Here is a 56046-nt window from a genome sequence, read left to right as displayed (position 1 = left end):
TTCGGTGCCGTCGGCCCCGCCACCCGCCTCGCCATTCCCGGCGCTTGGCGGATCGACGATGTCGCCACCCGCGGGCGCCTGAAGCCGGCGATCGAAGCCCTGGCGGTGGAGGGCGACGAGACCGGCGCCCGCCTCCTCGTCACCCCTGCCGCCGGCTACGAGATCCGGACCTTCCACGACGAGGACGGGGCGACCCTCGACGTCGTCCGCAAACCGGGAGAGAAGCCGAAGTCCGCCTCGGCACCGGACGCGAAGGCCGGGGAGGGGGCGATGCCGGCCGGCGAGGCCAAGGTCTTCGAGAGCAAGCTCGACGAGGTCAAGACAGCGGAAGCCAAGACAGCGGAAGCCAGGCCCGAGAAGTCTGCGGCGCGAATGCCGGGCCGGAGCTCGGAACCCGCTGAGAACCGTCCGACGGCCTCCGCTGCGGTGTCGGTCCCGCGCCCGAGCGGTCCGGGCCTCGTCTTTCCGTTCAAGACCCTGACTCCGGCCGCCCTGTTCGAGCGGGCCGGCATCGCGAACCTCGTTTTCGAGACCGCGGAAGACGTCGTGGCTGCGCCCGGCGATCCGATTCTGGCGCCCCTCGGCGCGCCTCAGCGGACCGGGCGCGTCGTGACCTTGCGCTTCCCCGTCCCGCGCGACCGCCTGTTCGACCTCGTGCCCGTCGGCCCGGCGGAGGCGCCGACCGGGTGGGAACTGGTCGCCGGCGAGAACCTGGCCGCCAGCGAGACCCTCGCGGCGATCCGCGTCACCGATCCGGCGGGTCGGATCGGCATCGGCGTACGCCTTCCGAACCCCGGCGCCGCAACCTGGCTCAAGCTGGACGGGGAGCGCATCGCCGTCGTCACCGGTCGCGGCCCGAAGCCGGCCGGCATCCCGAAACGACAGGCCTTCGTCGATTTCGAACTGCTGCCGAGCCGCCAGGGCGTCGCGGTCCTGGCGCAGGCCGACGACCTCCTCGTACGGCCGGATCTCGACGGGGTCGCGATCGGTCGCGAAGGGGGCATGGCGGTCTCCGGCGTGGCGCGCCCGGCCGAGGTCCCCCTCACGACGCTCGGCGATCTCGCCGTCGACCGGGGGCCCTGGGAAGCTTCGCAGCGGGGCGACGTTCGCGAGTTGATGCGGGACCAGCTGCAGGCGGCCGCCGAGGCGCCGCGTGCCTCGCGCGGCCTCCTCAGGCTGGTCCTGGCCCGGACCATGCTCGCCAATCGGCTGTCTCTGGAAGCACTCGGCGTCCTGAAGAGTACCTATGCCGACGATCCGGTCCTGGCCGGCCAGCGCGACATTCCGATGCTGACCGTGATCGGCAACGCCCTGATGGGACGCACCGGCGACGTGCGTGCGGGTCTTGCGGTCGACATCCTCAAGAACGATCCCGAGGCACGCCTGTGGCAGGGCTACGCCGAGGCCCTCGAAAGCCGCTGGAGCACGGCCGACAGCGCGTTCCGCGCCACGGCGAGCGTACTCGAGCGCTACCCGAACGATCTCCAGGCTCTCCTGCGCACCGCGGCGGCCGAGGCGGCGATCGAGACCGGCGACTGGGATTCGGCCAGCCGCCAGATCATCGCGGCCGCCCGAGTCGCCGACCGGCCGACCCAGGAACACCTCTCGCTGCTGCGGGCGCGGATCGACGAGGTCACGGGTCAGACCGTGGCCGCCCTCGATGCCTATGAGCGCCTCGGCGAAAGCAGCGAGGCGGACGTCGCCGCCGCGGCGCGCCTGCGCGCCACCCTGCTCGGTCACGCCGCCGGCAAGATCCCGACGGCGGACGCCATCGAGCGCCTCGAGCGGCTGGCCCTGGCCTGGCACGGCGGCGACATCGAGCCACGGACGATCGCCGGCCTCGCCAAGCTCTACATGGAGGCGGGGCGCTGGCGTCAGGCGCTCCTCACCGCACGCCGCGCCGATGCCCTCGGGACGGATACGCCGCTCGTGCGCGAGGTGCACGACATGGCGCAAGCGCTCTTCGACGACCTTTATCTCGGCGAGCGCAGCCTCAAGGTGCCGGGGGTCGAAGCCTTGGCGATGTACTTCGACTTCAAGGACTTCGCCCCCCTGGGCCGGCGCGGCGACGAGATCGTCCGGCGCCTGTCCGACCGGCTCGTCGAACTCGATCTCCTCGATTCGGCCGGCGAACTGCTCCAGCATCAGGTCGATCATCGCCTGACCGGCGCGAGCCGCGCAGGCGTCGCGGCGCGGCTCGCCGCGATCCGCCTCATGGACGAGAAGCCGCTCCAGGCCCTCCAGACGCTCGATGTCACCTATCTGCCTGAACTGCCGGAGGACCTTCGCCGCGCACGGGCGCTGCTGCGGGCACGCGCCCTGTCCGACCTGTCGCGCACCGACCTCGCCCTGGAGACCATCGAGGGCGAGACCGGGGCCGATGCCGATCGCCTTCGCGCCGACATCCTGTGGACCGGGCGGCGCTGGCGCGAGGCAGGGGAAGCTCACGAGGCGCTGGTCGGCGATGCCTGGCGCCGGCGCGCACCCCTCGACGACGCCGCCCGAACGGACGTGCTGCGTGCGGCGATCGCTTACGGGCTCGCCAGCGAGACCCTGAACCTGGAGCGCCTGCGTGCGAAGTTCGCGGGTCCGATGGCCGAGAGCGTCGATGCCCGAACCTTCGCGCTCCTCAGCCAAGCCAACGCCGCCCGCACCGCCGGCTTCCGCGAGATCGCGCAGAAGGCCACCAGCGCCCAGACCCTCCAGGCGTTCCTCTCGGAGTACCGCAAGCGCTATCCCGAGAGCGCCGTTCCGGCTCCCGACAAGCGCGAAGCGGATGCGCGTGCCGACGCGCAGGCCCCGGCGACACCGCCCGGCTGAACCGCGCCGACGCCGTTCGAAGGCGCCGGCCGAGCGTTTCGGGTCCGGGTGCGCGATGCGGCGTAAAAGCTTGATGCGATTCGGCGAATTCTGTTCGTGCGAGCGCAACAAACGCGCCTGCGCCACGTTCTGCCTTCAATCGCTATCACCCGTGCGGCGCACGTTCCAGCCGGCACAGCAGAGGCCTCCCCATGCTCACGGAACCGCTCGACACCAAGCCCGGCAAGACCCACCTCGACATCTTCGACAGTCAGCAGCGGACCGCGATGGCCACACGCCTCGGCGTGTCGGAAGACCGCCTGAAGCGCGCGGTCCGCCTCGTCGGCAACCGCATCTCGACCCTCAAGAGCTACCTCGGGCGCTGATCGCTCCTCACGTCCAGCGGAACGCGGTGAAGGGCGCTTTCGGGCGCCCTTTCTTCTGCGCGCTCGCCCTCCGTGCTGCCGCTCAGGTGCCGTAGCTCTGCACGAGAGAGCCCGCCACCAGGGTCCAGCCGTCCACGAGAACGAAGAAGATCAGCTTGAACGGCAGGGCGACGGTAGCGGGCGGCACCATCATCATGCCGACGGCCATCAGAATCGAGGCGACCACGAGATCGATGATCAGGAAGGGAATGAACAGCAGGAAGCCGATTTCGAAGGCGCGCCGCAGCTCGGAAATCATGAAGGCCGGTGTCACCACCTCCAGGCCGACGGCTTCGGGTCCGGCCGGCACCGGGGCCTTAGCCATGTCGAGGAAGAGCTTGAGATCCTTCTCGCGCACGTTCTTCAGCATGAAGGTCTTGAACGGTGCCGAGGCCCGCCCGAAGGCGACGCTCTGGGTGATTTGCCCGGCGATCAGCGGCTCGATGCCGTTGCGGTAGGCCTCCCGTCCCACCGGCGCCATGACGAAGGCGGTGAGGAACAGCGCGAGGCTCGTGACCACGGCATTCGGCGGCGCGCTCTGGGTGCCCAGAGCCGAGCGCAGGATCGACAGTACCACGACGATCCGGGTGAAAGAGGTGGCCATCACCAGCACCGACGGCGCCAGGGCCAGGACGGTGAGAAGCGCGACGAGTTGCAGTGCCCGCTCGGTCACTCCACCCGTGCCGAGATCGACCGAAAGGCTCTGAGCCCGTACCGCCGCCGTCATGCAGGCCAGCGCAAAACCGACGAGAATGGGCAGGCGCAGCCGTCTTTGCAGCGAGGGGCGGGGTTCGGACATACCGGCTCCGGACGATGCAGCCCGACGCGGCCGCGGCCCCTCATATCATCCGCGGCCCAGCGCGCATCCCCGAACGAACCCGAGAATGGGCTTCGTTCGGTCGCAACACCCGGGTGGGTCCCGGCCCGCCGATGCCGACCTACTGCTTACGATCGAGGGGACGGCCGAGGAGGCGGGCGAACTCCGCCTCGATTTCCTCCACGGAGAAGGGATTGGGAGTGGCCGGAGCCTTGGCGGGTGCCGGCGGGGAAGGCGGCTGGGTCGGCGCCGCGGCGGGCCGCTGCTCGATGAAGGCTGGCGGCGCCTCGATAATGGCTGGCGGCGCCTCTATGGTTGCCGGCGGTACCTCGGGCGGCGCGATCGCCTCGGCTTTCGCCGCATCCGCCATTGAAGCACGAAAAATGGGCGGCGGCTGAGCCGGGGCGGATGCCTGAAGAACCGGCGGCTCTGCCGACGCGACGTCGAGATCCCGGATCTCGGGGTGTTCGGCGAACAGCGCATCGTCCGTGGCTGGCTCGGGTTCGACTGCCCGCTCTTCGAAGGCCGGCGCCTGCGCCGTGGCGGCCATCGCGGCCGCCATCGGATCGATGCCGGGTGGCCCCGCGAGCGTTTCGCGGGTCGGCTCGGGTTGCGGCTGAGACTCGACCCGTCCGGGGGACTGAGGTGCCGCGGGAGGCCGGTCCGGCTCGCCCGGCGCGGACTGATCCGTAGCGGCCGGGCGGACAGCCGCGGACGGACGGCGCAGGGCCTCCTCGAGCTGGCGCGCCATGTCGGACAGGATCGCGGCATCGATCGCGCGGGCCGCCGGTGCCGGAACGACGGGCGGCGGCGCGGCGGAACTCTGCGCGTCGCGGGCGGGCGCGGGCTCAGCCTCGGATCCCCGCTCCGCCAGGCCGACTCGCTCCGCGATCGCGGCCGGAACGAGGTTCGCCAAGGTGGGTGGGGTCCGGCGGATGACGCGCGCGAGCTGGGAATCGCGCGGCCGGGGTGGAACCGCCGGATCCGAAACGGTGAGGCTTGGGCCGGGCTCGGGGACCGCCCCGCGTCCGCGCGCGACCTCGGGCGGCTGCGACGCGACCTCGATGCCGGGCGCAACCGTTACCGGCATCTCGAAGGACGGCTCGCGGTAGGGCGGGACGGGGGGGGGCACCGGTGCCAGACTCGGTAGCGGCGCCTGCTGGGTCACCGGCGGCTCCGGCATCGGGTTCAGTACCGGCTCGGGCGCCTCGTCGAAGGGGGTTTCCTCCGCCGCCAGGCGGGCGCTCATGCCGCGCAGGATGTTGCGCTCGATCACGACGTCATTGGGGCCGCCGACAAGCAGCAGGTGCTCGACGTTGTCGCGGCGCAGGAGGATCAGCTGACGCTGGCGGTCGAGCTCGTAGATGTCGACGATGCCGAGCCGTGGCTGACGGCCCCGGGGGGTGTTTTTGCCGGAGAGAGGTGAACCCTTCCCGCCGAAGCGCCGGATCAGGAAGACACCGGCCGCGAGGACGAGAAAGATGACGACGAAGATGATGGCGAACTGGAGGGGAAAAGAGCCATCCGAGCTGAAGAACGATGACAAGACCGGGGTCTCTCGCTTTTGGGGCTCGTGGCCCGACGCAACACTCAAGCACCCACTATCATGTCCGGCGCCAGCGCGGGCAACTCCGTTAAGACTTCGTTAACAGCTCCTTTGTCCGAACGGGGTTCGGCAATGGCCGGCGAGATTTAGGGGTCGTGTGGTGCCCCGCCGCTCGAGATCGAGACGGCGGGGCGTGCCGTGTTTCCACGACGGAGCCGATACGCAACGCGGCCTGGAGCGACAGTGCGGCGGCCGCGGTTAGCGGCAGATCAAGGCCTCGGGCCTGAGCCGTCTCGAAACGGGACCCGCCGGCGTTCCCAACGCGTTGGAGCAATGCCGTAGCCGTTCCGGGTCGAGGTGGAACCAGTGGAAGACCAGCATCAGGCACACCTGCGCGACGCGGTCGCGCTGGCCCGGGACAACGTTCTCCGGGGCGGGCGTCCCTACGGCGCGGTGATCGTGCGCGACGGTGTAGTGCTGTCGCGGGCCGTCAACACCACGGCTGTCACCAACGACCCGACCGACCATGCCGAGATGGTGGCGATCCGGGAGGTGAGCCGACATCTCGGCCGCACCAAGCTCGACGACTGCATCGTCTACGCCAGCGGGCGTCCCTGCCCGATGTGCCACGCGGCCATGCGCCTCGCCGGGATCACGCGGGCCTACTTCGCCTACAGCGCCGAGGAGGGCGAACGCTACGGCCTCCTCGGCGCCGGGATCTACGCCGAACTCTGCCAGCCCCCGAGCGAGCAGCCGATGCGCGTGGAGCATCGACCCGTCGCTATCGACGATCATCCTTACGTGCTCTGGCAAAGCCGGCAGGGCTCATCCGAGAAAGGCTGAGGCGATGACCGTTCCGCGCTGGATCCCGTTCCTCGCAGGCGCCCTGTTCATCGCGGCGGCCGTCACCATGGGGCTCCTCTGGAGCCGAGGCGCCCTGCGCCATCCGAGCGAGGATGCGCGGACCGCCGGCATGCCCGCCTGCGCCCCCCTCAATCCGAGCGGGCCGGCTCCGCCGGAATGCCCGCAGGCGAAACAGCCGACCCAGCGGACTCCCTGAGACTCCCCTCTTGGCAGACGCGTCCGATGATTTAACCGGGCGTTAACCATGGGGGCGGCAGATTTTGCCGGTCCCACCGGGCAGATTCTTCCGGGTGAGGCGAGGGTCCAGCCCATGTCCGTCACCGACCTGCCCATCCTCGGCATGCTGCGCACCCGCATGCAGTGGCACCAGACCCGCCAGAAGCTGCTGGCCGAGAACGTCGCCAACGCCGACTTGCCCGGCTTCAAGCCGCGGGACCTCGCGAGTCCGGACCTCGGGCGTTCCGGCCCCGTTCTGGCGCAGCCCTCGGCGGCCACCACGAGCAGCAGCCTGGCGGTCACCAATGCGTCTCACATCGCGCCGGGCGGAGGCCCGGACGGCCCCGGCGCCGATCCGCGCCGCGTGAAGGGCTTCGAGATCCGCCCCAGCGGCAACGGGGTCAACCTCGAGGAGGAGATGATGAAGGCCGGCGACAACCAGGCGGACTACCAGATGGCCGCCTCGCTCTATCAGAAGAGCCTCGAGACCATCAAAATCGCCATCGGCAAGCGCTGAGCGGCCATCCATCGTCTCACGGAGCGCGCCATGGACTTCCTGAAATCCCTCACCACCGCCGCCTCGGGTCTCAAGGCCCAGTCGAGCCGGATGCGGATCATCGCCGAGAACATCGCCAACGCGGATTCGGCGCCCACCTCGGTCGGCGGCCAACCCTACCGGCGTAAGATCCCGACCTTCACCCTGCAGGTGGACCGGGAGACGGGCGCGTCGCTGATCGAGACGGGCCGGGTGCGCCGCGATACCTCGCCGTTCCGGACCAAATACGACCCGGGCAATCCGAGCGCCAACGCCAAGGGCGAGGTGGCCATGCCCAACGTCAACGGCCTGATCGAGAACATGGACATGCGCGAGGCCCAGCGCTCCTACGAGGCCAACCTCAACATGGTCACGGCGACCCGCCGCATGGTCGCCAAGACCCTCGAGATCCTCAAGGCCTGACCCCGCTTCCGACCCGCCTGAAAGTCCGCCGCCATGACCACCAACGCCTTCGCCGCCGGCGCCTACGCGGCGATTCAGAACATCGGCGCAAAGGGTGCGCCGAAGATCGCGCCGGCCACCGGTGCCTCCGGCTCGAACTTCACCTCGCTTCTGACATCGACCCTGGACAACGTCGGCGAGGCAGGGCGCAAGGCCGACAGTCAGGCGCTTGCGGTGGCCGGCGGCAAGGCGAACGTGGTCGACGTGGTGACGGCCGTGGCCGAGAGCGAGACGGCGCTCCAGACCCTCGTCGCCGTCCGCGACCGGGTGATCTCCGCCTACGAAGAAATCATGCGGATGCAGATCTAGCCCATCGTCGCCTCGCTTCGGCGGGGCACCCGGCTCTGCTCTTCGAACACTTCCGCCCTGACGCGAGATGATATCCCCTCATGACCGGTCTCGCCATCATCGACGTCGCCCGCGACGGCATCTTCGTCTTCCTCAAGGTGGCGGGCCCGATCATGCTGGTCGCCCTCGTGGTCGGCCTCGTGGTCTCTCTGTTCCAGGCCCTGACGCAGATCCAGGAGCAGACGCTCATCTACGTTCCCAAGATCGTGGCCGTGTTCGCGACCTTGCTGCTCATGCTGCCCTTCATGGGCGATGCGCTGGGCAGCTACATGACCCGGATCGCGGCGCGCATCGTGTCCGGCGGCTGAAGCCTGCTATGAAGGGGCATGAATCTCCTCCTGCCGGGCATCGCGGCGGCCTTCCTCCTCACCTTCGCGCGGATCGGCACCCTGGTGATGCTGATGCCGGGGGTTGGCGAGCAGTTGGTCTCGCCGCGGCTGCGGCTCGCCTTCGCGCTGCTCCTCTCGCTGATCCTGTTCCCCACTGTGCGGCCGCTCCTGCCGATGCAGGGCGGCGCCATCGCGGGACCCGGCCTGATCGCGCTGCTCATCGGCGAGTTGCTGGTCGGCCTGGTGCTCGGCCTCACCGTGCGGATGGTGCTCGCCGCCCTTCAGACCGCCGGCATGATCGTCTCGCAGCAGCTCGGTCTGTCCTACGCGATGACGGTGGACCCGACGCAGGGCGGACAGCAGACGGCGATCGGCAATTTCCTGGCGCTTCTCGGCGTCACCCTCATCGTGGCCACCGACCTCCATCACGTCGCCCTCGGGGCGATCGGGCGCAGCTACGTCCTGATCCCGCCGGACGGCGTGCCGGGCATGGGCGAAGCGGCGAGCCTCGCACTGAAGGCCATCGCCCGCGGGTTCTCCCTCGGGGTCCAGATCTCGGCCCCGTTCATCGCCTTCGGCATCCTCTTCAACGTCGGGCTCGGCGTCCTGGCGCGGCTCATGCCGCAGATGCAGGTGTTCTTCGTGGCCGTCCCGGCCTCGGTTCTGATCGGCATGGTGCTGCTGCTGGGCAGCCTCGGCGTCATGATGGGCGTCTTTCTCGACGATATCGGGCGCTACCTGGCGGATCTCGCCGGGCGTTGAGCCGCACCGCGGAGGCCTGAGCGGTTGGCGGACGATTCCGATCCGGAAGACAAGACCGAAGACCCGACTCCACGGCGGATCGAGAAGGCGATCGAGCAGGGCAACGTTCCCAACAGCCCCGAGATCAATACCTTCTTCATCCTGGCCGCCTTCACCATGGCCCTGCTCATGGCCTCGGGCATGATCGCCCAGAACCTCGTGGCGAGCCTGCGCGGGTTCCTGATGAACGCCCACATGGTCCCGTCGGACCCGGCGGCCTATACCGAGATGGGCATCCGCACGCTCATCATCTGCGCCCAGGCGCTGGCGGTGCCGATCGGCCTCGTCGTTGTGGCCGGTCTCGCCGCCGGCCTGATCCAGCACCCCTTCGTCTTCAGCACCGAGGCCCTGGGGCCCAAGTGGGACCGGGTCTCGCCGATGGCCGGCGTGAAGCGTGTCTTCGGGATGGAAGCGCTGTTCCAGTTTCTGAAAGGGCTCGCCAAGCTCGGCATGGTCGGCGTGGTGGCCGGCACCATCCTGTGGGGCGAGCGCGACCGGATGGAGGTGTTCGCGCGCCTCGATCCCGCCGCCGTCCTCGCCGCGATCCTCACCCTCGCCCTCAAGCTGATGGCGGGCATGCTCGGGGTCTTCATCGCCATCGCTCTCGGCGACGCCCTCTACCAGCGCTTCCGCTGGCGCCAGCGCCTGCGCATGTCCAAGGAGGAGATGAAGCAGGAGCACAAGGAAAGCGAGGGCAGCCCAGAGGTGAAGGGCCGTATGAAGCAGATCCGCGCCCAGCGCGTGAAGAAGCGCATGATGGCCGCCGTCCCGACGGCCACCGTCATCGTGACGAACCCGACCCACTACGCGGTGGCCCTGCGCTACGAGGCCGGCATGGCCGCCCCAGTCTGCGTGGCCAAGGGCGTCGACTCGCTGGCCCTCAAGATCCGCGCGGTGGCCAAGGACCATGATGTCCCGATCCTCGAGAACCCGCCGCTCGCGCGCGCGCTGCACGCCACCGTCGAGATCGACGAGGAGATCCCCGCGGAGCATTACCGGGCGGTGGCCGAGGTCATCGGCTACGTCATGCGTCTGCGCCGGCGGGCCGCGTGAGGATTGGCGCTTGAGGATTGGCGCTTGCGCTCGCCACGCTTTATGCACCCTCTTTCGTGAGAATTCTCGGCGACATACGACGGTTTGCCCTTGCTGCGAGCGGAAGCGGGGCGCTAACCGGATGGGCTTCAGGGGTGGGTCGACGGCGGATGGTTGAGTTCAGCGGACACGGCAAGCCCGCGTCGAACGCGATCGATCGCTCGGAGCGGCCCGGACGCGTCGGGCTCCTTCTCGTCCTCGCGGGCCTCCTCGTCGGGGCGGCCGTCGGCCTGTCCTTCGTGGCGAGCGAGCAGGCGCAGCCGCTGATCCTCGGCCTCCTGGCGCTCCTCGCCATGGCAGGTGTGTTCTGCCTCTTCGCCCTCGCCATCGGAGCGATCCAGTTCGCCGGTCAGACCACCCGCGACGACATCACCAAGGCGATCGTCGACGCGGCGCCCGAGGGCGCGATCGTTGTCGAGGAAGGGGGCCGCCTCATCTATGCCAACGAATCCTACCTGCGCATCGCAGGCGGCGAGACCTTCGCCAGCCTGCGACCGGTCGAGCGGGTCTTCGTCGGTTCGCCGGAAGTCTCAGAGGCGGTCTATCGCCTCGCCCAGGCTTCCCGCGACGGCCTCGGGCACGCCGAGGAGATCCGGATGGCGCCGCCGCCCGGCAGTACCGCCGAGCGCGCCTTCGCGTGGTTCCGCATCAGCGTACGCCCGATCGAACGGCCCCGGCGCGCCGCGACCCTGTGGACGGTGAGCGACATCACCCATGAGCGCGAGCGGCAGGAGAACGTCTTCCAGGAACTCCAGCACGCGATCGACTACCTCGACCACGCCCCCGCAGGCTTCCTCTCGATCGATCCGGCCGGCGCGATCGTGTACATGAACGCGACCCTGGCGGCCTGGCTCGGCTACGACCTCGCCACAGTCGGCTCCGGCGGCCTGCGCCTGCCCGAGATCGCCCCCGGCGCCGACGTCCTCACCGCCTCCGAGGGCCTGCCGGGCGAGGTCCGGACCGACCGCTTCGACCTCGACCTGCGCCGCCGCAACGGGCATCCGCTCCCGGCGCGCCTCTACCATCGCGTCGCCTTCGGCCAGGACGGCCGACCCGGCCCGTCGCGCACCTTCGTGCTCAACCGCTCCGCCGGCGCCGAGAGCGACGAACCCCAGCGCGTCGCCGAAGTGCGGCTCGCGCGCTTCCTGAACAACAGTCCGATCGCCATCGCGACCCTGGACCAGGGCGGCCACATCGCCCGCGCCAACGCCTCCTTCGCCCGCCTGTTCGGCGGCCTCCCGCGCCAGGCACTCCCCGACGGGCGCAACGACCTGCAGGGCGAACCCACCATGTGGGACGCCGTCGCCGAACGGGATCGCGCGGGCCTGGAGGCGGCCCTGGGCAAGGCCGCGGCCGGCCTCGTCGAGGTGGAGCCCATCGAGATCGCCCTCTCGGGTCCCGGCAACCGGTCGGCCCGCGTCTGGCTGAGCCCGGCGGGCGGCGAGGCGACCGGGGTCGGACGGGACGAGGCCGAGCAGAGCGACCGCGAGCGGGTCATCCTCTATGCCCTCGACACCACCGCGCAGCGCCAGCTCGAGCAGCAGGTGGCGCAGGCGCAGAAGATGGACACGGTGGGCCAGCTCGCCGGCGGCATCGCGCACGACTTCAACAATGTCCTGCAGGCGATCATCGGCTATTCGGACCTGCTTCTGGCCAGCCATCGGCCGACCGATCCGGCCTTCCAGGACATCATGCAGATCAAGCAGAACGCCAACCGGGCCGCGAGCCTGGTGCGCCAGCTGCTGGCCTTCTCGCGGCGCCAGACCCTGCGCCCGGAGGTGATGAATGTCGGCGAGGCGCTGTCCGACCTCACCTTGCTGCTCAAGCGCCTGCTCGGCGAGCGCGTCGACCTCGACCTGAAGCACGGACGCGACATCTGGCCGATCAAGGCCGACGTCAACCAGTTCGAACAGGTCATCGTGAACCTAGCGGTCAACGCCCGCGACGCGATGCCTGAGGGCGGGCGCCTGCTGATCCGCACCGCCAACGTCGCGCACGAGGCCGTGCCGAGCGAGACCCGCGTCGGCATGCCGGTGGGCGATCACGTGCTGATCGAGGTCCTGGACACCGGGCAGGGCATCCCGCCCGACGTTATGGAGAAGATCTTCGAGCCGTTCTTCACCACCAAGGAGATCGGCAAGGGCACCGGCCTCGGCCTCTCGACGGTGTTCGGCATCGTCAAGCAGAGCGGCGGCACCATCGACGTGCGCTCCACGGTGGGGGAAGGCACCGCCTTCCGGATCTACTTTCCCCGCCACGAACCCGCCGCCGAACCCGCGCCCGAGACGGACATCGCGCTGGCACCCCCATCGTCGCAGACGACCGCCGCCATCGCCGCAAGCCGGCTCAAGGGAGCCTCGGACCGCGCGCGGGCCGACGGCGAGAAGCCCGCGCCCCGCAAGCCCGCGCCGGACCATACCGGCCAGGGCGTGATCCTCCTGGTGGAGGACGAGGACCCCGTGCGCGCCGTCAACAGCCGCGCCCTCTCGGCCCGCGGCTATACGGTGCTGGAGGCCGCCTCCGGCCTCGACGCCCTGCGGATCATCGCCGAGACCACCGAGACCATCGACCTGGTCGTCTCGGACGTGGTGATGCCCGAGATGGACGGGCCGACCCTCCTGCGTGAGCTGCGCAAGCAATCCCCCGACCTCAAGGTGATCTTCGTCTCCGGCTACGCGGAGGACGCCTTCCGCAAGAACCTTCCCGACGGCGAGGATTTCAACTTCCTGCCCAAGCCCTTCAGCTTGAAGCAGCTCGTCGAGACGGTGAAGGAGATCATTGCCCGCTGAGCATCGGCGATGGGGGAGAATTCGTAGCTGACGAGGCGCGAATTCTCCCCCGCCACCCTTGCCCGATGAGAACAAAACAGGTACATAATCGGCAACCGGGGCGCATTGAGCCTTGCTCCTCCCCCATGCATAAGGATGCCGACGAATGGCCCAGCCCGCGCTGAAAGTTGTGGAATCCCCGATGGTGGACAAGGACAAGGCGAAGGCGATCGACGCCGCGCTGTCGCAGATCGAGCGGGCCTTCGGCAAAGGCTCGATCATGCGCCTGGGCAAGAACGACAAGGTCGCGGAAGTCGAGGTCGTCTCCACCGGCTCGCTGGGCCTCGACATCGCTCTCGGCGTCGGCGGCCTGCCCCGTGGCCGCGTCATCGAGATCTACGGCCCGGAATCCTCGGGCAAGACCACCCTCGCCCTGCACACCATTGCCGAGGCCCAGAAGAAGGGTGGCGTCTGCGCCTTCGTCGACGCCGAGCATGCCCTCGACCCGGTCTACGCGCGCAAGCTCGGGGTGCAGCTCGACGACCTCCTGATCTCGCAGCCCGATACCGGCGAGCAGGCTCTGGAGATCACCGACACCCTGGTGCGCTCGGGTGCGATCGACGTGCTGGTGGTCGATTCGGTGGCGGCCCTGACGCCGCGGGCCGAGATCGAGGGCGAGATGGGTGATTCGCAGCCAGGCCTCCAGGCTCGCCTGATGAGCCAAGCCCTGCGCAAGCTCACCGGGTCGATCTCGCGCTCCAAGTGCATGGTCATCTTCATCAACCAGATCCGCATGAAGATCGGCGTGATGTACGGCAGCCCCGAGACCACCACCGGCGGCAATGCGCTGAAGTTCTACGCTTCGGTGCGCCTCGACATCCGCCGCATCTCGACCTTGAAGGATCGTGACGAGGCCATCGGCAACCAGGTTCGCGTGAAGGTCGTCAAGAACAAGGTCGCTCCGCCCTTCAAGCAAGTCGAGTTCGACATCATGTTCGGCGAAGGCGTCTCGAAGGTCGGCGAGCTCATCGATCTCGGGGTGAAGGCCGGGATCGTCGAGAAGTCCGGCGCCTGGTTCTCTTATGCCAGCCAGCGCCTCGGCCAGGGCCGCGAGAACTCGAAGGGCTTCCTACGCGACAACCCGGAGATCGCTGGCAAGATCGAAGCCTCGATCCGCCAGAATTCCGGCCTCGTCGCCGAAAAGATCCTCGAGAACGCCAAGCCGACCGAGGACGAGCTCGACGAGGGCGAAGCCTGAGGAAGGCGTTCTCCGCCGAGCAGCGGAGAAGTGGTCGATTGGAACCGACGAAGGCCGCCGGGGCGCACCCGACGGCCTTCGTCGTTTCGGGCGTCCATCGTCTCAGTCGAATGGACCTGCCGTCTATCCCGGCGGGAGGACATCGATTTGGATCCCCGCATAGTAGGCGGCCAGATCGGCGATCTCCGTGTCGCTCAGGGGCTTTGCCACGACGTTCATGATCTCGTTGCGGCGAATGCCGTCCCGATATTCCGTCAGTGCCTTGACCAGGTAGGGCTCGACCTGACCCGAAAGGTTCGGGGCTTCGGGCAGCTTCGAGACTCCGTCGAGGCCGTGGCAGGTCTGGCAGGCAATGGCCGCCTTGCGTCCAGCCTTGGCGTCGCCCGCCTGTGCAGCCGCCGGGATCGTGGCGGATGCGAGAAGGCAGAGCAGCGTCGTGATGTGACGTGCGCGGATCACTCTCATTTGCCCTCGTACGAGATGCGATAGATCGCGCCAGCCGTGTCGTCGGCCACCAGGAGCGAACCGTCGAGGAGCACCGCGACGTCGGTCGGGCGGCCGAGATACTCACCGTCCTGCGTCAGCCAGCCCTCGGCGAACGGCTTCGGTGCGCCGGCCTTGCCATCCTTGTCGACGGGTACGAACATGATCCGCGCGCCCAGCGGCTGGGTCCGGTTCCAGGAACCGTGCTCGGCGGTGAAGATGCCGCCCTTGTAGGAATCCGGGAACATGCGCCCGTTGTAGAAGGTCATGCCGAGATCGGCCGCGTGCGGCGGCAATTCGGCCTGTGGGAAGACCACGTCCTTCGGCGGCGTCTCGTCCTTGTACTCGACGGTACGGACATGGCCGCCGCCGAACCACGGAAAGCCGAAGTTTTCGCCGGCCTTCGCGATGCGGTTCAGCTCCCCCGGCGGGATGTCGTCGCCCATGCCATCGACTTGGTTGTCCGTGAACCACAGCGCCTTGTCGGCAGGGTTGAAGTCCATGCCCACCGAGTTGCGGATGCCGGTCACGTAGACCTCGCGATTCCTGCCGTCGCCATCCATGCGGACGATGCCGCCGATGCCGGTCTTGGCGTAGAGGTCGCGCTTGGCCGCGGGAGGCACGTTGTAGGGCTGCCCGAGGGAGATGTAGGTCTTGCCGTCGGGACCGACCCGGCACATCCGCGCCGTGTGGTTGTAGCTCTCTTCGGCGGCCGGGATCAGGTCGCCCTGCTTCACCAGCACGCCCGCGGCGACGTCGGGGCTCTCGTAGAAGAACTCGGCTGCCGGGAAGGACAGGACCCGGTTCTGCTCGACGATGGTGAGGACGCCGTCCCTCGAGAAGCAGACGCCGTTGGGGATCTTGAAGTCGATGCCGGGCGCGAAGGCCCGGACCTCGTCGGCGACGCGGTCCTTGTCGCGGTCGGTGACCGTGTAGACCTTCGACTTGCGGGTTCCGACGAACAGCACGCCGGCATTGGGCCCGACCGCGATCGAGCGGGCGTCCGGCACAACGGCGTAGAGATCGATCTTGAAGCCTTCGGGCAGCGTGATCTTGGAAAGCGTCTTGCGCAGGGCGTCGGCGCGGCGGCCGGTCTGAGGGATCTCCGGCGCCTCGGCGGTGCCGGTGCTCTGCATCCCCGTGAGCTTCTCGAGGGCGTCGGCCTTTGCTTTGGTCTCGGCGGGGGCCGCGCCCTGCGCGAGGGCGCTGGCTGTGAACGCCAGCGCGGCACAACCGGCCAGCAGCGTTACGGTGAGGACCGATCGCATGGATGTCTCCCGGAATCCGCCCGCATGATCGGGGCGGTTGAGCCCCGACGATATGCGCCTGCCGAACGCGCCGACAAGGGGAGGAGCGCGGTCGTCGCCCCGCCGGGGCCTCAGGGCGTGTAGGGCAAAAGCTTGATGAACAGGCCCCACAGCACGAACAGGATGCCGGCGATCGAGACCAGCCAGACCAGGGAACGCACCTTCGGAATGCCGAAGCCGTAGACGGGCAGGTAGACCAGCCTGGCGAAGAAGTAGAGGTAGGCGCCGAGGACCACCGCCGTATTGTGCCGGCCTGTCGCCACGCAGGCCAGGACGAGGGCGGCGAAGATCGGGAAGGTCTCGAAGAAATTCTTCGACGCCTTCTCCAGCCGGCTCGCAGCGCCCGTCACCTCGGGCGTCGGGCCCTCGCGGTTGCCGGATGCCCACCCGAAGCCGCCTCGCTGCTGCACGCCGCTCATGGAGGCGGCGATGACGTGGACGAGGCCGAGCAGGCAGGACCAAGCGAGGAGGCGTATTTCGACGGGCATGGCGGGGTGTCCGTATTGGAAAGAGAGACGCGTTCCTAGCTCGGCGGTGAGCAAAAGCGAAACGACCGTGACTTGCGCCGGAACGCTCCTTATGAGTGCGCCAGCGTGGGACACCTCAGAACTGGCGAGGCGCTCCGCACGCGGCATGCGTGCGCATCGGTCGAGCCCGGCGCGTCCGCATCCGGCGGCACCCTACGACAGAGTTGTGATGCGATGAGCGGCGTCAACGAGATCCGGTCGACCTTCCTCGACTACTTCGCAGCAGCGGGCCACGAAGTGGTGCCGTCCTCCTCGCTCGTGCCCCGCAACGACCCGACGCTGATGTTCACGAATGCGGGGATGGTGCAGTTCAAGAACGTCTTCACCGGCGTCGAGAAACGGTCCTACGACCGCGCGACCACGGCACAGAAGTGCGTCCGCGCCGGCGGCAAGCACAACGATCTCGACAATGTCGGCTACACCGCCCGGCATCACACTTTCTTCGAGATGCTCGGCAATTTTTCCTTCGGCGATTATTTCAAGCCGCGGGCGATCGAGTTGGCCTGGAACCTGATCACCAAGGAATTCGGCCTCTCGAAGGACCGGCTCCTGGTGACCGTCTATGCCGACGACGACGAGGCCGCCGAACTCTGGCGCAAGATCGCAGGCTTCTCGGACGACCGTATCATCCGCATCGGCACGTCCGACAATTTCTGGCAGATGGGCGATACCGGCCCCTGCGGACCGTGCTCCGAGATCTTCATCGACCAGGGTCCGACGCTCCAGGGCGGCCCGCCCGGCTCGCCGGATGAGGATGGCGACCGCTTCCTCGAATTCTGGAACCTCGTGTTCATGCAGTACGAGCAGGTGGAGCCGGGTAACCGCCTCGCCCTGCCGCGGCCATCCATCGACACCGGCATGGGTCTGGAGCGCATGGCCGCGATCCTCCAGGGGGTGAAGAGCAACTACGACACCGACCTGTTCCGGGCGCTCATCGACGCCGTGAGCCACGCCGTGGGTCGCCCGCCGGAGCCCGGCAACGTCGCATCCTACCGGGTGATCGCCGACCACCTGCGCGCCGCATCCTTCCTCGTGGCCGACGGCGTGCTGCCCGGCAACGAAGGCCGCGGCTACGTCCTGCGCCGCATCATGCGCCGCGCCATGCGCCACGCCGAACTGCTCGGCTCGCGCGAGCCGATGATGTACCGCCTCGTCCCGACGCTCCTGCGCGAGATGGGTCAGGCCTATCCGGAACTCACCCGCGCGGAAGGCCTGATCGGCGAGACCCTGCGCCTGGAGGAAACCCGCTTCCGCCGCACGCTGGAGCGCGGTCTCGCGATTCTCGACGCCGAGAGCCGCGACCTGAGCACGGGCCAGAACCTTTCTGGCGAGACGGCCTTCACCCTCTACGACACCTACGGCTTTCCCCTCGACCTGACCCAGGATGCCCTGAAGGCGCGCGGCATCGGCGTCGACACGGAGGCCTTCGGCCAAGCCATGGAGCGCCAGCGCAAGGCGGCCCGCGCCGCCTGGACCGGATCCGGCGAAGCCGCCACCGAGACGGTGTGGTACGGCCTGAAGGAGCGCGTCGGCGCCACCGAATTCCTCGGCTACGAGACCGAGAGCGCCGAGGGCATCGTCACCGCCCTGCTGCGCGACGGCGCCGAGACGGAAAGCCTCAAAGCGGGCGAAACCGGCCTCGTCCTCGTCAACCAGACCCCGTTCTACGGCGAATCCGGCGGTCAGGTCGGCGATACGGGCACGCTCGCGGCCGCCGGCCTGAAAGCGCGCGTCACCGCCACCGAGAAAAAGCTTGGGGACCTCTTCGCCCACCACGTCACGGTGGAGGAGGGCACCCTGTCCCGGGATCAAGCGGTGGAGCTCGCCGTCGACCATGCCCGGCGCTCGGCCATCCGCGCCAATCACTCCGCGACCCACCTGCTGCACGAGGCGTTGCGCCAAGTCCTGGGCGACCACGTCGCCCAGAAGGGTTCGCTGGTCTCCCCCGATCGCCTGCGCTTCGATTTCAGCCACCCGAAGCCCCTGGACGAGGCCGAGATCCGCGCCGTCGAGGACATCGCCAACGCAGTGCTCCTGCAGAACACGCCGGTCGTCACCAAGCTGATGGCGCAGGACGAGGCCGTCGCCTCCGGCGCCCGCGCGCTCTTCGGCGAGAAGTATGGCGACGAGGTCCGCGTCGTTTCCATGGGCGCACCCGTGGCCGGCGAGTCCGGGCGCACCAAGGCGTTCTCGGTGGAACTCTGCGGCGGCACCCATGCCGGCCGCACCGGCGAGATCGGGCAGGTCTCTGTGGTGGCCGAGAGCGCCGTCGGCGCCGGGGTTCGCCGAATCGAGGCCCTGACGGCGGATGCCGCACGCCGACACCGGGCGGAGGAGAGCCGCACGCTGGCGCAGATCGCCGGGTTGCTGAAGGCCTCCACGTCCGACGTGCCGGACCGCCTTGCGTCCCTGATCGAGGATCGCCGCCGTCTCGAGCGGGACCTCACCGACGCGCGCAAGAAGATCGCCATGGGCGGCGCCGGCTCCGGCGCGGATGACGGCATCGCCGAGATCGCGGGCGTGAAGGTCATGGCGCGGGTGGTCGAGGGCGTCGAGATGCGCGACCTCAAGAGCCTCGCCGACGAGGGGAAGACCCGTCTCGGCTCCGGCATCGTCGCCATCGTGGGCGTCGCCTCGGACGGCAAGGCCGGTCTCGTCGTCGGCGTGACCCCCGATCTCACCGAGCGCTACGACGCCGTCGCACTGGTCCGGGCCGGCGCGGGGCATCTCGGCGGCAAGGGCGGCGGCGGACGCCGCGACATGGCGCAGGCCGGCGGCCCGGAGGGCGCTGGCGCCCAGGCGGCCATCGACGCGATCCGCGCCGTGCTCGCGGCCTGAATCTGGCAGGCCCGCCCCTACGCGCAATCCGGAGGGGCGGGCGGGCGCTCAGTTCACGCGCTTCCAGCTCTGAGTCTTGCAGAAGACGCTCATCACGCAGCCTGAGACCTCGACGGTGTCGGGGCCTTTAATGGTCATGGCGCCCGCGTAGGTCTTGCCGTCGTTCGGATTGTACAGCGTGCCCTCGTAGCCCTTCGCGCCAGCGGTGCGTGTGTTCATGATCTGCACGCCGACCAGGCTACGGGAGCGCAGGGCGGGATCCGGATTGTTGGCGTCGAGCCCCGGACCGGCGACGCTCACCACAGTTCCGCAATAGCCGTCGCCGCAACGGCTGATCCGCACCTTCGATGCACCGGTCTCGGTCAGCCACAGGCCTGAGGCGTCCTTCCCCTGCTGGGCCGTCGCCGCCGCCCCCAGAAGGAGCGTGAGCGCCCCCGCGCATCCGACACTCCGCAGCACCCGTCTCGTGATCACCATGTCCGAATTCCTCGCCCTGAGCCCCCTCAGGGCGAGGGCATAGCGCGAGGCCCCGGCACTGGCCAGATCTCATACGGCAGGGCCGCGGCCCCGTTTCAGGCGGAAGCGAGGACGGCCCCGGTATAGACCTCGCCGACCTCGCACAGGGGCAGGCCGTCTTTCCGCAGCAGCAGAGCTTCGATCGCGAAGAGCGGTTCGTCGCGGCTGGCCTTGTCCGGGAGATCGGCAGCGGGCAGGAGGCGCAGGGACAGGGTTCGGCGCGAGGGCGACAGCGCCTGCACGACGCGCCCGAAGGGCACCTCGCTGGTCTCCAGGAGCCTATTCATCGCGGGTGTGAGGCGCGACGGGACGTACCAGTTCTCGGCCTCCGACAGCACGTGGGGTCCGCAGGTCAGGCGAACCCGGCGATAGCGCACGAGCGCTTCGGGGGGCACCGCGAGGCGCTCCCGCTGAATTGGGCTTGCGGGGCGCTCGGACGCTGGAACCGCAAGGGCGACGAGACCCGAGTCCTGCATGAGACCGCGTGTGAGGCACCATTGCTCAAGGACCGCCGTGGCGCTCGGGCCGGTGAGCAGGCGATCACAGAGGTCGGTCAGGAGGGTCGTCGCAGCTGGGAGCGTGACAGGGTCGCCGGAGAGGGACGTCGCCGTGAACCGCGAAACCATGAACACCGAGCCACGTCCAATACATCTGCATCGCGTGCCGTCGTGGCCGCCGCGGGTGCCCATACCGCACCGCCATACGCAGCACGTGCGGAAAGGTCTACATTGATGTCGGGACGTCTGAGATAAGTTTTGGTGGAGCCTAACGGGATCGAACCGATGACCTCTTCCATGCCATGGAAGCGCTCTCCCAGCTGAGCTAAGGCCCCACTCTCAACACCTTGGCGTCTGGAACACTCAGGGTGGTCGTTCGCACCGGAGAGGCCTCGAGCCGCACCGGCGATGGCGGTGACATACTGGGATCGAGCCGCCGCCTCAACCCCTATTTCGCGCGCGCGCCGTTTTCCTCGGGATCGCGATCGCGCCGCGATGGAAGCCGGCGGAACCCGAAGAACCACATGACGCGGGCGCATCGAGCAGTTCGAAACGGGATGGGATATCGAAAAATCAAAGTGAGATTGGTGGAGCCTAACGGGATCGAACCGATGACCTCTTCCATGCCATGGAAGCGCTCTCCCAGCTGAGCTAAGGCCCCACTCTCAACACCCCGGCTTCTGGAAGTCCCGGGGTGGTCTTCGTCGGCGGGCGCTTCGCCCGCCGTCGATAGCGGTCATGTACTGGGGCTTGTCCGCCGCCTCAACCCCCTTTGTGCCCCGCCGGCAAACTTTTTTCCCGGCGGGCTTGAGAGGAGATGACGATCAACTCTCCTCGTCGTTCTCGATATCGCCGTCGATGAGGTCGGCCACGTCATCGTCGCCGGTGTCCTCCTCTTCGAGGAAGGTGTCGTCGGCATCGTCGTTGCTGTCGCCGTCGACGTCCTCGGTCGTCGTATCGGCGTCATCCTCGGCCGCTTCGACCTCATCGAGCGACACGATCTCCGGACCGCCCTTCTCGGCGTCCGTATCTTCCTCGTCGGCCGGGACCGCGGCCGCGCGTGCCGCCAGGGCTGGAGCGGCGCGGCCGGAGGCCGCGGCGACCTGATAGATCGTTCCGCATTTCGGACAGGTCGGCGGGTCGTTGTCGAGGTCGTAGAACTTGGCGCCGCAGCTCATGCATTGACGCTTCAAGCCGAGTTCCGGTCTGGCCACGGGCGAACCTCTAATACGTGCGATCTTTTGGGAGAGGCGCCCCGTTAGTCGCGTGGGACGCTCCTGTCAAATTCTCCTGCGAATCGTGGGCGTTCACGCCCAGGATCGCCGTTCCACGGGGGTTTTCGGACGCGGGACACCCAGGAGGCGCACCCACCGGATGACGGCGACGGCGACCCATGTTAACCGGCCCCATGCATTAACCGGCCCCCTGATCGACGCGCCTGCCGGCCAGCCCGCAGGCGCTCCGACGCCCAGCCGAAAAGTCGACGCCCGTGTCTCATGATTCTCCGCCGCAACCCCTGACAGCTTATGCGGGCCTGCCCTTGCAGGGCAGCCTGCGACCTCCAGGGGACAAATCCATCTCGCATCGCGCGATGATCCTCGGGCTGCTCAGCATCGGCGAGACCAATATCGAGGGACTTCTCGAAGGTGACGACGTCCTGCGCACCGCTGCCGCCGCCCAGGCCCTCGGCGCCGACGTGGAGCGGGTCGGCGAAGGGCGTTGGCGTCTCCGCGGCGTCGGGATCGGCGGCCTCAGCGACCCCGAGGATGTGCTCGACTTCGGGAATGCCGGAACGGGCTCGCGCCTGATGATGGGCGTCGTCGGTGGCCAGCCCGTCACCGCGACCTTCGACGGCGACGCCTCCCTGCGAAAGCGGCCGATGCGTCGAATCCTCGATCCGCTGGTACGGATGGGCACCGAGGTGGTGAGCGAGGAGGAGGGCGGCCGGGTGCCCCTGACGCTGCGCGGCCCGCGCGAGGCGATCCCGATCACCTACGAGACGCCGGTGGCCTCGGCCCAGATCAAGTCGGCGGTGCTGCTGGCCGCGCTGAACGCGCCCGGGACCACGACCGTGATCGAGGCGGCGGCCACCCGCGACCATACCGAGCGGATGCTGCGCCTGTTCGGTGCCGAAGTGACGGTGACGCCCCACGGGCCCGACGGGCACGGTCGTGCGATCACGCTCACGGGCCAGCCCACCCTGCGCGGCATCAAGGTCGTCGTGCCCGCCGACCCATCCTCTGCGGCCTTCCCCCTGGTGGCGGCACTGCTCGTCCCGGGTTCCGAGGTGACGCTGGAAGGCGTCATGATGAACCCTCTGCGGATTGGGCTGATCACCACCCTGATCGAGATGGGCGCCGACATCGAGCGCCTGCGCGAGCGGGAGGAGGGCGGCGAGACGGTCGCGGACCTGCGCGTGCGGGCGAGCCGCCTGCGCGGCGTCGAAGTGCCTCCGGAGCGCGCGCCTTCGATGATCGACGAGTACCCGGTGCTCGCCGTTGCCGCCGCCTTCGCCGAGGGCACCACCACGATGCGCGGCCTGCACGAACTTCGCGTGAAGGAATCCGACCGTCTCGCGGCGGTGGCGGACGGCCTGAGTTCCAACGGGGTCGCCCACGTCGTCGACGGCGACGATCTCATCGTCCACGGCACCGGCGAGCCGGCGCGGGGTGGCGGCACGGTCGCGACCCATCTCGACCATCGCATCGCCATGGCCTTCCTGGTGATGGGTCTCGCTACCCGCGCCCCGGTCACCGTGGACGACGGCGCGATGATCGCCACCAGTTTCCCGAGCTTCCTGCCGACGATGCAGGGCCTCGGCGGCCGGATCGAGGGGTGATCGCGATGCCGATGGTGATCGCGATCGACGGCCCCGCCGCCTCGGGCAAGGGCACCCTGGCCAAGCGGCTGGCGACCCATTACGGCCTGCCGCACCTCGATACCGGCTTGCTGTATCGTGCCGTCGCCCTGACGGTCATCGACGCGGGCCGCAACCTCGACGATCATCAGGCGGCCGCGCGGGCGGCTTCCAGCCTGATCGCCGACCGGCTCGCCGACCCGCGCCTGCGTGAGCGGGCCATGGGCGAGGCGGCCTCACGCATCTCGGCGGTGCCGGCCGTACGGGCGGCCCTCCTCGCCTGGCAGCAGCGCTTCGCCGGCAATGCCACCGGCGCGGTACTGGACGGGCGGGATATCGGAACCGTCGTCTGTCCGAATGCGCAGGTGAAGCTGTTCATCACGGCCGCTCCCGAGGAGCGGGCACGCCGGCGCCATCTCGAATTGCTGCGTCGAGGTGAATCAGCAAGCCTCGGGGCCATCCTGGCCGACATCGTCGCGCGCGACGCACGAGACGCGCAGCGCTCCACGGCGCCGCTGAAGGCGGCGGCGGACGCTGTCATCCTCGACACCACCGATCTCGATGCCGACGAGGCCTTCGCGGCCGCGCGCGAGGTCGTTGACCGCGCCCGGCCACACTGAGCGGCCCGGTCCCCGCCGTTCCGCTCACGAGGAAAGGACGCCTCGCCGGAACCGGGCCGGCGAGGCGGCAAAGGATCAGGCGCGCTGATCGATCGGCGTGTACTCGCGCTTGTCGGGGCCGATGTAGAGCTGGCGCGGGCGGCCGATCTTCTGCGAGGGATCCTCGATCATCTCGGCCCACTGGGCGATCCAGCCCGTGGTGCGCGCGAGCGCGAACAGCACCGTGAACATCGAGGTCGGGAAGCCCATCGCCTTCAGGGTGATGCCCGAGTAGAAATCGATGTTCGGGTAGAGCTTCTTCTCGATGAAGTAGTCGTCCTTGAGCGCGATCTGCTCGAGCTGCACCGCGACCTCGAGCAGCGGATCGTCCTTGATGCCGAGCTGACCGAGCACCTCGTGAGTGGTCTTCTGCATGATGCGCGCGCGCGGATCATAGTTCTTGTAGACGCGATGGCCGAAGCCCATCAGGCGGAACGGGTCGTTCTTGTCCTTGGCCTTCGCCACGTACTTGGCGACGTTCTCCGGATGACCGATCTCCTCAAGCATCTTGAGGGCCGCCTCGTTGGCGCCGCCATGGGCGGGCCCCCACAGGCAAGCGATGCCGGCCGCGATACAGGCGAAGGGGTTGGCGCCCGAGGAGCCGGCGAGACGGACCGTCGAGGTCGAGGCGTTCTGCTCGTGATCGGCATGCAGGATGAAGATCCGGTCCAGCGCGCGGGCGAAGATCGGATTGACCTTGAACTCCTCGCAAGGCACCGCGAAGCACATCCGCAGGAAATTCGAGGTGTAGTCAAGGTCGTTCTTGGGATAAACGAACGGTTGGCCAATCGAGTACTTGTAGGCCATCGCAGCCAGGGTCGGCATCTTGGCGATCATCCGCATCGAGGCGACCATGCGCTGCTGGTCGTCCGAGATATCGGTCGAATCGTGATAGAAGGCCGAGAGCGCACCGACGCAGGCGACCATGATCGCCATCGGGTGCGCGTCGCGGCGGAACCCTTGGAAGAAGCGGTTCATCTGGTCATGCACCATGGTGTGGCGCGTGATCCGATAGTCGAAATCCGCCTTCTGGGCCGGGGTCGGCAATTCGCCGAACAGCATCAGGTAGCAGGTCTCGAGGAAGTCGCCTTGCTCGGCGATCTGCTCGATGGGGTACCCGCGGTAGAGAAGGACGCCCGCATCGCCGTCGATGTAGGTGATCTTCGACTCGCAGGAGGCGGTGGAGGTGAAGCCGGGGTCGAAGGTGAACTTGCCCGTCTTCGCGTAGAGCTTCCCGATGTCGATGACATCCGGACCGATGGTGCCGGTCTTGATCGGAAGCTCAACGTGGTCGTCGCCCACGGTGATCGTGCTGGAGGCGCTCATGGAGACCTGGACCCTTTCGTGGCAGCGGGGCGGCGGCGGCCCGCGTGGCGATGCAATCGACCACCCGGGTCCGGGGTGCAAACGCAGCGCATGCTGCACTTGCTCACACGAGCATGGGGGTAGCGGATCGGCGGACTGCCATCAACCGACGGCCCGTCTCACCTCGGTGTCGAAGCGAAATCCAGGCCGATTTGTCATTCGTCCGCACAAAACGCCGAACCGAATCGGCACTTATGTGCGCTGCGGTCTCAGCAGGTCTGGTCGCGCAGGCGGCCGAGGCATTCCTCGCGGCCGAGAACGGCCATCACGTCGAAGACCGGCGGTGAGGTCGCGCGCCCGGTGAGCGCAGCCCGCAGGGGCTGCGCGATCTGGCCGAGCTTGAGCCCGCTGGTCTCGGCGAAAAGCCGGACCGCGCCTTCGGTGGCGGCGGCGTTCCAATCGGGCAGCACTTCGAGAGCAGGCAGGAGCGTGGCGAGACGATCCCGAGCCTCGTCGCCGAGAAGCCCCTTCGCCTTCTCGTCGGGCACGAGGGGGCGGGCGGCGGTGAGGTAGTAGGCGCTGTCGAGAAGTTCGACGAGGGTCTTGGCGCGCTCCTTCAGGCCCGGCATCGCGGCGGTCAGCGTCGCGCGCAGGGACGGGCTCATGGGCACCGCGATGCCCCGTGCCGGACCGAGGACCGGCAGCACGTGGTCGATCGCCGCCACGAGGTCCGCATCGGCGGCGCCCCGGATGTAGAGTCCGTTGAGGTTCTCCAATTTGGCGAAGTCGAAGCGCGCCGGCGAACGGCCGATCGCCTTGAGGTCGAAGGCGGCGATCATCTCTTCGGTGGAGAACACTTCCTGGTCGCCATGGCTCCAGCCGAGGCGGACGAGGTAGTTGCGCAGGGCGTTCGGCAGGTAGCCGAGGTCCCGATAAGCGTCGACGCCCAGGGCGCCGTGGCGCTTCGAGAGCTTGGCGCCGTCGGCTCCGTGGATCAGTGGGATATGCGCCATGGCGGGCGCCTCCCACCCGAGGGCGTCGTAGATCTGGCGTTGGCGCGCGGCATTCGTGAGATGGTCGTCGCCCCGGATGACCTGAGTGACGCCCATGTCGTGGTCGTCCACCACGACGGCGAGCATGTAGGTCGGGTTGCCGTCGGAGCGCAGCAGGACGAGGTCGTCGAGATCCTTGTTCTGCCAGACCACGCGTCCCTGCACACCGTCCTCGACCACCGTCTCGCCGTCGGTGGGCGCGCGCAGCCGAATCACCGGCTTGACGCCTGCGGGCGCATCGGACGGATCGCGGTCGCGCCAGCGGCCGTCATAGCGCAGGGGCCGTCCCTCGGCCCGGGCCGACTCGCGCATCGCCGTCAGTTCCTCGGGCGTAGCGTAGCAGCGATAGGCATTGCCGGAGGCCAGCAGAGTCTCGGCGGCCTCTCGGTGACGAGCGGCACGGGCGTACTGGTAGATGACGTCCCCATCCCAATCGAGGCCGAGCCAGCGCATGCCGTCGAGGATCGCGTCGATGGCCCCTTGCGTCGAACGTTCCCGGTCGGTGTCTTCGATGCGCAGCAGCATGCGGCCGCCGAAGCGGCGGGCATAGAGCCAGTTGAACAGGGCCGTGCGAGCACCGCCGATATGGAGGTAGCCCGTAGGCGAGGGCGCGAAACGCGTGACGACGGCTGACGACATCAATCTGGACTTGAATGGCTCGTGAAACGGGCGGGAAGCGGATCGACCGGCCCGGAAACGCGCGTGTAGCATGCGCGAGGGCAAGCGTTAAGAAATCGTCCAGTTCCTCGGGTCGTGTGGTTCCGAGGACCGCCGAGTTCATCGCTGCCTCCTGAACGGGGACACGAGCCAGAGGTTCACGCGATGGCGGAGGCACGTGCGACGGCTGCGATGGGGAGCATCACGCGCTACCTCGCCGCGCGTCGCCCCGGTGCCGGCCTCATCGTTGCCTGGCTTCGCGCAGGGTGGAACCGCGAGATCGAGCAGCGCCGCCTCTTTGCGTGGATCGCCGTCGCGTTCGGCTGCGGCATACTGGCGTTCTTCCTCGGTACGCAAGGGACACCATCGCTCCTGGCGCCGCTCGCGGCCGCGGGCCTGTTGGCCGGTACGACGCCGTTCCTCGCGAGCCGTCCTATCGGGCTCGCCCTTGTCATCGCGGCCATCGCGGCGTTCCTCGGCTTCGCGGCGGCAACAGCGCGGGTGCAGCGCGTCAGCGGTCCGATCCTGGCCCGCACCACGATCGCACCCCTGCTCGGAACCATCGAGGGGTTGGACGAGCGGGAGGAGGGCGCACGCCTGATCATCCGCGTCGAACGCTTGGGCACCCTCGACCCCGAGGTCCGGCCAGCCCGGGTACGCGTCTCCTACCGCAAGGCGAACACCTTGAAACCGGGCGACCGCATCGCCGCGACCGCGCGCCTGCTCCCGCCCCCGGAAGCCGCTCGGCCCGGTGGCTACGACTTCGCCCGGGATGCCTTCTTCCGCGAAATCGGTGCGGTCGGCTCCCTCGTCGGCAAGGTCGAGGTACGGCCCGGACCCAAGACCGCGGACTGGCAGTTCCGTCTTGCCGCCGCCGTCGACGCGGCGCGGAACGCCCTGACGCGCCGGATCACGGACGCCAATGGCGGCCAGGCCGGAGCCGTGGCAGCCGCTCTCGTCACGGGTAAGCGCGGGCTGATCAGCGCCGAGACCAACGACATTCTGCGCGCCGCCGGCATCTACCACGTCGTCTCGATCTCGGGACTGCACATGGTCCTGGCGGCCGGCGTGGTGTTCTGGCTCGTACGCGCGCTGCTGGCCATGCTGCCGTTCGCAGCGCTGCATTGGCCGATCAAGAAGCTCGCGGCGATCGTCGCCATGGTGGGTGTGACGGCCTACTGCGTCTTCTCCGGCTGGGACATCGCGGCCGAGAGGTCGCTGATCATGACCCTGGTGATGCTCGGTGCGATCCTGGTCGACCGGCCGGCCCTCAGCATGCGGAACCTGGCGATCGCCGCCCTGATCGCCCTGGCGCGCGAGCCGGACGGGCTCCTCGGGCCGAGCTTCCAGATGTCGTTCGGTGCGGTCGCCGGCCTGATCGCCTGCGCACCGCTGATCGGCGGCCGCGCGCTGCGACGCGAAGGTATCGGCCTGCTGCCCCGAACCTTCGCCCTGGTGACCACGGCGATTGTCGGCACCTTGGCAACGACTCTCGTCGCCCAGATCGCCACCGCGCCCTTCGCGACGTATCATTTCCAGACGATCCAACCCTTCGGGCTCGTGGGTAACGCGCTCACGCTGCCGCTGGTCTCGCTGGCCGTGATGCCGTCGGCCGTCCTCGGCATCCTCGCCTATCCCTTTGCCCTGGATCAGCCGGTCTGGTGGGCGATGGGCCTCGCCGTGCGAGGAATGCTGACGATCTCCACTTGGATCGCAGCCTTCGGGAACGCGGTCGTGGTGATCCCGGCATTCGGCGCGGGCGCTCTCTGTCTCATGGCATCCGCGTTGATCTTATTGACCCTCCCGGCCTCGTCGTTGCGCTGGCTCGGCCTGCTTCCGGCGGCAATCGGCATTGCCTGTGCGGCCACCCCGGAACGCTCCGACATCTACATCGATCGCGAGGGGGCGGGTGCGGCGATCCGGGACCTCAGCGGGCGGCTCGCCACCTTGGGTAGGCCCCCGTCTTTCGTCCTCGGACAGTGGCTGAAGGCCGATGGCGACGGCCGCAGGGTGGAGGACGTCCCGGCTTTTCAAGGCGCGCGCTGCGACCGCCTCGGCTGCACCCTGATCACGCCCGATGGTCGTGCGCTTGCGCTGACCACCGACAAGCGCGCAATCGGGGAGGATTGCGCCAGGGCAGAGATCCTGATTTCTCGGCAATCCGCCCCGACGGGCTGCGCCGCGTCGATCATCGTCGACCGGAATTTCCTACAGTCGCACGGCGCGACGTCGGTTCGCCTCGCCCGCGATGGCCCGGCACTCGCGACGGCCAAGCGTCCCGGCGACCTCGTCCCCTGGCGCGCGAATTCGTCGAGAAAGCCGACGGAAGCGCTGCCGACGAAAGCGGGCCCGCCGATCCTTCCGACGCCGCGAGCGGCGCCGGACCCCACTGCCGATCCATCGGATCCGCCCGGTGACGAACCGGGCGGCGACAGCCTTCAGTAGCGACGCACCAGGCTGACGAGGCGTCCCTGGATCTGCACCCGGTCCGGGCCGAGCACACGCGTTTCGTAGGCTGGGTTCGCGGCTTCAAGAGCGATGGACGAGCCACGCCGACGCAGGCGCTTCAGGGTCGCCTCCTCATCGTCGATGAGCGCGACGATAATGTCTCCGGTATTGGCGGTGTCCTGCTTGCGGATGACCACGAGGTCACCGTCGAGAATCCCTGCCTCGATCATCGAATCACCCCGCACTTCCAGGGCGTAATGTTCGCCGCCGGCCAGGAAATCCGGCGACATCGTCACCGAGTGACTCTGCTCCTGGATGGCCGAGATCGGCGTGCCGGCCGCGATCCGGCCCATCACCGGGATGGTCACCGCCCGACCGCTTTCGTCGGTGGCCTGCGTTGTCGGCAGGCGGGACACCGAAGCACCCGCCGGCAAGCCCTTGCCCTTGCCGCCTTCGACCACGCTCGGCGTGAAGCGGCGCACCTCGGGAGCGGGACCGGCGCGCGACGCGCCCGCGTTGCCATTCAGGCTCTCCGGCATGCGGATCACCTCGATGGCGCGCGCCCGGTTCGGCAACCGGCGCAGGAAGCCACGCTCCTCGAGAGCTGTGATCAGGCGATGGATGCCCGATTTCGACTTTAAGTCGAGAGCGTCCTTCATCTCGTCGAACGACGGAGGAACGCCGCTCTCGCGCATCCGAAGCTGGATGAACTGGAGCAGGTCCAGCTGCTTACGCGTCAACATGCGGGACACTCTTCGTTAACGCCACGGAACGCGGCGGGTGGCACCAGAAACAAACCACGAACACATTAAACGTTCCGTAAGTGTTCTGCAAGGGTTCCTGTCGAGAGCCGCCGGGATGTTGGGAAGGGCCGACAGTGTGCTCCGGGCAGCACGCAGCCCGGACGATACCTGCCCCGCATGCGGCCAGGACCGGGCCAGATCGGAAGCGGCCGGTCTGGGATGACGGTGCGCTGGGCGCTACGACGTCCGGGTCCGGCCGCCCCTGGGCTTCGCTCCGGAGGCTTCGCCACCCCCAGCGTTCGAAGCGCGGGGATCCCGCCAGAAAGTGTCGAACAGCCGTTGCATGGCGCGCGCGTTCTCCTGCTGTACTTCCAGGCCCGTCTGGAACATCTGCTGCATCACGTCGAAGGGGGCGTCCGCAGCGGCCTTGTCCGGCACATCGGCCCCTGTTCGCGACGGAGCGGTGAGCCGGGGTGGTGCCGGACGGGCTCGCACCTGGGGCGGCGAGGGCGCAGGACTCGCCGCGGTGGCGCCCGACTTCAGAAACGCCTCCATCATCTCCGACCAGGCGTTGGGTGGAAAGCCGAAGGGGTTCGTCTCGGCGCGCGGGGGTGGCGCGGGCGGAGGTGCCTGATTCATCATGACGTGGACGATCCCCGCCACCACCATACCGGCCATGACCGGCAGCATCTGCTTCAGGGCCGGCATCGCGACGCCGCTCACGGTCGCCGCCTGCTGCAGCACGGCCTGGCTGAGATGCGGCGAGCCGAAGAGCTGCTTGACCAGCATGTCCATCTGCGGCGTCGCGCTCGGTACCGTGGGCGGAGTCGGCCCCACGAGATTGAAAAGCTGGGCGAAGCCGGTGGGATCGTACGCGACGTTGCGCTGCAGGCCCATTGTCAGGGCCGGCATCAGAGCCTCCATCGCACGCAGGCTCTGGTCCGGCGACAGGCCGAACTGCCGTCCGAGTCCCTGCGCATTGGCGCCCGCCTGCGCCTGGAGAATGTCGAAAAGATTGAACATGGCGGCCTCGCGGACGAACAGCGGCTTTCCCGGCTATCGACCCGGGGCGCGCCCCGCGAATTCTGTCGCATCCGGGTAGCACTGACCAGCCCAGGCGCCTCATGACTGCCCGATTCCGCGCCGACGGGAGCCCGCATCAACCTGTTTCTTGACCCGGATCCGCCGATGCGCTTCTCCGCGCCCCTGCTCGAGGCGCGCCTTGTGCGCCGCTACAAGCGCTTCCTGGCCGACATGGAGCTGTCGGATGGTTCCCTGGTCACCGCCCATTGCCCCAATCCCGGAGCGATGCTGGGCCTTGCTGTTCCGGGTACGCGCGCCCTCCTGTCGGAGACACGCAGCCCGACGCGCAAACTCGCTTTCTCCTGGGAATTGGTGGAAGCGGACCTACCCGGCGGGAGGCAATGGGTGGGCATCAACACGATGCGGCCGAACGCCCTGGTGGCGGAGGCCTTCGCCGACGGCAGCCTGCCGGCGCTCGGCGGCTACGCCGTCCTGCGCCCGGAGGTCCGCTACGCGCAAGCCAGCCGGGTCGACTTCCTCGCCACGGGTGAGGGACTGCCGCCATACCACGTCGAGGTGAAGAACTGCCACCTGATGCGCAGGGCCGGCCTCGCGGAGTTCCCGGATTGTGTCGCCGCTCGCAGCGCCCGGCACATGGCGGACCTGGCTGCGGTCGTGGAGGCGGGGGGCCGCGCGATGGTCGTCATCGTGGTGCAGATGTGGGCCGACCGCTTCGACGTGGCCCGGGATCTCGACCCAGCCTTCGACCGGGCGTTCCAGGCCGCACGGTCCGCTGGCGTCGCCGTACACGCCCATCGCTGCCGCGTCGGCCCCGGCGGGATCACCATCGCCGCTGCGATCCCGGTTCTGTAGGACGCTGGTCTCGGCGGAAGCCGGTTTGGGCGGTGGGGGAACGGCGCGCCGTCAGGCCGCCCGTTCGAAGATCAGGTTGAGGCGCGTACGGGCGATCCGGCGATAGCCGTGCTGTTCCAGCAAGGCCGGCAGATCGATCTGCCACTGATCGGTGCCGTTCTCGACGATGAGCAGGCGTGGCCTCAGTGCGACCGGGGCCGCCCGCAGGAATGGCTCCAGGATCAGGTCCTCGGCCCCTTCGACGTCGAGCTTCATGGCGTCGATGCACTCGATCCCCTCGCCGCGGGCGAGTTCGAGCAGCGGCACGGCCGGCACCCGGATCTGTGCACCTTCGTTCGTCCCGACGATCTTCAAGCTTGATTCGCCGCGGTTGCGCGGATCGACGAACAGAGTGAGTTCGCCGGCCTTGTCGGCGACGGCACACGCCACCGCCTTCACGGTTCCGAACGGGTTTTGAGCGATGTTGTAGGTCAGCCGGTCGAACACGTCCGGCTGCGGCTCCACCGCGAGGATGCGTGCGCGCGGCCCCGCGAAGGCCGCCACGAACAGCGCATAGGCACCGATGTTCGCGCCGATATCGAGGAAGGTGCAGCCCGGCTGAAGCTTCGCGCGCAGGAGGTCGCGCTCCTCCGGATCGAAGAACTGCGGCGTGAAGAGCACCTTCTTCTCGCAATTGTTGTTATAGGGGTAGAGCCGCATGCGCGCGCCATAGCGCTCGACATCGAGAGGCGCACCCCGCAACAGGCTGATCGCCACCCGGCGCAGGAACAGGGCAAGGCGCCGGCCGGCCCAGCTGGCGTAGGAGATCCGCCCCGTCAGCTGGGCGATGCGGGCGACGAGGCCGGTGGGAGCGTAGGTGCCATAGGGCTGCGTGTCTTTCATCGTGCCTGCTGATGCCAGCGCGCGGGCCCGGCGGCAAGCGAAGCCAGCACGACCGAGCCGGCACCAGGACGATGCCCGAGGCCGGAAATCTCTCAGCGTGCGAATCGAGACCGGCGATAGGGTGCCCCACTGGTTCGCCTCGAGAACGGTTCGGCAAGCTGGGGCAAATTTCCGGGAGCGGCCTTCACATCCCAAAGCTGTTCCATTGTGGCAACACCACGACTGAAACCAGTATGGACGGCGCTAAATTGCCTTAAAATTAGGCGCATGCACAAAGGATAGCTTTGCCGTAGCGGGGAACCTTTGAGAACGTCGCCATAACGCAGATTTCTCCGCAGAGTTCCCCATGACCATGCACCGCTCGCTCCTCGCCCTCTCAGCCGTCCTGCTGTCATCGGTCTGTGCTTTTGCAGCCGACATCCCGGCGAAGGTGCTGGCCATTCCGGCTCCCCCGGCTTCCTGCAAGGCCGAAATCACCTTCCCGGCCTATGGCGGCTTCATCAAGCAGAACCCGAACCCGGCCTGCCTGACGCTCGGCGGGTTCGGCGACATCTATGTCGGCGGCGCGGTGAGCGGGTACTTCTACGATCAGAACAACGTGACGACCATCGCGCTTCCGGGCATCGCTGCCGATCGCTTCGCGCGCGCCGACTTCTCGAACCTGATGGGCTTCATCCAGAAGGCCGACGGTCCGTTCCAGTTCTACGCCGCCGTCGGCGCCTACTCGATCCCGGGCCTCGGCGCGCCGATCTTCAGCGCCATTGACCAGACCAACCTGCTGTTCTCGCCGGCTCCGATCGCCTTCGGCAAGTACGTGATCAACGACAACTGGTCGGTCCAGGGCGGCCGCATGCCGACCCTGATCGGCTCGGAACTGCCCTTCACCTTCCAGAACCTCAACATCTCGCGCGGCCTTCTCTTCGCGCAGGAAAACATCATCAACCACGGCGTGCAGGTGAACTACTCCGACGGTCCGTGGGCCGCCTCGTTCGCCGCGACCGACGGCTTCTTCTCCGGCGAGATCAACTGGGTCACGGGTGCGATCACCTACAAGATCGACTCCGCCAACACGATCGGCATCAACGGCGGTACCCATTTCAGCAAATACAACGGCTTCGACTTCTCCACGCCGGCCGGCAACCGCAACCTGTTCGCCACGCCCACGACGCTCCAGAACAGCAGCATCGTCAGCGCCAACTACACCTACGCCGACGGCCCCTGGATCGTGACGCCGTACATCCAGTACACCAACGTCGAGCGGAACGACGCGCTCTTCCTCACCGGCGCCGAGACCTTCGGCGCCGCTCTGCTCGCCGGTTACGCCTTCACGGACCAGTTCTCCCTGGCCGGGCGCCTCGAGTACATCACCCAGAGCGGCAGCCGGAACAACCCGTTTGGCCGGACTAACATCCTCTACGGCGCAGGCAGCTCGGCCTTCTCCTTCACGGTCACGCCGACCTTCACCTTCGACCGCTACTTCCTTCGCGGCGAGTTCTCGACCGTGCAGCTCTACGACATCACCGATTTCGGCGGCTTCGGCACCGGCTTCGGCCGCACCGGCCTGAAGACCTCGCAGGAGCGCTACATGATCGAGACCGGCATCACCTTCTGATCCCGGCATCCGGTCCGGTTCGAAGAAACGCGGCGGCAGGGAAACCTGTCGCCGCTTTCATTTTGGGATGAGCGTCACGGCGGGGCTTCCGTCGACGCGCCCGCGGGTCCAAGGAGGCAGGCGCCATGCCCCGACCGATAAGGCCCGAGCCCATGCAGAGCTTCGATTCCGACGGCGTCGCCATCGCCTATATCGACGTGCCGGCGGTGGGCGGATCGGGCGAGCCGATCCTGCTGATTCATGGCTTCGCCTCGAACCACGCGGTGAACTGGGTCAACACCCTCTGGGTTCGAACCCTGACCCAGGCCGGATACCGCACCATCGCGTTCGACAACCGGGGGCACGGCGAAAGCCAGAAGCTCTACGATCCGGAGGCCTATGGCGCCGACCTCATGGCCCAGGATGCGCGCCGCCTGCTCGACCATCTCGGAATCGAACGCGCCGACGTGATGGGCTACTCGATGGGTGCGCGCATCGCCGCTTTCCTCGCCCTCGACGCGCCGCAGCGCGCGCGCTCCCTGTTGCTCGGCGGCCTCGGTCTGCATCTCGTGGAAGGCAAGGGCCTGCCGGATGGGATCGCCGAAGCCCTGGAGGCGGAACCCGGCGCACGTGCGCCGAACCCGACGGCCGCCGCGTTCCGCACCTTCGCCGAGCAGACGAAAAGCGATCTGCGAGCGCTCGCCGCCTGCATGCGCGGCTCGCGTCAGGCGCTGTCGCGCGCCGAGGTCGCGGAGATCCTGATTCCCACCCTGATCACGACGGGCACCTTCGACACGGTCTCGGGCTCTGGACCTGCGCTGGCTGCCCTGTTCCCGAACGCCACCGCCCTCGAACTGCAGAACCGGGACCACAGTACGGCCGTGGGTGATCGCGGCCACAGGACGGGCGTGCTCGATTTTCTTTCCCGGCGCCCCTGATGGGACACCCCGCGCCTCAGCTCTTCAGGCGGTAGCCGGTCCGGAAGATCCAAGTCACGCCGGCCAAGCACAGAACGAGGAAGACCAGCGCCATGGCGAGGCTGATGCCGACGCCGACATCGGAGGTGCCGAAGAAGGACCAACGGAAGCCGCTGATGAGGTAGACTACGGGGTTGGCGAGGCTCACCGCCCGCCAGAAGGGCGGCAGCATCTCGATGGCGTAGAAGCTGCCGCCGAGAAAGGTCAGCGGCGTCACGATGAGAAGCGGCACCAGCTGCAGCTTCTCGAAGCCGTCGGCCCAGAGGCCGATGAGGAAACCGAACAGGCTGAAGGTCACCGCCGTGAGGAGCAGAAACAGCACCATCACGAACGGATGCTCGATGCGCAGGGGCACGAACAGGGCGGCAGTGGCCAGAATGATCAGCCCGATGAGGATCGACTTCGACGCTGCGGCACCGACATAGCCGAGAACGATCTCCAGGGGCGAAACGGGAGCCGACAGGATCTCGTAGATCGTCCCGGCGAAGCGCGGGAAGTAGATGCCGAACGAGGCGTTGGCGATGCTCTGCGTCAGCAACGAGAGCATCATCAGCCCGGGTACGATGAAGGCGCCGTACGCCACACCGTCCACCGAGGCGACGCGCGAGCCGATGGCGGCACCGAAGACCACGAAGTACAGCGAGGTGGCGATGACCGGGGCAACGATGCTCTGCAGCGCCGTGCGCCAGAAGCGCGCCATCTCAAAGCCGTAGATGGCGCGGACCGCGTACCAGTTCATGCGCGTTCCTTCACGAGGTCGACGAAGATCTCCTCCAGCGAGGACTGGCTGGTCTGGAGGTCGCGAAAACGGATGCCGGCGGCGGCGAGGTCGGCCAGCAGCGCGGTGATCCCGGTCCGCTCGCCCTTGGTGTCGTAGGTGTAGACGAGATCCTGGCCGTCCGGCGTCAGGGTCAGGTCGTGCCGCGCCAGTGCCGGGGGCAGGGCGGTGAGGGGCTCCTGCAGGTTCAGGGTCATCTGCTTCTTGCCGAGCTTGCGCATTAGCTCGGCCTTCTCCTCCACTAGGATGATCTCACCCTTGCGAATGACCCCGATGCGATCAGCCATCTCCTCGGCCTCGTCGATGTAGTGGGTGGTCAGGATGATGGTGACGCCCTTGTCGCGCAGCGACCGCACGAGTCGCCACATGTCCCGACGCAACTCCACGTCGACGCCGGCGGTGGGCTCGTCGAGGAACAGGATTCGCGGCTCATGGCTCAGCGCCTTGGCGATGAGCACCCGGCGCTTCATGCCGCCCGACAGGGTCATGATTCGCGCATCGCGCTTCTCCCACAGGGAGAGGTCGCGCAGCACGCGCTCGATATGCGCAGGGTCCGGCCGCAGGCCGTAGAGGCCGCGGCTGAAGCTCGTCGTTGCCCAAACCGTCTCGAAGGCGTCGGTGGTGAGCTCCTGCGGCACGAGACCAATGAGGCGGCGGGCCTGCCGGTAGTCCCGGGCGATGTCGTGCCCGCCCGCCACGATGCGCCCCGCACTCGCGGTGACGATCCCGCAGAGGATGCTGATCAGGGTCGTCTTGCCGGCCCCGTTCGGGCCGAGCAGGGCGAAGATCTCCCCCTCGGCGATATCGAGATTGATGCCGTCGAGGGCCTTGAGGCCCGAGGCGTAGACCTTGGACAGGTTCTGGATGGAGATGATCGGCTGCATCGGGGCTCCGCTGAGGCGTGACGCCGGCACGATCGGGGCGGCCTTCTAGCACGCTGCCGCCCGACGGCTGACCCGGAAAACGCGAAAGCCGCCTCGCGGCGGCTTTCGCTGATGTCGCAGATGCGCGTGTCAGGCCTGCAGGCGGGTCCGCACTTCACCGAGGCTCTGACGGACGAGGTCCTGGGCCGCGTCGCCCTGCATGCGCTCGCGCAGGATCACCTCGGAGACCTTCACCGCAGCATCGGCGGCGGCGGCGCGAACCTGGGCGGTCGCCTGAACCTCGGCCTGGGCGATCTTGGTCTCGGCTGACTTGGTGCGGCGGGCGATGAAGTCGTTCAGGCGGGCATGGCCCTCGTCGGCGATGCGCTGGGCCTCCTCGCGGGCGGAGGCCACGATGGCCTCCGCCTCGCGCTCGGCCTCCGAGCGGCGCCTCTTGTAGTCGGCAAGGACGCCGGCAGCCTCCTCGCGCAGGCGGCGGGCCTCATCGAGTTCGTGGCGGACGCGCTTGGCGCGCCCGTCCAGTCCCTTGGTGATCTGATCGAAGCCACCGACCTTCCAGACCACGGCCATGAACAGGACGAAGGCGACTGCGACCCAGAATTCCGCTTCCAACAACATGCTCGTCGTCCCAACTCGATGGCGTTCGGCGGATCGTCCTCGGGTCTCGACCCTCGGGTTCGCCGATCAGGTTTGGTTTCGCGGCCCGCCTCAGTGCGGGAACGCGACGCTGTCGAGGGCCTTGGCGAGGGCGGCCTCATCGGGGCTGCGGCCCGTCAGGCGCTCGACGATCGCCGATGCAGTCTGGCCGGCGATGCCGCGAACGTTGCCCATGGCCTCGGCCGTGCGCGTGCGCAGGGTCGCCTCGGAGGCGGCGATGCGGGCGTTCAGCTCGGCCTCGAGCGACTTGCGCTTGGTCTCGGCTTCCTGCGTCAGGGCCGTGCGGGTTTCGAGAGCGATGGCCTGAGCCTTGGCCTGCGCGTCGCTCAAGGATTTCTCGTAGGCCGCGCCGGCGGCATCCGCCTCGGCCTTCAGGCGCTGGGCCTCGTCGAGATCGCTCGACAGGCGCACGGCGCGGTCATGCAGGATGGCCTGGATGCGCGGCAGCGCGATCTTGTCCATCAGGTAGTAGAGCAGCCCGAAGGCCAGAGCGAGCCAGATCAGCTGGGACGCGAAGGTGTGGCTTTCGAAGGGCGGGAAGCCGCCGCCGTGCTCGGCGGCCGGCGTCGCGGCGAAGCCTTCATGCGTTGCGGTCGAATGGGCCGGCTGAGCCATGACGTCCTTCGCGTAAATTCAAGGAGTGGGGACCGGACGCCTCTGCCTTCCCTGTAGGAGGCGGCGTCCGGTCCGGCATCGATTCGAGGTCCGAGACGACGAGCGCGTCTTAGACGGCGAACAGGAGCAGCAGCGCGACGAGCAGCGAGAAGATGCCGAGCGCTTCCGTGAGAGCGAAGCCCAGGAGCAGGTTGCCACGCTGGCCGTCGGCGGCCGACGGGTTGCGGAGCGCGCCGGCGTAGAACTGGCCGAAGAGGTTGCCGAGGCCGATGGCGGCGCCCGCCATGCCGAGACAGGCGAGGCCGGCACCGATGTACTTGGCAGCTAAGGGATCCATCAAATTGCTCCTGGTGTCGTGTCGTCGTTGCGTGGAGAGGAATCCGGCCTGCGACCGCGGACCGGGGACGGAAGGGAGTATCCCGGCCGTTGGCCGGGAGGACCCGGCTCAGTGGCCGGGATGCAGGGCGTCGCTGAGATAGATCGAGGCGAGCGTCGCGAAGACGTAGGCCTGCAGACCGGCGACGAGGAATTCGAGGGCCGTGACGGCGACGCTGAGGGCCAGCGGCAGCGGCGAGATCGCCCCCCAGGCACCGGCGGCGAGCAGCGCCGGCACGAAGCCTGCGAAGATCTTGAGGGCGATGTGGCCGGCAAGCACGTTGGCGAACAGACGGACCGCGAGGCTGATCGGGCGCGAGATGAAGGACACGATCTCGATGGCGACGATCATCGGCATGAGCCACCCGGGCACGCCCGAGGGCACGAACACCTTCAGGAATTTCGTGCCGTGGGCCATGAAGCCGTACACGATGACGGTGCCGATCACGAGGAACGCCAGCGCGAAGGTGACGATGATGTGGCTGGTCACCGCGAAGGCGTAGGGGATCATGCCGAGCATGTTCAGCACGAGCACGAACATGAAGAGCGAGAAGATCAGCGGCATGAACCGCTCCGAACCGTGTCCGGCGGACTGGCGCAGGGTCGAGCCGATGAACTCGTAGAAGACTTCGGCCATCGACTGCATGCGGCCCGGTACCACCGAGCGGCGGGCAGTCGCAACGATCGTGATCAGCGCGATGATCCCGACGGCAGCGAACATGTAGAGCGCGGACTGGGTGAACGCGATCTCCTGGTTGCCGATATGACCGAAGGAGACCAGCGGCTTGAGCTCGAACTGGTGGATCGGATCCATCTTTACGGCCATTGCCGCTCCCGTCCTTCTGAATCTCGGCCGGCCAGACGGCCCGCCACCACCGGTGCCGCGTAAGCGGCATGCTTCGCATTCGATCCGCCGCAGGCGCGGCGCTTTCGGAGAACCGCTAGCGGTCCTGATCCTTCGTCGGCGCCTTGGGAAGAGACCCCGAGACGCGCATGACGTTGTAGACGCCGGTGACGAACCCCAACATCAGCAGGACGATCAGTCCCCAGGGTTTCGTCCCGAGGTAACGATCGAACATCCAACCGAGAATGCCCCCGGCGAGGACGCCCGCGATGAACTCGGTCGAGAGCCGCATCGCCTGGCCGAGAGGAGAAGGCCCGGCCGAAGAACCGGGACGCGTCGAATGATCGGGAGTGGCGCTGGGCCGCTTCCGCTCAATCTGCATCTCAAGACGTTTGAGCCTCTGAGAGAGGTCCGCGTCCAGTGCTTTCTTCCGACCGTCCCTGCCTTCGTCCTCTGTTTCGTTGCCGCTCACGGCGAGAACTCACATTGGCGAGAGCGGAGGGAACCGGCGGAACGCCTCCTTCAGGCGGGGCGCACCATAGTTTCGCCCACCTTGGGTGTCAAGGCGCCCTCGACCTCACGTAAGATCTTGCCAGGCCACGAGAATTCAGCGTTTTGCCGAACCGCCCTCAGGTGTTCGCCAAATGGGCCGGTGAGGGGACAAGGGAGCCTCACCGAGAGCACCGATCATTCGGCCTCCCGAGTATCCACGGATCTCGGGTATCCAGGGCTCAGACGCCCAGGAGCGGTTTGATCACCTTCTCCATACCCTCGATGGTCATCTCGCCCTTGAAGCGCTCCCCGTTGATGAAGAAGGTCGGGGTCGAATCGACCTTGAAGGTGTCCATGCCCTTCTGCTTCACCGCATTGACGGCGCTGTAGAGCTTCTGGTCCTTCAGGCAGGCCTCGAACTTCTCCTTCGAGAAACCGGCCTGGCGCAGCATCTGCTCCATGGCATCCACCGGGGATTGCGGCTTCTGCACATAGGCCCAGGCCTGCTGCTGGTCGAAGAGCAGGTCGGTGATCGGATAGTACTTCGCGTCCCCGTCGCAGCGAGCCAGCATGAAGGCCGCGGTGGCGAGCGGATCCAGCGGGAACTCGCGCAGCGTGAAGCGCACCTTGTCGGTGTCGATGTAGCGTTCCTTCAGGGCCGGCCAAGTGAACTTGTGGAAGGCGGCACAGTGAGAGCACGTCATCGAGGCGTATTCGATGATGGTGACCTTGGCATCCTTCGGACCGAGCCAGACGTCGCCGAGGGGGCCGGGCTCCATCAGGGTCGAAAGGTTCGCTTCCTCGGCCAGGGCCGGAAGGCTGAGCCGAGGCAGGAGAACGGCGGCGCCGACGGCAAGGCCGGCGGCTTTCAGGGCATCGCGTCGGGTGATCATGATGGTGAGGGCTCCGGTCGCGGACCAAATCTTCTGGAGCGATGCGGTAGAATCCCGCAGGCGTCCTGACAAGGCGGAGCGCGGCGCCCTAGCGCTTGTATGTTGTCGCGACAATCGCCGTCCCGAGGCGATCGAGGGCGTCTCGCAGGGCGTCGTGCTCGATCGCCTCCACGGCAAGCGCCACTTCGCCGCGGCGGACGGGATCGATGACAGGCGCTGCGGGCCGGCGCCCGATCCGATCCACACGGCCCTGGCGCATCACGATCTTTCCGACGCAGGCCCAGCCGTAATGGGCGTTGACGCGCTGGATCACCACCGGTGCCAGGTGCTGCAACTCGAGGGCGAACACTCCTTCGACCCGGACCACGAGGGTGCCGGGATCGGGGCGCCCCTCCTCTTCGCGCCGGCGCCGGCGAGGCCATTCGAGCTTCGAGGGCTGGCAGTAGCGCGCGAGCCGCTCGCCGACGATCTCGGGCCAAGCGGCCAGGATATCGGTGGAGGCGAACCCTTGCGCCGCGAAGGCGGGGCCGATGCAGCCCTCCAGCAACTCGGCGAGGGGTTTGACACGCGCCATGCGCAGGGTTTCCGTGCGTCCGACCGGGACGGGACCGAGACCCCGGTATCGTTCGCAATGGTTAGCATGCCGTTCCGTCCGGCCGAAGCCGGGCGGCGGGATCGGACTGGAGAGGTCGGCCTTGGACGCATCGGGCCGGCGGTCTATGGACGGGCGTCCCCACCACGCGCCGGTGCCCGTGCCCCACACCACAGTTCCCGCCCCCGAGGCCGCGGACCTCCTGACCTGGTACGACCGGCACCGCCGCGTCCTGCCCTGGCGGGCACTCCCGGGCGAGACACCCGATCCGTATCGGGTCTGGCTTTCGGAGGTGATGCTGCAGCAGACCACGATCGCGGCGGTGAAACCCTATTTCGCGAAGTTCCTGGCGCGCTTTCCCACCGTCGAGGATCTTGCGGCGGCGCCCGAGGAGGCCGTGATGTCGGCCTGGGCCGGGCTCGGCTACTACTCTCGCGCCCGTAACCTTCATGCCTGCGCCAAGGCGGTGGCGGCGGCCGGGCGATTTCCCGACACGGCCGCATCCCTGCGCAAAATGCCGGGCATCGGCGCCTACACGGCGGGCGCCGTCGCCGCGATCGCGTTCGATCGCCGGGAGGCGGCAGTGGACGGCAATGTCGAGCGGGTGATGACGCGGCTCTTCGCCATCGAGACCACGCTGCCTGCGGCCCGGTCCGAGATCCGCACGGTGACCCAAGCCCTGGTCCCGGAGGATCGGCCGGGCGATTTCGCCCAGGCGGTGATGGATCTCGGCGCCACGCTGTGCACCCCGAAGCGCCCGGCCTGCGCGCTCTGTCCCTGGATGGCGCCCTGCCGCGCCCGCGCGCTGGGCCTGCAGGAGACTTTCCCCAGGAAGGTCAAGGTGGTGAAGGGCACTCTGCGCCGCGGCGCGGCGTTCGTGGCGATTCGCAGCGGCGACGAGGCGGTCCTGCTCCGCACCCGGCCGCCGGAAGGATTGCTCGGCTCCATGGCCGAGCCGCCGACGAGCCCCTGGGAGCCCGGCTACGATCCGGCTCAGGCCCTGCTCGACGCACCCCTCGACGCGCGCTGGAAGCGGCTGCCGGGCCTCGTGCGGCACGGCTTCACGCATTTTCCACTGGAGTTGACGGTGTTCGTCGCCAAGGTCGCGCTCAGCACGACCCCGCCGCCGGGCCTGCGGTTCACGCCGCGGCGCGACCTCGACGAGGAACCGCTGCCGGGTGTGATGAAAAAGGTCCTGGCATACGCCTTCGACCCGAAGCCCGAGGCGGCAGCCCCGGGAGTGGACAAGCCCGTGAAGCGCGGCAGGCCGAAGGCGATGCGGAGCGTGGCCGACACGCCGCTCTTCGCCGAGCCCACGTCGGAGGCGCCCGCCCCGTCACCGCGCTTTCGCCCGGTGCCGAAGCCGGCCCCGCGCGCGGCGCCGATCCCGATTCCTGATGAGGCCGTCGAAGACTTCGAGGGGCCGGCCGAGGTCGTCCCCCCGCCCGGGCCCCGCAGGCGGGGCCGGGCGCGGACCCGATGACGGCGGGCGCTCAGGCGGCCGAGCCCATGGCGGAGCGCATCTTGGCGCGGAAGACGTCGATGAGAACCGGCTTGCCGTCGCGGGTCGCGTGCCAGAAGTCCCAGCCGTTGCAGGCCGGAAAGCCCTGCACCAGGGCGCCGATCTTGTGGATCGAGCCCGTGGCCGGTCCGGCCATCAGGGTGCCGTCGGGCCGCACGAGGGCGCTGTGTCGGCCGCGGGCGTCGGTAAGGGTCTCACCGGGCCGGATGTGCCCGGCCTCGATGACGCTCAGGAAGGCGACGCGGGGCTCGGCGCGCTTGCTCGGAGCCACCAGCAGGGCGGCCTGCGACAGGGACTCGACGGCATCGATGCGAGCGCGGGCGGCCTGCGCATAGACCGCCTCCCGCTCGATGCCGATGAAGCGGCGTCCGAGGCGCTTGGCGACGGCCCCGGTGGTGCCGGTGCCGAAGAAGGGATCGAGCACCACGTCGCCCGGGTTGGTCGCCGACAGGAGGGTGCGGGCCAGCAGCGCCTCGGGCTTCTGGGTCGGATGAACCTTCTGTCCATCGGCCCCCTTCAGGCGCTCGTCGCCCGTGCAGAGGGGAATGAACCAGTCGGACCGCATCTGGACGTCGTCGTTGCCGCCCTTCAGCGCCTCGTAATGGAAGGTGTAACCCTTCGATTCGGCGGAGCGTGAAGCCCAGATCAGGGTCTCGTGCGCATTGGTGAAGCGCTTGCCGCGGAAGTTCGGCATTGGGTTGGCCTTGCGCCAGACGATGTCGTTCAGGATCCAGTACCCGAGGTCCTGCAGCGTCGCGCCGACCCGGAAGATGTTGTGATAGGAGCCGATGACCCACAGGGTGGCGTTCGGCTTCATCACCCGGCGTGCGGCGGCGAGCCATTCGCGGGTGAAGGCGTCGTAGGCGGCGAAGGTCGAGAACTTGTCCCAGTCGTCGTCGACGGCGTCGACCCGGCTCTGGTCGGGACGCAGGAGCGAACCCTCTCCGAGTTGGAGATTGTAGGGCGGATCGGCGAAGACGCAGTCGACGCTGGACGCCGGGAGGGCGTTCATCGCGGCGATGCAGTCTCCGACGAGAATTTCGTCGAGGGGGAGACGCTGAGCGGGGGGTACGAGACCCATCCGCGGCGCCGACACGGGTCGCCCGGTACGCGAGACACTTTTCCGGGCGACGGTGTCGGCAACCGCGGTACGCAGGGAAGCCATGGCAAACACCGGTTACGCGACTGACCGGCAGACCTTGGCCCCGTTAACGTAAAGGCCGAGTTGCCAGGACGCGGACAACGCGTCTCGATTTGGGGCTGCAATTTTTGCCGAGTCGTTCTTTCCCCACTTTGTGAGGCTTGTTCCAAGTTTTTACAAAGTCGATCGGCCGCAGCCGCTAATATTCGCGAACGCGTTTTTCAGTAGACGGCCGCGCGATGAAACCAGCATCCGATGCGCGACGCGGGCAGGGATGGCCGGCCGACGCCCGGAAAAGAGGAAATCTTTCTTTGAAAGCGCGCAGCGGCCCTTCGCAGGACAGGGTTTCGCTCAGCGCAATGCTAACGTCGTTTCACTCGCGCTGACGTTGCGAGCCGGCGCCGAACGCGATGCGATTTCGGCACTCCGCGAGGTCTTCGAGGCTTGCCAATTCATCAGCGGAAATCACGCGGATCTTCGACAATACGGCCACATACAACCGGAGATTAAAAAATCGTTATAGCCTCAAATTTAGCGGCTGTTGCCACATTCGACCGGTCTCATTTTGGCCCTGATCCGCTTCATTTTGCCGGCCATTCGAAACAACAAAGGGAATGCGGATGACTATCAAGCCTGTTCGTGGGGCCGCTGCCATCATCGGGACCGTCGTGACACTCGCCGCCGTTCATCCAGCCAGCGCCCAGAGCGGCGCCGCTTCCTGGTATGCGAGTGGCCATCGGACGGCGAATGGCGAGCGCTTCAATCCGAACGGGATGACCGCCGCCCATCGCACGTTGCCGTTCGGCACCCGGGTCCGGGTCGAGAACAAGCGCAACGGCCGCTCGGTGGTGGTGCGCATCAACGATCGCGGTCCGTTCATCCGGGGCCGGATCATCGATCTCGCCAAAGGCTCGGCTCGCGCCCTCGGCATGGGCGGCACGACCTACGTCGCCTTGAGCGTGGTGAACTGAGCGAATCCGGCCGGTCGGCGTTGTGAGAGGGACCGGCCGGCCCCATCTGGTCGGCGGAACCGAGAGCTCAGACCCCATGGCAAAGCCGCTGATCGTCGAAATCCCTCATGAACTCGGCTTGGCCGAGGCCCGTCGGCGCATCGCGGACGGCATCACCCAGGCCGACGGGCTGTTCGCCAAGGCGGGCGTCGCCGTCGAGAAGATGGCCTGGACGGACGACCGCCTCGATTTCGCCATGGCGGCCCTGGGTCAGAAGGTCGATGGGCAGGTGGATGTCCGGCCCGAGACCGTGCGGGTCGAAGTCCGGCTGCCCCTGCTGCTGGCGCTGTTCGCCCAACAGATCCAGAAGAAGCTCGGCAACGAGGGCAACCTGCTCCTGACCAAGAAGTGACGGAGGCCGGCCGCGTCGCGCCCGGAACCTCCCTCGGCGACGGACCGTTCCAACGGTCCGTCCCCTGAGGCTCTTGAGAGGCGCAAGCGATGTCGAACCCCGGCCCGATCCCGGAAGCCCCGATCCCCGAGACGCCCTACGAAGCCCCTCAGACGCCGGCACCCGGCCCCGATATGCCTGGTACCGACGTGCCGGGCACGACGCCGACCGAAGCGCCCGACGTGACGCCCACCGAGATTCCGGTCAACGATCCGGATATCGGGCCGGCGATCGCTCCCGACCCGATGCCCACGGGGCCCGCCAACCCGACGATGTGAGCGGGGCGCGCCGACGGGATTGTTCCGGTACCCCGATTGCGGGTTTGTTCGGAGACGCGGTCGCTGCCATAAGCCCGGCCCATGGCCGCTCCTCCACTCCTCACCCTCCAAGACGTCGCGCTCACCTTCGGCGGCACTCCGCTGATCGAGCGCGCCGAACTCGCGATCTCCCCCGGCGAGCGCACCTGCCTCGTAGGCCGCAACGGTTCGGGCAAGTCCACCCTGATGAAGATCGCCGCGGGGCTCGTCGAACCCGATCGCGGGGTCCGCTTCGTCCAGCCCGGCACAACGATCCGCTACCTCGCGCAGGAGCCCGACTTCTCCGGCTTCGAGACGACCCTCGACTTCGTCGAATCCGGCCTGACCCAAGGGGACGACGCCTACCGGGCGCGCTACCTCCTGGAAAGTCTGGGGATGACCGGCGCCGAGAACCCCAAGAGCCTTTCGGGTGGCGAGGGGCGTCGGGTCGCCCTGGCCCAGGCCCTGGCGCCGGAACCCGACATCCTGCTCCTCGACGAGCCGACCAATCACCTCGACCTGCCGGCGATCGAATGGCTCGAAGCAGAGCTGAAGAGCGTGCGCGGTGCCCTTGTGCTGATCAGCCACGACCGGCGCTTTCTCTCGGCCCTATCGAAGACAACGATCTGGCTCGATCGGGGCGTCACGCGCAGGATCGAGCAAGGCTTCTCCACCTTCGAGGCCTGGCGCGACGCCTTCTTCGAAGAGGAGGAGCGCGACCGGCACAAGCTGGAGCGCAAGATCGCCGACGAGGAGCATTGGCTGCGCTACGGCGTCACCGCGCGGCGCAAGCGCAACGTGCGCCGCCTCGGCAACCTTCACGCCCTGCGCAAGGAGCGGCGCGACGACCGCCGGCCGGTCGGCACCGCGACCATGACCTCGACCGAGGCCGAGAGCTCGGGCGCCCTGGTGATCGAGGCCAAGCATGCGGCCAAGGCCTACGGCGCGCGCGAGATCGTCGACGATCTTTCGCTCCGGGTGATGCGCGGCGACCGCCTCGGCATCGTCGGAGCCAACGGTGCCGGCAAGACCACGCTGATCAACCTGCTCACGGGGCAGCTCGCACCCGATTCCGGCACGATGACGCTCGGCACCAACCTCAAGATGATGCTCCTCGACCAGGCCCGTGCGGTGCTGGAGCCGACCATGACGGTGACGGAGGTGCTCACCGGCGGCAGCGGTGATTCGGTGATCGTCGGCGGCGTCAGCCGCCACGTCATCGGCTATCTCAAGGACTTCCTGTTCGCCCCCGAGCAGGCCCGCACCCCGGTGAGCGTGCTCTCGGGCGGCGAGCGCAACCGCCTGCTCATCGCCCGCGCCCTGGCCCAGCCCGCCAACCTCCTCGTCCTCGACGAGCCCACCAACGACCTCGACCTCGAGACCCTCGACCTCCTGCAGGAGATGCTGGCGGATTACTCCGGCACCCTGATCCTGGTGAGCCACGACCGCGACTTTCTCGACCGGGTCGTCGGCAGCGTTCTGGTCAGCGAAGGGGAGGGCCGCTGGGTCGAATATGCCGGTGGCTACACCGACATGATCGCCCAGCGCGGTGAGGGCGTACAGGCCCGGGCGGCGGCCGGGCGAGCCGAGAAGGCGGAAGCCCGCGCGGATGCGAAGGATCGCGCCAAGTCCGGCGATGCGGGTAGCCCGGCCGGTAAGCCGAAGCTCGGCTTCAAGGACCAGCACGAGCTGAAGACCCTGCCGGACCGGATGAGAAAACTCGAATCCGACATCGCCAAGCTGCGCGAAGTCCTGGCCGATCCGGGCCTCTATGCCCGCGACCCGGCCCGCTTCGCAAAGGCCTCGGACCTCCTCGGTATCGCCGAGACCGAATTGGCGAAGGCCGAGGACCGCTGGCTCGAGCTGGAAATGCTGCGCGACGCCTGAGCAGCGCCCGGCCTTCATGATGCCGCGAACGGCGTGTGGGATACCATCCTGGCGTTCGCTCCCGCGCGCCGCCTGCCATCGGGGTCCGACGTGTCCGCCGCTTCCGTACTCCGTGACCGATGCCGCCGCCTCGGCTGGGCCGCCGGCCTGCCCGGGCTCGCGCTGATCCTCGGCCTTTCCGCCGCCTGGATCACACCGCGCTTCGAGACCCAGCTCGGCGTCGAAGCCGACGCGGTAGCCCGGGCGACGGCGGCGCCAGGCGCCGAGCCGTGGCTGCGCGTGGCCGTCGACGGTCGCGACCTCCTGGTCACCGGCGAGGCGCCCGATGCCGCGATCCGCGATGCGGCCCATCGGCGCCTCGCCGCCATCGAGGGCGTTCGGCGCGTTGTCGGCCCTGTCGGTGTGGTCGAGCTCGCCGCGCCGTTCGTCTGGATCGCGACCCGGGAACGGGACGGCGTCGCGCTCACGGGGGTCCGGCCGGCCGAGATCGGCGCCGGCGCCCTGGCCGAGCAACTCATACCCGCACTCGAGCCGGGGACGGCTCTGCGCGACCGCGCACGCGCCGCCCTCGGGGCGCCCACGGATTTCGCTCCCGCGGCCGCCTACGCCCTGGCACGCCTGCGCGCGCTCGCCCCCGGCGGCCGGGTGATGCTGGAAGACACGCGCCTCTCGGTCGTAGGCGAGGCGGCCTCGATCGCCGACGACGAGGCCGTGCGGAGCGCCCTGACCGATCTGCCCACCGGCTACAACCTCGGCCGGATCGAGATCCGTCCGGCCGTCGTCCCGGATTTTCGCTTCGTCGTGACGCGCGAACCCGGTGGCGCAGTCACGCTTTCGGGCCACGTAGTCTCGGAATCCTTGCGCGCCGAGATCCGGGCTCAAGCGGCGCAGGTGTCCGAAACCGGGCAGGTCGAGGATCGGATGCGCAACGCCCGTGGGCTTCCGGCGGACGTGGATGCCGGCGCCATGGCACGCTTCGCCTTACAACTCGGAGGTTTGATCCAGGAGGGCGGCGTCAGCGTCGCCGATGGGCGCGTGGCGGTGAACGGGGTCGCCCTCGACGCTCAGGCCATTCCCGAGATCGAAGCCTTTCTGCGAGACGGAATGCCCGCCGGCTTGGCCAGGGGCGGCACGGCCCTGACGACGCGGCCACTGTCGCCCTACCGCGTCGTACTCCGGCGCGATGCCGAGGCCGTGACGGTGACGGGCCACCTGCCGGATGCCGAGACACGGGAGGCCCTGCTCGGGACTCTGCGGCCGCGGCTGTTCCGCGAGCGCCTGATCGACCGCACCCGCCTCGGCGAAGGAGCTCCGCCCGAGCTTGCCCGGGTGCTCCGGTCCGCCGCTGCGGCCCTCGCTCTGGTGGCGCGGGGCGAGGTCCGGATCGCCGATCGCTCCCTGACCCTGACGGGCGAGAGCCCGTATGCCCAGGGCTCCCGGCGGATCTCTGGCGATCTGTCGTCCGCCATGCCGCCGGGTTGGACGGCAGACGTCGCGGTGACGACGCCCGATGCGGCGCCGGCCCGTACGCCGGAGGCCTGCGCCGCCGCACTCGAGGGCCGGCTCGCCCCGGGCCAGGGCCTGGTGTTTCCGCCCGGAAGCACGACCCTGAAGCCGGCCTTCTACCCGCTCCTCGACGGGATCGCCGCCCTCGGCAAGACCTGCCCGACCCTAAGCCTCGTGATCACGGGCCACCTCGACCCGACCGGGGTCGCGGCACCCAAGCCCGTCGTCGAGACCACGGTGGAGAGCACCGCCTCGTTGGAAACGTCGAAGGACGCGGCCAAGGATTCTGCCAGGGCATCGACCAAGCCCTCCGGAGACAAGGCATCCGGCAAGACTGCCACGAAGGACAAGGCCGCCAAGCCGGAAACCAAGACCGCGCTGCCCACGGAGCCCGCCCTCGACCTTGCGCAAGTGCGCGCCCTCGCGATCGTAGAGTACCTCCTCCAGGCCGGTCTCCGCCCGGAGCAGGTCACGGCCGCGCCGCCGGGCATGCAGCGGGGGCCGGGGCAGGGTGTCGGCATTGCGGCGCGATCTTGATGATTCAATCGAGGCCGATGGCATGACCTTCCTGGTGACGACGCTCTGGCCCCTGGCGGTCGCCAGCGCGCTTCTCGGCTGCCTCGTCGGCATGCTGACGGGCCTGCCACGCACGCCGGCGGCCCGATGGGGTGCCCTCGCGCTTGTCGGGGCGGCGGCCCTGGCCGGCGGCCTCGCCGCCTCCGGCGTGGTCCCGGGTCGCACCGGCTTCTGGCTGGAAGGCGGATCGCTGGGTCTTGCCGCGTATCTGATCGGAGCCGGCCTCTCGGCCGGACTCGCGCACCGGATCGGAGCTCGCCCCAAAGCGGATCGAACGAGCTGAGCCGGCGCCCGCCTGTGGCGCCGCAACCACGGTCGACGGGGAATTGCGTCCGTTGCACGTCCAGCGAGGAGACTTTCGCGAGAGTCGGTCGTTGTTCCCGACGCGCTTCTCCGAGCGGACTTGGGACCGACGAACCAGAACCTGATGATCGATCATCCAGAACAAGCCCGGCTCGTTGACTTGACCTCCTGCGATCGCGAACCGATCCACATCCTCGGGGCAATCCAGCCGTTCGGCTTCCTGATCGCCGTCTCGCCGGACTGGATCGTCGTCCGAGCCTCCGAGAACGCGGGCGCGTGGCTCGGTCATGGCGGGATGGACCTTCTCGGCCTTCCGCTGGCGGATCTCGTCGACGGCGAGGCGATCCACCTGATCCGCGGCCATCTCCAGGCACTTCGCGGCCCGGACGCCATCGACAGGATCTTCGGCACCGTCCTGCAACAGGGGGGTGCCCCCTACGACATCGCCCTGCACCTGTCGGGCGGCACCATTGTCATCGAGGCCGAGCCGAGCGTCAGCGAGCACCTGAACGCCGGCAACCTCGTGCGCAGCATGGTCGGGCGCCTCCAGCAGACCGTCGGCTTCGAGCCGTTCTGCCGGGAGGCCGTGCGCCAGATGCGGGCGCTGACGGGGTTCGACCGGGCCATGGTCTATCGCTTCGACCCCGACGGCTCGGGCGTGGTGATCGCCGAATCCGCCCGCTCCAGCCTGCCTCCCTATCTCGGTCTGCACTACCCGGCTTCCGACATCCCGAAGCAGGCACGCGCCCTCTATGAGCGCAATTGGCTGCGCATCATCGCCGACGTCGATGCGGAGGCCGTCGCCGTCCTGCCGCAGCGCGATCCGGACGGGCATCCTCTCGACCTGTCGATGAGCACCCTGCGCACGGTGTCGCCGATCCACCTCGAATACCTGCGCAACATGGGCGTGGGGGCCTCGCTCTCCGTGTCGATCCTGCGCGGCGGAAAGCTCTGGGGCCTGTTCGCCTGCCACCACACCGAACCGCGCCATATATCCCTCGAACGTCGGACGGGGGCCGAACTGTTCGGACAGATGTTCTCCCTGATCCTGGAAAGCCGGGAGCGCGAGGCGGAAGCCGCCTATGAGGGCAGTTCCCGCGCGCTGCACGACAGGCTGATGGGCGCACTCGCCTCGGGCGGGACGAGCCTGGAGAACATCACCGATTTCCTCGACGATATCGCCGGCATCGTCACCTGCGACGGCATCGGCGTCTGGGTCAACGGCGAGATCACCCTGCGGGGCGCGACACCGACGGCGGAAGAATTCACCGGGCTCGTGCGCTTCCTGAACCGTACGGCCACGAGTCGCGCCTTCGCGACCCACGAGATCGGCGCGGTCCATCCGCCGGCCGCCGACTACACCGAGCGTGCCGCCGGCCTCCTGGCGATCCCGATCTCCCGGGCACCCCGGGATTTCCTGGTGTTCTTCCGCCGCGAGATCGCCCGCACCGTCACCTGGGCGGGCAATCCGGAGAAGCCGGCGAGCCTCGGGCCGAACGGACTGCGCCTCACGCCGCGTAAGAGCTTCGAGGCCTGGACCGAAGTGGTTCGTGGCCAGGCCGCGCCGTGGAGCGCGGCCGACCTGCGCATCGCCGAGGCCCTGCGCATCACGCTACTGGAAGTCATCCTGCGCCTCACCGATTCCGCCGAGAAGGAGCGCAAGAGCGCGCAGGAGCGCCAGGAGTTGCTGATCGCCGAGTTGAACCACCGGGTTCGCAACATCCTCAACCTCATCCGCGGCATCGTCGCCCAGAGCCGCTCGGGGGCCGACAGCGTCGAAGATTTCGCCGGGGTCATCGGCGAGCGCATCCAGGCACTCGCCAGGGCGCACGACCAGATCACCACCACCAATTGGGGGCCGGGCTCGCTGCGCGACCTCGTCACCCTCGAGGCCGAGGCCTATCTCGACCAGCAAGCCGGCCGCGTCCGCCTCGACGGTATCGACGTGCTCCTCGAACCCCAGGCGTTCTCCACCCTCGCCCTCGTGATCCACGAGCTGATGACGAACTCGGCGAAGTATGGCGCCCTGTCGGAGGCGGCCGGGGAGGTCGACGTGGCGTGGGAGCGCGACGCCTCGGACCGCCTCGTCATCCACTGGCGCGAGAGTGGCGGGCCTCCGGTGCAGCCGCCGCGCCGGCGTGGATTCGGCACCACGCTGATCGAGCGCTCGATCCCCTACGAGTTGAAGGGCGAGGCGGAGATCGCCTACGAACTCACCGGCCTGCGCGGCCGCTTCGCGGTGCCGGCGCGCTACGTGCGTGCCGCCCCGGCCACCACGGCATCGCCGCCCCGGGAGCGCGAGCGCCCGCCCGAGCTCGACGCGAAGGCGCTGTCAGGCTCAGTCCTGGTGGTCGAGGACAACATGATCATCGCCCTCGAAGCCGAGGAGATCCTCGCGACGCTGGGAGCGAGCGCGGTGGACATGGCGAGCTCCGTTCACGAAGCCCTGCGCCAGATCGAGGCGGCCCGACCGAGCTTCGCCCTGCTCGACGTCAATCTCGGCGCCGAGACGAGCTTGCCGGTGGCGCGGCGCCTGGTCGCGGCCGGCGTGCCCTTCGTCTTCGCCACCGGCTACGGCGAGAGCTTCCGCATCCCGCCGGAACTGGGTGCCGTGACGATGATCAAGAAGCCCTACACCGCCGACACTCTGCGGCGAGCCCTGGCGAGCACCGCCGTCCCGGCCTAGCCCCGGGCCTGGGCGGCCTCGAACAACGCGAAGGCGCGCTGCGCACCGCGGATCGCGGCGGCTTGCGCATCCGCCGGGCGCGTGCCGAGCCAGGCCGCGAAGCTCGGCCACAGGCGGGCACCCTCGCCGTGACGGAGAAAACGGGCGTTCCCTCGAACGTCGGGATCGGAACTGGCCAGGACCTGCCGCAGCAGGATCTGCCCGCCGAGGCGCGAGCCTTCCAGTACGTAGAGGAGGCCCGGCGCCTCGGCCCCCGCCAGGGTGCGGGGCAGGGGCTCGGGAGGGGCGTCGGCAGCCGCGACCGCCAGGCCGCGCAGGTCGGCATCGAGAGCTTCGGCGCGCCGGCGCGCCGGCCAGTCCGGCGGCAGGTCGGCCGCATCGGCCCGGTCGAGCCAAGCCTCGATCTGCACGAAGGGATCGCGCATCGCCGACAGGAAGATCGCGTAGTCGGTCCGCCGGGTCAGATCCTGCGCGGCGAAACCCGCATCGAGGCGACGATGCGCCGCGTCCGTCGCCGCGCGCAGGGAGAAGCGGAGATCGCGCGGTTCGGTCGCGCTGCCGTCTGCGGGTCCCGGTTCGACCGCATCTGACGACGATATGGCTGTCCCATCCATGCCCGGATCCTCGATGTTCTGCGGCATCGCCGTTCTTAGACGATCCCGAACCCTCGCCAAGGACTTATCGCAGGCTACCTCCCAGACCCGGCCTCGCCCTCGCGGCCCGGTCCGCAACGCTGAAGGCCGAGGCTCGTCCATGTGGTTCCTCTACGGTTTCGCTCTCCTGGCCGGCATCGCCAATGCGGTCCAGTCGGGAGTGAATGCGACTCTTTCCAAGAACCTGACGCAGCCCTTCGCCGCAGGGATCGTCGTGTCGCTGGCCGGCGGTGTGACTCTGCTCCTGATCGGACTGGTCCTCGGCCGCTTCGCCCTTCCGAGCCTCGGCGACATCCGGGCCGTACCGCTCTGGGCCTGGTTCGGCGGCGTGGTAGGCGCGTTCCTGATCCTGTCGCAGCTCTTCGTCGCCCAGCAGATCGGCGCTGCGCCCTATCTCGGGCTGCTCATCACCGCCGGAGTCATCACCTCGATCCTGCTCGATCACTTCGGGTGGATCGGATTCGAGCAGCATCCACTCACCATATGGCGCGCGCTCGGAGGCGTGCTGATGGTCGGCGGCATCGCCTTGGTGGCATTGTTCTGAGCACGGGCAGCGGCTTGTCATCGGCGCGCGGAACCGCGATGCCTGCCCCAGCGTGGATGCCGCGCAGCCCTCCGATACCGTCCGCTCCCAGAGTCCCCATGAACATCTTCCAGGACATCGTCAGCCGCTTCAGCCAGACCGTGACGGCCTATGCCGGCGACAAGGTGCTCATGCAGGCGATGGTCGCGGCCGCCGCCAACGTGATGGTCGCCGACGGGGAGATCGCCAGCGCGGAATTCGACACGGCCCTGGCAGGCCTGCAGGCCAATCCCATCCTCGAGAAGGGCTACGACCGGCTAATGCTGGAGGGCGAACTCTACGACGGTATCGCCCGCGCCCGGACGCGCGCCGGCCGGGCGGAGAACCTGCGCCGCGTCGCCGCCATCGAGGGGCGCGGACAGGAGGAGCGCGAAGCGACGTTCCTCGTCGCGGCGGACGTCGCCGACCTCGACGGCATCGCCGATGTGGAGGCGCGGGCGCTGGAGGAAATCGCCGCCGCCCTGGGGCTGGACCGGCGCGCACTGCTTGCGGCCTCACCCGTCCGGCGGCCGGTTCCGTAGGCGGCCGGAGCGGCTTATCCCGGAAGGCCCTTGATCAAAGGACGGCAAGCCTCTAAGCGAGCCCCCGTCTTTCGCCCGGCTCGACACCTCGTCGAGCGACAGCCCGGGCGACCGCTCGTGTGAGCTTGCCGCAGGAAAGAGACGATGGCCAAAGAGAAATTCGCGCGTACGAAGCCGCACTGCAACATTGGCACGATTGGTCACGTGGATCACGGCAAGACGTCGCTGACGGCGGCGATCACGAAGGTTCTGGCCGAGACGGGCGGTGCGACGTTCACGGCCTACGACCAGATCGACAAGGCGCCGGAGGAGAAGGCGCGCGGGATCACGATCTCGACGGCGCACGTCGAGTACGAGACCGCCAACCGGCACTACGCACACGTGGATTGCCCGGGCCACGCCGACTACGTGAAGAACATGATCACGGGCGCGGCACAGATGGACGGCGCGATTCTGGTGGTGTCGGCGGCCGACGGCCCGATGCCGCAGACCCGCGAGCACATCCTGCTGGCGCGCCAGGTCGGCGTTCCGGCGCTGGTGGTGTTCCTGAACAAGGTCGACCTCGTGGACGACGCCGAGCTTCTCGAGCTCGTCGAGATGGAGGTGCGCGAGCTCCTCTCGAAGTACGACTTCCCCGGCGACGACATCCCGATCACCAAGGGCTCGGCCAAGGTGGCGCTGGACAACGGCGACAAGGCGGTCGGCCACGACGCGGTGCTGGCGCTGATGGCGTCGGTGGATGCCTACATCCCGCAGCCGGAGCGTCCGATCGACAAGCCGTTCCTGATGCCCATCGAGGACGTGTTCTCGATCTCGGGCCGCGGCACGGTGGTGACGGGTCGCGTGGAGCGCGGCATCGTCAAGGTCGGCGAGACGGTGGAGATCGTGGGCATCCGCGACACCCAGACCACGACGGTCACGGGCGTCGAGATGTTCCGCAAGCTGCTCGACCAGGGCCAGGCGGGCGACAACGTGGGCGTGCTGCTGCGCGGCACCAAGCGCGAGGACGTGGAGCGCGGCCAGGTCGTGTGCAAGCCCGGCTCGGTCAAGCCCCACACCAAGTTCAAGGCCGAGGCCTACATCCTGACCAAGGAGGAGGGCGGTCGCCACACGCCGTTCTTCACCAACTACCGCCCGCAGTTCTACTTCCGCACCACGGACGTGACCGGCGTGTGCGTGCTGCCCGAGGGCACCGAGATGGTGATGCCCGGCGACAGCGTGACCATGGACGTCACCCTGATCGTGCCGGTGGCCATGGAAGAGAAGCTGCGCTTCGCCATCCGTGAAGGCGGACGCACCGTCGGCGCCGGCGTCGTCGCCGCCATCAACGATTAATCGCGCCGTCC

General features: G+C 68.4%; 54 protein-coding genes and 2 tRNA genes (1 of these 56 only partly in view). 30 read left to right on the top strand and 26 right to left on the bottom strand.

Translation table 11 applies throughout. The annotated features are described in order from the left end of the window. Together ACLBWX_RS16410 and ACLBWX_RS16405 are read left to right on the top strand one after the other, a co-directional pair. A protein-coding gene (locus ACLBWX_RS16410) for a hypothetical protein (RefSeq protein WP_447678082.1) crosses the window boundary here: on the top strand, positions 1–2820 show its 3' portion. It extends 531 nt beyond the left edge of the window; the window shows 2820 of its 3351 coding nt (coding positions 532–3351); its start codon lies beyond the left edge, outside the window; its stop codon occupies positions 2818–2820. 191 nt (positions 2821–3011) lie between these two features. Next, positions 3012–3185, top strand: coding sequence for a DUF3606 domain-containing protein (locus tag ACLBWX_RS16405; protein WP_447678081.1), 174 nt, complete (start codon positions 3012–3014; stop codon positions 3183–3185). A gap of 82 nt (positions 3186–3267) precedes the next feature. Here ACLBWX_RS16405 and fliP read toward each other — a convergent pair whose 3' ends face one another. Together fliP and ACLBWX_RS16395 are read right to left on the bottom strand one after the other, a co-directional pair. Next, complete coding sequence (fliP, locus tag ACLBWX_RS16400; protein ID WP_447678080.1) at positions 3268–4023, bottom strand: flagellar type III secretion system pore protein FliP; 756 nt, start codon at positions 4021–4023, stop codon at positions 3268–3270. 139 nt (positions 4024–4162) lie between these two features. Beyond that, entirely contained in the window at positions 4163–5587 is a 1425-nt protein-coding gene (locus ACLBWX_RS16395) for a hypothetical protein (RefSeq protein WP_447678079.1), read from the bottom strand. Between the two features lie 366 nt (positions 5588–5953). On the opposite strand from ACLBWX_RS16395, the gene ACLBWX_RS16390 reads away from it, so the two are divergent. The 10 genes from ACLBWX_RS16390 to recA all read left to right on the top strand — a co-directional run bounded on the left by ACLBWX_RS16390 (position 5954) and on the right by recA (position 14260). Beyond that, positions 5954–6430: a nucleoside deaminase gene (locus ACLBWX_RS16390; protein ID WP_447678078.1), complete on the top strand. Its 477-nt coding sequence runs from the start codon at positions 5954–5956 to the stop codon at positions 6428–6430. Positions 6431–6434: 4 nt separating this feature from the next. After that, positions 6435–6647 (top strand): molecular chaperone-like protein, encoded by a 213-nt coding sequence (locus ACLBWX_RS16385; RefSeq protein WP_447678077.1) that lies wholly within the window; start codon positions 6435–6437, stop codon positions 6645–6647. 114 nt (positions 6648–6761) lie between these two features. Beyond that, positions 6762–7184, top strand: coding sequence for a flagellar basal body rod protein FlgB (gene flgB, locus ACLBWX_RS16380; RefSeq protein WP_447678076.1), 423 nt, complete (start codon positions 6762–6764; stop codon positions 7182–7184). Positions 7185–7214: 30 nt separating this feature from the next. Next, positions 7215–7625, top strand: coding sequence for a flagellar basal body rod protein FlgC (gene flgC, locus ACLBWX_RS16375; RefSeq protein ID WP_447678075.1), 411 nt, complete (start codon positions 7215–7217; stop codon positions 7623–7625). A 33-nt stretch (positions 7626–7658) separates the two neighbouring features. Then, on the top strand, positions 7659–7973 hold the full coding sequence (fliE, locus tag ACLBWX_RS16370; protein ID WP_056470237.1) for a flagellar hook-basal body complex protein FliE: 315 nt from the start codon (positions 7659–7661) through the stop codon (positions 7971–7973). Between the two features lie 80 nt (positions 7974–8053). Continuing rightward, on the top strand, positions 8054–8320 hold the full coding sequence (gene fliQ / locus ACLBWX_RS16365; RefSeq protein WP_056470232.1) for a flagellar biosynthesis protein FliQ: 267 nt from the start codon (positions 8054–8056) through the stop codon (positions 8318–8320). Positions 8321–8338: 18 nt separating this feature from the next. Continuing rightward, positions 8339–9103 (top strand): flagellar biosynthetic protein FliR, encoded by a 765-nt coding sequence (gene fliR / locus ACLBWX_RS16360; RefSeq protein WP_056470228.1) that lies wholly within the window; start codon positions 8339–8341, stop codon positions 9101–9103. A gap of 24 nt (positions 9104–9127) precedes the next feature. Continuing rightward, positions 9128–10195: a flagellar biosynthesis protein FlhB gene (gene flhB, locus ACLBWX_RS16355; RefSeq protein ID WP_447678074.1), complete on the top strand. Its 1068-nt coding sequence runs from the start codon at positions 9128–9130 to the stop codon at positions 10193–10195. A 149-nt stretch (positions 10196–10344) separates the two neighbouring features. Then, positions 10345–13023: a cell cycle histidine kinase CckA gene (gene cckA, locus ACLBWX_RS16350; RefSeq protein ID WP_447678073.1), complete on the top strand. Its 2679-nt coding sequence runs from the start codon at positions 10345–10347 to the stop codon at positions 13021–13023. Positions 13024–13168: 145 nt separating this feature from the next. Continuing rightward, entirely contained in the window at positions 13169–14260 is a 1092-nt protein-coding gene (gene recA, locus ACLBWX_RS16345; protein WP_447678072.1) for a recombinase RecA, read from the top strand. Positions 14261–14383: 123 nt separating this feature from the next. On the opposite strand, the gene ACLBWX_RS16340 is transcribed toward recA, so the two are convergent. The 3 genes from ACLBWX_RS16340 to ACLBWX_RS16330 form a co-directional block, all read right to left on the bottom strand. Further along, complete coding sequence (locus ACLBWX_RS16340) at positions 14384–14725, bottom strand: c-type cytochrome (protein ID WP_447678071.1); 342 nt, start codon at positions 14723–14725, stop codon at positions 14384–14386. Next, positions 14722–16011: a PQQ-dependent sugar dehydrogenase gene (locus tag ACLBWX_RS16335; protein WP_447678070.1), complete on the bottom strand. Its 1290-nt coding sequence runs from the start codon at positions 16009–16011 to the stop codon at positions 14722–14724. The genes ACLBWX_RS16340 and ACLBWX_RS16335 overlap by 4 nt, the downstream gene beginning before the upstream one ends. A gap of 110 nt (positions 16012–16121) precedes the next feature. Continuing rightward, entirely contained in the window at positions 16122–16538 is a 417-nt protein-coding gene (locus ACLBWX_RS16330; protein WP_447678069.1) for an MAPEG family protein, read from the bottom strand. A gap of 213 nt (positions 16539–16751) precedes the next feature. Here ACLBWX_RS16330 and alaS point away from each other — a divergent pair, with 213 nt between their 5' ends. Continuing rightward, positions 16752–19415 (top strand): alanine--tRNA ligase, encoded by a 2664-nt coding sequence (gene alaS / locus ACLBWX_RS16325; RefSeq protein ID WP_447678068.1) that lies wholly within the window; start codon positions 16752–16754, stop codon positions 19413–19415. Positions 19416–19463: 48 nt separating this feature from the next. Here the strand turns inward: alaS and ACLBWX_RS16320 are convergent, their stop codons facing one another. The 5 genes from ACLBWX_RS16320 to ACLBWX_RS16300 form a co-directional block, all read right to left on the bottom strand. Continuing rightward, a complete protein-coding gene (locus ACLBWX_RS16320; RefSeq protein ID WP_447678067.1) occupies positions 19464–19892 on the bottom strand; it encodes a DUF2147 domain-containing protein in 429 nt (142 codons plus the stop codon). A 95-nt stretch (positions 19893–19987) separates the two neighbouring features. Then, on the bottom strand, positions 19988–20326 hold the full coding sequence (locus tag ACLBWX_RS16315; protein WP_447678066.1) for a hypothetical protein: 339 nt from the start codon (positions 20324–20326) through the stop codon (positions 19988–19990). A gap of 361 nt (positions 20327–20687) precedes the next feature. After that, positions 20688–20763: transfer RNA gene (locus ACLBWX_RS16310), tRNA-Ala, on the bottom strand. A gap of 250 nt (positions 20764–21013) precedes the next feature. Then, positions 21014–21089: transfer RNA gene (locus ACLBWX_RS16305), tRNA-Ala, on the bottom strand. A gap of 163 nt (positions 21090–21252) precedes the next feature. Next, a complete protein-coding gene (locus tag ACLBWX_RS16300; protein WP_447678065.1) occupies positions 21253–21642 on the bottom strand; it encodes a TIGR02300 family protein in 390 nt (129 codons plus the stop codon). Between the two features lie 275 nt (positions 21643–21917). Between ACLBWX_RS16300 and aroA the strand changes: the two genes are divergently transcribed. After that, on the top strand, positions 21918–23267 hold the full coding sequence (aroA, locus tag ACLBWX_RS16295) for a 3-phosphoshikimate 1-carboxyvinyltransferase (protein WP_447678064.1): 1350 nt from the start codon (positions 21918–21920) through the stop codon (positions 23265–23267). Positions 23268–23272: 5 nt separating this feature from the next. After that, complete coding sequence (gene cmk, locus ACLBWX_RS16290; RefSeq protein ID WP_447678116.1) at positions 23273–23905, top strand: (d)CMP kinase; 633 nt, start codon at positions 23273–23275, stop codon at positions 23903–23905. Positions 23906–23980: 75 nt separating this feature from the next. Here cmk and gltA read toward each other — a convergent pair whose 3' ends face one another. Together gltA and gltX are read right to left on the bottom strand one after the other, a co-directional pair. Continuing rightward, positions 23981–25270 carry a citrate synthase gene (gltA, locus tag ACLBWX_RS16285; RefSeq protein ID WP_447678063.1) on the bottom strand — a complete coding sequence of 430 codons (1290 nt, stop codon included), beginning with the start codon at positions 25268–25270 and terminating at the stop codon, positions 23981–23983. A 248-nt stretch (positions 25271–25518) separates the two neighbouring features. Further along, positions 25519–26940, bottom strand: coding sequence for a glutamate--tRNA ligase (gltX, locus tag ACLBWX_RS16280; protein WP_447678062.1), 1422 nt, complete (start codon positions 26938–26940; stop codon positions 25519–25521). 183 nt (positions 26941–27123) lie between these two features. Here gltX and ACLBWX_RS16275 point away from each other — a divergent pair, with 183 nt between their 5' ends. Then, a complete protein-coding gene (locus tag ACLBWX_RS16275; protein ID WP_447678061.1) occupies positions 27124–29403 on the top strand; it encodes a ComEC/Rec2 family competence protein in 2280 nt (759 codons plus the stop codon). Here ACLBWX_RS16275 and lexA read toward each other — a convergent pair. Both lexA and ACLBWX_RS16265 read right to left on the bottom strand, forming a co-directional pair. Next, entirely contained in the window at positions 29397–30149 is a 753-nt protein-coding gene (gene lexA / locus ACLBWX_RS16270; protein WP_447678060.1) for a transcriptional repressor LexA, read from the bottom strand. The genes ACLBWX_RS16275 and lexA overlap by 7 nt on opposite strands. Before the next feature lie 237 nt (positions 30150–30386). After that, on the bottom strand, positions 30387–31172 hold the full coding sequence (locus ACLBWX_RS16265) for a DUF937 domain-containing protein (protein WP_447678059.1): 786 nt from the start codon (positions 31170–31172) through the stop codon (positions 30387–30389). A gap of 165 nt (positions 31173–31337) precedes the next feature. Between ACLBWX_RS16265 and sfsA the strand changes: the two genes are divergently transcribed. Beyond that, a complete protein-coding gene (sfsA, locus tag ACLBWX_RS16260; RefSeq protein ID WP_447678058.1) occupies positions 31338–32045 on the top strand; it encodes a DNA/RNA nuclease SfsA in 708 nt (235 codons plus the stop codon). Between the two features lie 51 nt (positions 32046–32096). Here the strand turns inward: sfsA and ACLBWX_RS16255 are convergent, their stop codons facing one another. Then, positions 32097–32927 (bottom strand): FkbM family methyltransferase, encoded by an 831-nt coding sequence (locus ACLBWX_RS16255; protein ID WP_447678057.1) that lies wholly within the window; start codon positions 32925–32927, stop codon positions 32097–32099. A 346-nt stretch (positions 32928–33273) separates the two neighbouring features. Between ACLBWX_RS16255 and ACLBWX_RS16250 the strand changes: the two genes are divergently transcribed. Together ACLBWX_RS16250 and ACLBWX_RS16245 are read left to right on the top strand one after the other, a co-directional pair. Then, positions 33274–34539 (top strand): outer membrane beta-barrel protein, encoded by a 1266-nt coding sequence (locus ACLBWX_RS16250; protein WP_447678056.1) that lies wholly within the window; start codon positions 33274–33276, stop codon positions 34537–34539. Positions 34540–34691: 152 nt separating this feature from the next. Continuing rightward, the gene (locus ACLBWX_RS16245; protein WP_447678115.1) at positions 34692–35456 is read left to right on the top strand and encodes an alpha/beta fold hydrolase; all 765 of its coding nucleotides are present in this window, start codon (positions 34692–34694) and stop codon (positions 35454–35456) included. Positions 35457–35472: 16 nt separating this feature from the next. Here the strand turns inward: ACLBWX_RS16245 and ACLBWX_RS16240 are convergent, their stop codons facing one another. From ACLBWX_RS16240 to ACLBWX_RS16200, 9 genes are all read right to left on the bottom strand, one after another. Next, positions 35473–36234 carry an ABC transporter permease gene (locus ACLBWX_RS16240; RefSeq protein WP_447678055.1) on the bottom strand — a complete coding sequence of 254 codons (762 nt, stop codon included), beginning with the start codon at positions 36232–36234 and terminating at the stop codon, positions 35473–35475. Further along, the gene (locus tag ACLBWX_RS16235) at positions 36231–37157 is read right to left on the bottom strand and encodes an ABC transporter ATP-binding protein (RefSeq protein WP_447678054.1); all 927 of its coding nucleotides are present in this window, start codon (positions 37155–37157) and stop codon (positions 36231–36233) included. Before ACLBWX_RS16235 ends, ACLBWX_RS16240 begins: the two co-directional genes overlap by 4 nt. Positions 37158–37286: 129 nt before the next feature. After that, entirely contained in the window at positions 37287–37772 is a 486-nt protein-coding gene (locus ACLBWX_RS16230; protein ID WP_447678114.1) for a F0F1 ATP synthase subunit B family protein, read from the bottom strand. A 93-nt stretch (positions 37773–37865) separates the two neighbouring features. Beyond that, positions 37866–38429: a F0F1 ATP synthase subunit B family protein gene (locus ACLBWX_RS16225; RefSeq protein WP_447678053.1), complete on the bottom strand. Its 564-nt coding sequence runs from the start codon at positions 38427–38429 to the stop codon at positions 37866–37868. A gap of 109 nt (positions 38430–38538) precedes the next feature. Beyond that, positions 38539–38766 carry a F0F1 ATP synthase subunit C gene (locus tag ACLBWX_RS16220; RefSeq protein ID WP_018044493.1) on the bottom strand — a complete coding sequence of 76 codons (228 nt, stop codon included), beginning with the start codon at positions 38764–38766 and terminating at the stop codon, positions 38539–38541. 108 nt (positions 38767–38874) lie between these two features. Then, positions 38875–39630, bottom strand: a complete 756-nt coding sequence (locus ACLBWX_RS16215) for a F0F1 ATP synthase subunit A (RefSeq protein WP_447678052.1) — start codon at positions 39628–39630, stop codon at positions 38875–38877. A gap of 115 nt (positions 39631–39745) precedes the next feature. Beyond that, on the bottom strand, positions 39746–40120 hold the full coding sequence (locus ACLBWX_RS16210) for an AtpZ/AtpI family protein (RefSeq protein ID WP_447678051.1): 375 nt from the start codon (positions 40118–40120) through the stop codon (positions 39746–39748). A 259-nt stretch (positions 40121–40379) separates the two neighbouring features. Beyond that, a complete protein-coding gene (locus tag ACLBWX_RS16205; protein ID WP_447678050.1) occupies positions 40380–41033 on the bottom strand; it encodes a DsbA family protein in 654 nt (217 codons plus the stop codon). A gap of 88 nt (positions 41034–41121) precedes the next feature. Beyond that, on the bottom strand, positions 41122–41607 hold the full coding sequence (locus ACLBWX_RS16200; protein WP_447678049.1) for a DUF721 domain-containing protein: 486 nt from the start codon (positions 41605–41607) through the stop codon (positions 41122–41124). Positions 41608–41752: 145 nt separating this feature from the next. On the opposite strand from ACLBWX_RS16200, the gene mutY reads away from it, so the two are divergent. Further along, positions 41753–43108, top strand: a complete 1356-nt coding sequence (gene mutY, locus ACLBWX_RS16195) for an A/G-specific adenine glycosylase (protein ID WP_447678113.1) — start codon at positions 41753–41755, stop codon at positions 43106–43108. A gap of 10 nt (positions 43109–43118) precedes the next feature. Here the strand turns inward: mutY and ACLBWX_RS16190 are convergent, their stop codons facing one another. Next, entirely contained in the window at positions 43119–44228 is a 1110-nt protein-coding gene (locus tag ACLBWX_RS16190) for a DNA methyltransferase (protein WP_447678048.1), read from the bottom strand. 680 nt (positions 44229–44908) lie between these two features. Here ACLBWX_RS16190 and ACLBWX_RS16185 point away from each other — a divergent pair. The 7 genes from ACLBWX_RS16185 (at position 44909) to ACLBWX_RS16155 (ending at position 52943) form a co-directional block, all read left to right on the top strand. Beyond that, a complete protein-coding gene (locus ACLBWX_RS16185; protein WP_447678047.1) occupies positions 44909–45259 on the top strand; it encodes a septal ring lytic transglycosylase RlpA family protein in 351 nt (116 codons plus the stop codon). Between the two features lie 76 nt (positions 45260–45335). Next, positions 45336–45650, top strand: a complete 315-nt coding sequence (locus ACLBWX_RS16180; protein WP_056215767.1) for a polyhydroxyalkanoic acid system family protein — start codon at positions 45336–45338, stop codon at positions 45648–45650. A gap of 89 nt (positions 45651–45739) precedes the next feature. Further along, positions 45740–45967 carry a hypothetical protein gene (locus ACLBWX_RS16175; RefSeq protein WP_447678046.1) on the top strand — a complete coding sequence of 76 codons (228 nt, stop codon included), beginning with the start codon at positions 45740–45742 and terminating at the stop codon, positions 45965–45967. A gap of 81 nt (positions 45968–46048) precedes the next feature. Next, on the top strand, positions 46049–47872 hold the full coding sequence (locus ACLBWX_RS16170; RefSeq protein WP_447678045.1) for an ABC-F family ATP-binding cassette domain-containing protein: 1824 nt from the start codon (positions 46049–46051) through the stop codon (positions 47870–47872). A 90-nt stretch (positions 47873–47962) separates the two neighbouring features. Then, positions 47963–49915 (top strand): BON domain-containing protein, encoded by a 1953-nt coding sequence (locus ACLBWX_RS16165; RefSeq protein ID WP_447678044.1) that lies wholly within the window; start codon positions 47963–47965, stop codon positions 49913–49915. Positions 49916–49937: 22 nt separating this feature from the next. Then, positions 49938–50237 carry a hypothetical protein gene (locus ACLBWX_RS16160; RefSeq protein WP_447678043.1) on the top strand — a complete coding sequence of 100 codons (300 nt, stop codon included), beginning with the start codon at positions 49938–49940 and terminating at the stop codon, positions 50235–50237. 144 nt (positions 50238–50381) lie between these two features. Continuing rightward, entirely contained in the window at positions 50382–52943 is a 2562-nt protein-coding gene (locus ACLBWX_RS16155) for an HWE histidine kinase domain-containing protein (RefSeq protein ID WP_447678042.1), read from the top strand. Here ACLBWX_RS16155 and ACLBWX_RS16150 read toward each other — a convergent pair. Continuing rightward, positions 52940–53584, bottom strand: coding sequence for a biliverdin-producing heme oxygenase (locus ACLBWX_RS16150; protein WP_447678041.1), 645 nt, complete (start codon positions 53582–53584; stop codon positions 52940–52942). The genes ACLBWX_RS16155 and ACLBWX_RS16150 overlap by 4 nt on opposite strands. Positions 53585–53696: 112 nt before the next feature. On the opposite strand from ACLBWX_RS16150, the gene ACLBWX_RS16145 reads away from it, so the two are divergent. The 3 genes from ACLBWX_RS16145 (at position 53697) to tuf (ending at position 56035) form a co-directional block, all read left to right on the top strand. Further along, positions 53697–54140, top strand: coding sequence for a DMT family transporter (locus ACLBWX_RS16145; protein WP_447678040.1), 444 nt, complete (start codon positions 53697–53699; stop codon positions 54138–54140). A gap of 98 nt (positions 54141–54238) precedes the next feature. Then, positions 54239–54700, top strand: coding sequence for a Tellurite resistance protein TerB (locus ACLBWX_RS16140; RefSeq protein WP_447678039.1), 462 nt, complete (start codon positions 54239–54241; stop codon positions 54698–54700). Positions 54701–54844: 144 nt separating this feature from the next. Further along, positions 54845–56035: an elongation factor Tu gene (gene tuf / locus ACLBWX_RS16135; protein ID WP_447677670.1), complete on the top strand. Its 1191-nt coding sequence runs from the start codon at positions 54845–54847 to the stop codon at positions 56033–56035. Positions 56036–56046 lie beyond the last annotated feature (11 nt).

This window comes from Methylobacterium sp. M6A4_1b (genome assembly GCF_053345175.1).
Note: the sequence above shows the minus strand (reverse complement) of the source record. Positions and strands in the feature narration are given on the sequence as shown.

Coding starts and splice junctions, on each gene's coding strand:
- ACLBWX_RS16405 (WP_447678081.1), top strand. CDS start 3,012: ATGCTCACGGAACCGCTCGACACCAAGCCCGGCAAGACCCACCTCGAC.
- fliP (WP_447678080.1), bottom strand. CDS start 4,023: ATGTCCGAACCCCGCCCCTCGCTGCAAAGACGGCTGCGCCTGCCCATT.
- ACLBWX_RS16385 (WP_447678077.1), top strand. CDS start 6,435: ATGACCGTTCCGCGCTGGATCCCGTTCCTCGCAGGCGCCCTGTTCATC.
- flgB (WP_447678076.1), top strand. CDS start 6,762: ATGTCCGTCACCGACCTGCCCATCCTCGGCATGCTGCGCACCCGCATG.
- flgC (WP_447678075.1), top strand. CDS start 7,215: ATGGACTTCCTGAAATCCCTCACCACCGCCGCCTCGGGTCTCAAGGCC.
- fliE (WP_056470237.1), top strand. CDS start 7,659: ATGACCACCAACGCCTTCGCCGCCGGCGCCTACGCGGCGATTCAGAAC.
- fliQ (WP_056470232.1), top strand. CDS start 8,054: ATGACCGGTCTCGCCATCATCGACGTCGCCCGCGACGGCATCTTCGTC.
- fliR (WP_056470228.1), top strand. CDS start 8,339: ATGAATCTCCTCCTGCCGGGCATCGCGGCGGCCTTCCTCCTCACCTTC.
- cckA (WP_447678073.1), top strand. CDS start 10,345: ATGGTTGAGTTCAGCGGACACGGCAAGCCCGCGTCGAACGCGATCGAT.
- recA (WP_447678072.1), top strand. CDS start 13,169: ATGGCCCAGCCCGCGCTGAAAGTTGTGGAATCCCCGATGGTGGACAAG.
- ACLBWX_RS16340 (WP_447678071.1), bottom strand. CDS start 14,725: ATGAGAGTGATCCGCGCACGTCACATCACGACGCTGCTCTGCCTTCTC.
- ACLBWX_RS16335 (WP_447678070.1), bottom strand. CDS start 16,011: ATGCGATCGGTCCTCACCGTAACGCTGCTGGCCGGTTGTGCCGCGCTG.
- ACLBWX_RS16330 (WP_447678069.1), bottom strand. CDS start 16,538: ATGCCCGTCGAAATACGCCTCCTCGCTTGGTCCTGCCTGCTCGGCCTC.
- alaS (WP_447678068.1), top strand. CDS start 16,752: ATGAGCGGCGTCAACGAGATCCGGTCGACCTTCCTCGACTACTTCGCA.
- ACLBWX_RS16320 (WP_447678067.1), bottom strand. CDS start 19,892: ATGGTGATCACGAGACGGGTGCTGCGGAGTGTCGGATGCGCGGGGGCG.
- cmk (WP_447678116.1), top strand. CDS start 23,273: ATGCCGATGGTGATCGCGATCGACGGCCCCGCCGCCTCGGGCAAGGGC.
- gltA (WP_447678063.1), bottom strand. CDS start 25,270: ATGAGCGCCTCCAGCACGATCACCGTGGGCGACGACCACGTTGAGCTT.
- gltX (WP_447678062.1), bottom strand. CDS start 26,940: ATGTCGTCAGCCGTCGTCACGCGTTTCGCGCCCTCGCCTACGGGCTAC.
- ACLBWX_RS16275 (WP_447678061.1), top strand. CDS start 27,124: ATGGCGGAGGCACGTGCGACGGCTGCGATGGGGAGCATCACGCGCTAC.
- lexA (WP_447678060.1), bottom strand. CDS start 30,149: ATGTTGACGCGTAAGCAGCTGGACCTGCTCCAGTTCATCCAGCTTCGG.
- ACLBWX_RS16265 (WP_447678059.1), bottom strand. CDS start 31,172: ATGTTCAATCTTTTCGACATTCTCCAGGCGCAGGCGGGCGCCAATGCG.
- sfsA (WP_447678058.1), top strand. CDS start 31,338: ATGCGCTTCTCCGCGCCCCTGCTCGAGGCGCGCCTTGTGCGCCGCTAC.
- ACLBWX_RS16255 (WP_447678057.1), bottom strand. CDS start 32,927: ATGAAAGACACGCAGCCCTATGGCACCTACGCTCCCACCGGCCTCGTC.
- ACLBWX_RS16250 (WP_447678056.1), top strand. CDS start 33,274: ATGACCATGCACCGCTCGCTCCTCGCCCTCTCAGCCGTCCTGCTGTCA.
- ACLBWX_RS16245 (WP_447678115.1), top strand. CDS start 34,692: ATGCAGAGCTTCGATTCCGACGGCGTCGCCATCGCCTATATCGACGTG.
- ACLBWX_RS16240 (WP_447678055.1), bottom strand. CDS start 36,234: ATGAACTGGTACGCGGTCCGCGCCATCTACGGCTTTGAGATGGCGCGC.
- ACLBWX_RS16235 (WP_447678054.1), bottom strand. CDS start 37,157: ATGCAGCCGATCATCTCCATCCAGAACCTGTCCAAGGTCTACGCCTCG.
- ACLBWX_RS16225 (WP_447678053.1), bottom strand. CDS start 38,429: ATGGCTCAGCCGGCCCATTCGACCGCAACGCATGAAGGCTTCGCCGCG.
- ACLBWX_RS16220 (WP_018044493.1), bottom strand. CDS start 38,766: ATGGATCCCTTAGCTGCCAAGTACATCGGTGCCGGCCTCGCCTGTCTC.
- ACLBWX_RS16215 (WP_447678052.1), bottom strand. CDS start 39,630: ATGGCCGTAAAGATGGATCCGATCCACCAGTTCGAGCTCAAGCCGCTG.
- ACLBWX_RS16205 (WP_447678050.1), bottom strand. CDS start 41,033: ATGATCACCCGACGCGATGCCCTGAAAGCCGCCGGCCTTGCCGTCGGC.
- ACLBWX_RS16200 (WP_447678049.1), bottom strand. CDS start 41,607: ATGGCGCGTGTCAAACCCCTCGCCGAGTTGCTGGAGGGCTGCATCGGC.
- mutY (WP_447678113.1), top strand. CDS start 41,753: ATGGACGGGCGTCCCCACCACGCGCCGGTGCCCGTGCCCCACACCACA.
- ACLBWX_RS16190 (WP_447678048.1), bottom strand. CDS start 44,228: ATGGGTCTCGTACCCCCCGCTCAGCGTCTCCCCCTCGACGAAATTCTC.
- ACLBWX_RS16185 (WP_447678047.1), top strand. CDS start 44,909: ATGACTATCAAGCCTGTTCGTGGGGCCGCTGCCATCATCGGGACCGTC.
- ACLBWX_RS16180 (WP_056215767.1), top strand. CDS start 45,336: ATGGCAAAGCCGCTGATCGTCGAAATCCCTCATGAACTCGGCTTGGCC.
- ACLBWX_RS16175 (WP_447678046.1), top strand. CDS start 45,740: ATGTCGAACCCCGGCCCGATCCCGGAAGCCCCGATCCCCGAGACGCCC.
- ACLBWX_RS16170 (WP_447678045.1), top strand. CDS start 46,049: ATGGCCGCTCCTCCACTCCTCACCCTCCAAGACGTCGCGCTCACCTTC.
- ACLBWX_RS16160 (WP_447678043.1), top strand. CDS start 49,938: ATGACCTTCCTGGTGACGACGCTCTGGCCCCTGGCGGTCGCCAGCGCG.
- ACLBWX_RS16155 (WP_447678042.1), top strand. CDS start 50,382: ATGATCGATCATCCAGAACAAGCCCGGCTCGTTGACTTGACCTCCTGC.
- ACLBWX_RS16150 (WP_447678041.1), bottom strand. CDS start 53,584: ATGCCGCAGAACATCGAGGATCCGGGCATGGATGGGACAGCCATATCG.
- ACLBWX_RS16145 (WP_447678040.1), top strand. CDS start 53,697: ATGTGGTTCCTCTACGGTTTCGCTCTCCTGGCCGGCATCGCCAATGCG.
- ACLBWX_RS16140 (WP_447678039.1), top strand. CDS start 54,239: ATGAACATCTTCCAGGACATCGTCAGCCGCTTCAGCCAGACCGTGACG.
- tuf (WP_447677670.1), top strand. CDS start 54,845: ATGGCCAAAGAGAAATTCGCGCGTACGAAGCCGCACTGCAACATTGGC.